Source organism: Candidatus Edwardsbacteria bacterium (assembly GCA_031082425.1).
Lineage (GTDB): Bacteria > Edwardsbacteria > AC1 > AC1 > EtOH8 > UBA2226.
This window is the reverse complement of record JAVHLB010000006.1, coordinates 157,672-208,863: the sequence shown is the minus strand read 5'-3', so window position 1 is coordinate 208,863 and position 51,192 is coordinate 157,672. Positions and strand designations below refer to the sequence as shown.

Sequence of the window (51,192 nt, the reverse complement as noted above, 5' to 3'; positions counted from 1 at the left end):
CCGGGGTGGAGATGTTCCGGAAGCTGATGGACGACGCCCAGGCCGGGGACAACGTCGGGGTTCTGCTGCGTGGCATCGAGAAGACTGACCTGGAGCGGGGGATGGTGCTGGCGGCCCCCAAGAGCATCACCCCCCATAAGAAGTTCAAGGGCGAGGTGTACGTGCTGACCAAGGAGGAGGGCGGACGGCATACCCCGTTCTTCACCGGCTACCGGCCCCAGTTCTTCTTCAGGACCACCGACGTCACCGGCAATTTGAGCCTTCCCAAGGGGGTGGAGATGATCATGCCGGGGGACAACGTCACCATCGAGGGCGACCTGCTGACCCCCATCGCCATGGAGAAGGGCCTGAAGTTCGCCATCCGCGAGGGCGGCCGCACAGTGGGCGCCGGGACCGTCACCGAGATAATGGAATAACTGTTTGGAAAATCGCAAACAGGCAAGTAGTTAATCGGAAATTAAAGAATCGGATAATGAAATGCGAGAGATAATCACCTTGGCCTGCGTGGACTGCAAACGCCGGAATTATAACAACACCAAGAACAAGCGCAAACACCCCGACCGGGTGGAGTATAAGAAATACTGCCGGTTCTGCAAAAAGCATACCGCTCATAAGGAAACCAGATAATCCAAAGGCGAAGGCCAGTAGCTCCAATGGTAGAGCGCCGGTCTCCAAAACCGGATGCTGGGGGTTCAAGTCCCTCCTGGCCTGCCATTCGGTTTTAGGAAATAAGGGACCGGAACAAACGAAGGGAAGGGCAGCCTATGTTCAATAAAATAATACAGTTCGTAAAGGACGTCAGGGTCGAGTTCACCAAGGTCAGCTGGCCCAGCCGCGAGGAACTGGTCCAGTCCACCATCGTGGTGGGCGTGGTGTCGCTGGTGGTGACCGCTTTTATCGGGGTCATCGACCGGCTGCTGTCGGTGGGGTTGACATTCTTTCTGGGCCGATTTTAAATGGCAATGCACTGGTACGTCATACATACCTACGCCGGCCACGAGAACCGGGTCAAAGCGGCCCTGGAGTCGGCCGCCCTGCGCTACGGCCTTCAGGACAAGATCGGGCGGGTGCTGATACCCACCGAGGATGTCACCGAGATCAAGAAGGGGCGTCGGAAGACCACAGCCAAACAGCTCTTTCCCAGCTACCTGATGGTGGAGATGGACATGACCGACGAGGTCTGGAACGTGGTCTCCACCACTCCCGGCGTAACCAGCTTCCTGGGCACCAGGCGCAAACCGCAGCCCATGAGGGATTCCGAGGCCCAGCGCCTGATATCCCGGATGGACGGGGAGAAGCGTCAGGGGCCGGTGGTGATACCCTATCAGAAGGGCGAAACCATCAAGATCATCGACGGGCCGTTCGCCAGTTTTACCGGCATCATCGAAGAGATAGACAGCGAACACGGAAAGGTCAGGGTGATGGTGACCATCTTCGGGCGGACCACCCCGGTGGAGCTCGATTCCATGCAGATAAACAGTCTGTGACAGAAAAATACAATAAACCAAGAGAGAAGATATGGCAAAGATTGTAACCGCAATGGTAAAACTACAGGTCCCGGCCGGACAGGCCAATCCGGCGCCCCCGGTGGGCCCGGCTTTGGGACAGCACGGCGTCAACATCCCGGAATTCTGCAAGCAGTTCAACGCCAAGACCTCCGGCCAGGAAGGACTGATCATCCCCTGCGTGATCACGGTATACAAGGACCGGTCGTTTTCCTTCATCACCAAGACCCCGCCGGCCGCGGTATTGCTGAAAAAGGCCGCCGGGCTGGCCAAGGGTTCCGGTGTTCCCAACCGCAATAAGGTGGGCACGGTGACCGAGGCCCAGGTCAAGGAGATCGCCACCAAGAAAATGGCCGACCTGAACGCCGCCAATGTGGAGGCCGCCATGATGATGGTCAAGGGCACCGCCCGCAGCATGGGCATAGAGATAGGCAATTAATCAACCGACTAGATATAAGTTAAAACACCAATCCCGCTGGGAGGAGCCAGGGTGGGATTTCAGGGATCACCCGCGCTGTCTTCGTTAGTAACCAGAAAGGAGAAAATGAAAAGAGGGAAAAAGTACAACAACTCGCTCAAAAAAATTGAAGCGGTCAAGGAATACACCCTGGCCGAGGCAATGGAGATGGTCAAGCAGACGGCCTATGCCAAGTTCGACGAGACCATGGAGCTGTCGATGAAGACCGGGCTGGACCCCAAGAAATCCGATCAGAACCTAAGGGGGACGGTCCTGCTGCCCCACGGCACCGGCAAAAAGGTCCGGGTGCTGGTCTTCGCCAAGGGCGAAAAGGAGATCGAGGCCCGGGATGCCGGGGCGGATTATTTCGGCTCCGAAGAATTGATCAAAAAAATCACCGAGGGCTGGACCGACTTCGATGTGGCTATCGCCACTCCCGATATGATGAGCCAGGTGGGCAAGCTGGGCAAGATCCTGGGCGTCCGGGGGCTGATGCCCAACCCCAAGACCGGAACCGTCACCTTCGACGTGGCCAAGGCGGTCAAGGAATCCAAGGGCGGCAAGATCGAATACCGGCTGGACAAGCAGGGCAATCTGCACCTTCCGGTGGGCAAGAAATCCTTCGAGACCGACCAGCTGGTGGGCAACGCCAGGGCGGTGGTTAATGAAGTGATCCGGGCCAGGCCGTCGTCGGCCAAGGGGACCTACATCAAGAGCCTGTCGATATCGGCCACCATGAGCCCCGGGGTCAAAATCGCTCTGACCGAGCTGGCCAATACAGGAAAGTGAGGACCAAACGATGATAAAACAGGAAAAAGAAAAGATAGTCCAGGAACTGACCGAGAAGATGAAGGAAGCCAAGGCCATCTACCTGACCGATTTCACGGGGTTGGATGTGGTCCGGGCCACCGAACTGCGGAAAAAACTGAGGGATGCTTCAGTGGAATACCAGGTGGTCAAGAACACCCTGGCCCAGCTGGCGGCCAAGAACGCCGGGATGGAGATGCTGCTGGATTACCTGACCGGTCCCACCGGACTGGCCTTCGGCGTCAAGGACCCCATCATTCCGGCCAAGATCCTGGTGGAGTTCGCCAAGGACGACGACAAACCATCGGTCAAGATGGGTGTTGTTGAGGGCAAGATGGTTGATGTCAAGCAGGTCAAGCAGCTGGCCCTGCTGCCCAGCCGCGAAGTGCTGATATCCCAGATATTATCCGCCATGCAGTCCCCGATCAACGGCCTGGTGGGGGCCCTGGGCGGGATCATTCAGAAGTTCGTGGGCACGGTGGATGCCATAGCCAAGCAGAGGGAAGCCAAGTAACCGTTTTAAAAAAGCCAAACGAAAATAAAAAACAATCAGGAATAAAAAGGAGCATTGTAAAATGTCGGACAAGAAACAAACCATAATGGAAGCTATCGAATCCATGACCGTACTGGAACTTTCGGAACTGGTCAAGGCTTTGGAAGCAAAATTTGACGTCAAGGCCGCCGCCCCGATGGCCGCCATGGCCGCCATGCCCGGCGCCGCCGCCGCCCCGGCCGAGGAAAAGACCAGCTTTGACGTGATCCTGGTCTCCAGCGGAGACAAGAAGATCCAGGTGATCAAGGAAGTCCGGGGCATCACCAGCCTGGGCCTGAAGGAAGCCAAGGACCTGGTGGAGAGCGCCCCCAAGCCGGTAAAGGAAAGCGTTGCCAAGGACGAGGCCAAGAAGATCAAGGATATCTTAGAGGCCGCCGGGGCTACCGTAGAGTTGAAGTAATCCCAGACTATTTTTTAATCGACACATAAACGGGGGACCGGAGGCAGTGGTTGCCTCCGGCCTCCTGTCCCCAGTGCGTTTGATGGGGCCGTTCCCGGATGTGGTGCCGGGAGATTAAGCGGTTCCATCAAACGCTGTTTTTAGCGGCCTTTAGCCGGGTCGATTATTTTTTTGCACCGGGGGAGTTTCCCGCCGGTCGGTCCGTTAAGCCTAATTAAGGAGCACCACCTTGAAGCAGGTAAAGAGAAAAGACTATTCCAAGATCCAATCGGGCATTCAACTGCCCAATATGCTGGATATGCAGGTCAGCTCGTTCAAGGATTTCCTCCAGGAGGATGCCCCTCCCGCCAAGAGAAGAAACGAGGGCCTGCAGGCCATATTCAACGAGATATTCCCCATCGAGGATCCCCAGAACCGGCTGTCGCTGGAGTTCGTCTCCTACAGCCTGGGCAAGCCGCGCTATGCCATTCCGGAGTGCCATGACCGCGACATGACCTACGCCGCCCCGCTGAAAGCGGTGCTGCGCCTGGTGGTCAAAGACACCTCCGATCCCAAAGCCCCCCCCAAGGAAGTGGTGGAGAAGGAGGTCTTTCTGGGCGAGCTTCCACTGATGACCGATATCGGCACCTTTGTCATCAACGGAGCCGAGCGGGTGGTGGTCAGCCAGCTGCATCGTTCCCCCGGAGCGTTCTTTGCCGAGAAGTCCCACCCCTCGGGCAAGCGCATCTACACCTCCGAGATCATCCCCTACCGCGGCTCCTGGATCAAATTCATGATCGATCCCAAGGACCTGCTGTGGGTCTCCATAGACAAACACCGCAAATTCCACGCCACCCTGCTGCTGCGGGCGGTGGGCTTTCCCCAGAACAAGGATATCCTGGGCCTGTTCCATAAGGGGGAGAGCCTGCCCATCAGCGCCGACAAGCAGATACTGGGGAGGTATCTCTTTGGCGATGTGGTGGCGCCCAAGAGCGGCGAGGTGCTGGCCGAGGCCGGCCACATCGTCACCCCGGAGATACTGGCCACTTTGCGGCTGGCCAAGATCGACAGCGTCCAGGTGGTGGCCATCGATCCGACCAAGGATTCAGCCATCATACCCCGGACCATGCTGGCCGACAACAACAAGGGCGTCAAGGAGGACGCCCTGTCCAAGATATACAACATCCTCCATCCCGGCGATGCCATCAGCCCGGAGCTGGCCAAAAGCGTCATCGACCGCCTGTTCTTCGATCGCAAGCATTACGACCTGAAGCGGGTGGGGCGCTACCAGCTGAACCGCCGTCTGGAGATGGATCTCTCCAGCAGCACGGTGCTGAGCCCCAAGGATTTCGTGGAGGTCATCCGCTATCTGCTGGGCCTGCGGGCCAACCAGGGGATGATCGACGATATCGACCATCTGGGAAACCGCCGGGTGCTTCGGGTGGGCGAGCTGGTGACCGCGCAGTTCTCGGTGGCCCTGTCCCGGATGGCCCGGATGGCCCGGGAGAGGATGTCATTGTGGGACGGCAGCGATGCCATCACGCCGCATGATCTGGTCAACTCCAGGATCATCTCCTCCACCATCAACACCTTCTTCGGCTCCTCCCAGCTGTCGCAGTTCCTGGACCAGCCCAATCCGCTGGCCGAACTCCGGCACAAGCGGAGGCTTTCGGCCCTGGGGCCGGGCGGCCTGACCCGGGAGAGGGCCGGCTTCGAGGTGCGCGACGTGCACTATACCCATTACGGCCGGCTGTGCCCCATCGAAACTCCGGAAGGCCCGAACATAGGACTGATCGCCAGCCTGGCCTGCTATGCCAAGGTCAACGACCTGGGTTTTCTGGAGACCCCCTACCGCAAGGTCAAGGGCGGGAAGCTGACCGGGGAGATCGAATATTTATCGGCCAATACCGAGGACCAATACACCATCGCCCAGGCCAACACCGCCATCGATGACAAGGACCGGCTGGCGGTGGATCTGGCCCTGTGCCGGCACCGGGAGATTTTCCCCCGGGTGAAGCCCCCGGAAGTGGATTACATGGATGTCTCCCCCCAGCAGCTGGTGAGCCTTTCGGCCGCCCTGATACCGTTTCTGGAGCATGATGACGCCAACCGGGCCCTGATGGGCTCCAACATGCAGTGCCAGGCGGTGCCGCTGCTGCGGACCGAGTCCCCGATCATCGGCACCGGATTGGAGGGCAAGGCCGCGGTTGACTCCGGAACCATGGTCCAGTGCCGCCGGGACGGAATGGTGGAGAAGGTGACCGCCGATACCATCTATATCCGGCCCTCCCGCCCGGATGTGGCAGAGGTGGATTTTTTAAAGGACAGCCAGCTGGATATATACCATCTTACAAAATTCAGACGCTCCAACCAGGATACCTGCATCAATCAGCGGCCCATCGTCAAAGAAGGCGATACCATCAAGAAGGGCGAAGTGATCGCCGACGGTTCATCCACCGATCAGGGCGAGCTGGCCCTGGGGGTCAACTGCCTGGTGGGCTTCATGCCCTGGGCCGGGTTCAATTTCGAGGACGCCATCATCATCAGCGAGAGGATGGTCAAGGAGGACCGCTTCACCTCGGTCCATATCGAGAGCTTCGAGTGTTTCGTCCGGGACACCAAGCGGGGTCCGGAGGAGATCACCCGGGAGATACCCAACGTGGGCGAGGACACCCTCAAGGACCTGGATGAGAACGGCATCATCCGGATAGGGGCCCGGGTGGAGGCCGGCGATATCCTGGTGGGCAAGGTCACCCCCAAGGGCGAGACCGAACCCACTCCCGAGGAAAAACTGTTAAGGGCCATATTCGGCGACAAGGCCGGAGACATCAAGGATACCTCGCTCAAGGCCCCTCCCGGCATGGACGGCGTGGTATGCGACGTCAAGGTCTTCTCCCGCAAGAGCCAGGACCGCCGCTCCTCCCATGAGGAGAAGAGAAAGATAGAGGAGATCCAGAAGGAGGCCAAGAAGCAGATCGACCGGATCAAGGTGGAGCGCGACCGCCGGATCAGGGAGTTGCTGGCGGACCAGACCTGCAACATCACCCTCAAGCACGGCGAAAAGCTGATCGCCCGCAAGGGACAGCGGCTGTCGGAGTCGGTGCTGCACGACATCAAGTTCGTGGACCTGGAGGAGCTGGGCGAGATCTGCGAGGACAAGGCCCTCAATCAGAAGGCCGTCAAGCTGGTGGAGTCCGCCCGGAAAGCCATCGAATCGGTCCAGGCCGACATCCAGATAGAGAAGGAGAAGGTGGAGCGGGGCGACGAGCTGCCGGCCGATGTCATCAAACTGGTCAAGGTCTTCGTGGCCCGCAAGCGCCGGCTGATGGTGGGCGACAAGCTGGCCGGGCGCCACGGCAACAAGGGGGTGCTGGCCAAGATCGTCCCGGTCGAGGATATGCCCTATCTGGCGGACGGCCGGCCGCTGGACATGATACTCAACCCGCTGGGGGTTCCCTCCCGTATGAACCTGGGCCAGATCCTGGAGACCCATCTGGGATGGGCCGCCAAGATCCTGGGATTCAAGGTGGCCACCTCGGTGTTCAACGGAGCCTCCATCTCCGAGGTGATCGAGGAGATGCAGCGGGCCGGACTGCCCGAGAACGGCAAGGTCCCGCTGTTCGACGGCCGGAGCGGCCAGTCCTTCGACGAGCCGGTGACGGTGGGCGTTATGTACATGCTCAAGCTGTCCCATCTGGTGGACGACAAGATCCACGCCCGGTCGATTGGACCGTACTCCCTGATCACCCAGCAGCCGCTGGGCGGCAAGGCCCACTTCGGCGGACAGCGCTTCGGGGAGATGGAGGTCTGGGCTCTGGAGGCCTACGGCGCGGCCTACACCCTCCAGGAGATCCTGACCGTAAAATCCGACGACGTCCAGGGGAGGCAGCGGGTGTACGAAGCCATCGTCAAGGGAGAGAACCTCCCGGAGCCCGGAACCCCGGCATCCTTCGACGTGCTGGTCAAGGAACTGCAGGGACTGTGCCTGGACATCCAATTAAGGAAGGAGGAATAAGCCATGACTGAAGCAAGAAAAAACATTCCGGCCGAACAGGAGAACTATAATTTCGATTCCATGAGGATCGGTCTGGCCTCCCCCGAACTGGTGATGTCCTGGTCCTACGGCGAGGTCACCAAGCCCGAGACCATCAACTACCGGACCTTCAAGCCGGAGCGGGACGGGCTGTTCTGCGAGAAGATATTCGGGCCCACCAAGGACTGGGAGTGCAATTGCGGAAAATACAAGAAGATCCGTTTTCGCGGCGTGGTCTGCGACCGCTGCGGAGTGGAGGTCACCCTTTCCAAGGTCCGCCGGGAGAGGATGGGGCACATCAAGCTGGCGGTGCCGGTGGCCCATATCTGGTACGTCAAGTCCCTGCCCAGCCGGGTGGGGCAGCTGCTGGGGATCACCATGCGGGACCTGGAGAGGGTGCTGTATTACGAATCGTACATAGTGATCGACCCGGGCGCCAGCAGCCACCATAAGAAGGACCTGATCAACGAGGAACAGTGCACCAGGGCCGAGGAGGAGTTCGGCAAGGAATTCACGGCCAAGATGGGGGCCGAGGCGGTGCGCGACCTGCTGAGGGAGATCAACCTGGACGACCTTTCGGCCGAGCTGAAGGTGGGCCTGAGGCGCGAGGTCTCGGTAGAGAGCAAGAAGGACCTGCTGAAGCGGCTGCGGATCGTGGAGGCCCTGCGCCAGTCCGGCAACCGTCCGGAGTGGATGATAATGGACATCCTGCCGGTGATCCCCCCGGACCTGCGGCCCCTGGTCCCGCTGGAGGGAGGGCGCTTCGCCACCTCCGACCTCAACGACCTGTACCGCCGGGTGCTGACCCGCAACAACCGCCTGAAGAAGATCATCGACATGCGGGCCCCGGAGATCATTTTGCGCAACGAGAAACGGATGCTGCAGGAGGCGGTGGACGCCCTGCTGGACAACGGCCGTCGCTCCCGGGCCATCAAGGGCCGGGGCAACCGCGAGCTTAAGAGCCTGTCCGATATCCTGCGCGGCAAACAGGGCCGGTTCCGCCAGAACCTGCTGGGCAAGCGGGTGGACTACTCCGGACGTTCGGTGATCGTGGTCGGTCCCGAATTGAAACCCTACCAGTGCGGCCTTCCCAAGAGCATGGCCCTGGAGCTTTTCAAGCCGTTCATCCTGAAAAAGCTGGAGGAGAAGGGCTACGTCCAGAGCGTCAAGGGGGCCAAACGGCTGGTGGAGAAGGAGAAGCCCGGCGTCTGGGAGATCCTGGAGGACATCGTCAAGGAGCATCCGGTCCTGCTGAACCGGGCCCCCACCCTGCACCGCCTGGGCATTCAGGCCTTTGAGCCGGTGCTGATCGAGGGCAAGGCCATCCGGATCCATCCCCTGGTCTGCGCGGCCTTCAACGCCGACTTCGACGGCGACCAGATGGCGGTGCACGTGCCGCTGTCCTACGAAGCCCAGATCGAGGCGGCCACCCTGATGCTTTCGTCCAACAACATCCTGCTGCCGGCCTCCGGCAAACCGGTGATCACTCCCAAGCTGGACATCGTCATCGGCTGTTATTACCTGACCAAGCCCCGGGCCGATTCCAAGGGCGAGGGCAAGGTGTTCGCCCATCAGGATGAGGTGATCCTGGCCCATCACAACGAGGTGGTTGACATCCATGCCAAGATCAAGCTGAGGCTGGAGGGCCGGATCATAGAGACCACCGTGGGGCGGGTGCTGTTCAACCAGATCGTGCCCAAGGAGCTGGGCTTCGTCAACGATACCATGGTCAAGAAAGCCCTGGATAAACTGGCCATGGCCTCTTTCCGCAAGATCGGCAGCTACAAGACCGCCATGTTCATGGACGAGATAAAGAAGATAGGCTTCAAGTACGCCACCCAGTCCGGGGTGACCATCAGCCTGTCGGACATCATCGTTCCCTCCGAGAAACAGGCCCTGATCAACAAGGGCATCGAATCGGTGGAGAAGATCCAGGGCCAGTACCGCAAGGGGGTCATCACCGACACCGAAAGATATAACAAGATCATCGACACCTGGACCCACGTCAACAACCAGGTCACCGAGAGCCTGCTCAAGGGCATGGCCGAAGACAAGAAAGGCTTCAACCCGGTTTTCATGCTGTTCGATTCCGAGGCCCGGGGCACCCGGGAGCAGGTCCGGCAGCTGGGCGGCATGCGCGGCCTGATGGCCAAACCCCAGAAGCGCTTCACCGGGCAGGAGATCATCGAGACCCCCATCCTGAACAACTTCCGGGAGGGGCTGACGGTGGTGGAATATTTCATCTCCACCCACGGAGCCCGGAAGGGCCTGGCCGACACCGCCCTGAAGACCTCGGAGGCCGGCTACCTGACCCGGAGGCTGGTGGATGTGGCCCAGGACATCATCATCACCGAGGACGACTGCGGCACCATCCTGGGCGATGAGCGCGGAGCCTTAAAAGAGGGCGAGGACATCATCGAGACCCTCAAGGACCGCATCCTGGGAAGGGTGGCCATGGAGGATGTGGTCAGCCCCATCACCGGGGAGGTCATCGTAAAAGCCGGCCAGGAGATAAACGAGGAGGCGTCCGAGGAGATCGAGGAGGCCGGCATCGAGAAGGTCAAGATCCGTTCGGTGCTTACCTGTGAGGCCAAGCGCGGTCTGTGCCGCAGGTGCTACGGGCGCAACCTGGGCACCGGCCACCTGGTGGACATGGGCGAGGCCATCGGCGTGATGGGGGCCCAGAGCATCGGCGAGCCGGGCACCCAGCTGACCCTGAGGACCTTCCACATCGGCGGCACCTCGTCCCGTATCGCGGCCCAGTCCAAGGTCACCGTCAAGATCCCGGGGACCCTGGAGTTCAAGGGGCTGGAGACCGTCACCATGGAATCGGGCGAGGTGGTGGCCATCAACCGGGACGGCGAGATCATCCTGCACGGCGAGAAGAACAACGTCAAGACCCGCTACAGCGTGCCTTACGCCTCGGTGCTGAAGGTGTCGGACAAGGCGGCGGTGTTGCCGGGAGACGTCATCTTCGAATGGGACCCCCATACCGCAGCCATTCTGGCCGAGCACCCCGGCACGGTGCAGCTGGCCGACATGGTGCCCGACGTCACCATCTCCGAGGAATTCGACGACATCACCGGCATGCGGCGGCCCATGGTCATCGAGAGCAAGGACCGGAGCCTGTATCCGCATATAAATATCGTCGACAAACGCGGCAAGGTGCGCTCCAGCTACCCCATCCCCATAGGGGCCCGGATCATGGTCCAGGAAGGCCAGAATATCACGGCCGGAGAATTCCTGGCCAAGACCCCGCGGGAGATATCCAAGAGCCGCGATATCACCGCCGGCCTGCCCCGGGTGGCCGAGCTGTTCGAGGCCCGCAAACCTACCGATCCCGCGGTGGTCACCGAGATCGACGGACGGGTCAAGTTCGGCGAGATCTCCAAGGGCCAGCGGACCATCATCGTCAAGAACGAGAACGACGAGGAACGGGCCTACCTGATACCCCACGGCAAACATCTGTACGTCAGGGAGGGAGACCGGGTCCGGGCCGGAGAGAAGCTGACCGAGGGTTCCATCAATCCCCACGACATTCTGCGGATCAAGGGGCCCGGCGCGGTCCAGGTGTACCTGGTCAACGAGATCCAGGAGGTCTACCGTCTGAACGGAGTGCACATCAACGACAAGCACATCGAGGTGATCGTCCGCCAGATGCTGCAGAAGATAAAGATCGAGGACCCGGGCGACGCCATCTTCATCGAGGGGGACCAGGTGGACAAGATCCAGGTGCGCGACGAGAACGAGCGGGTGATGCGCGAAGGCGGCCGGCCGGCCACCTTCCAGTCGCTGCTGATGGGCATCACCAAGTCGGCCCTTTCCACCTCCAGCTTCATCTCGGCGGCCTCCTTCCAGGAGACCACCCGGGTGCTGACCGAGGCCGCGGTCCAGGGCAAGACCGACTTCCTGTTGGGCCTGAAGGAGAACGTCATCGTGGGCCGGCTGATCCCGGCCGGCACCGGACTGAAGCGCTACCGCAACCTTAAGATAGTGGAGCAGCAGAGCCAGGACGAGGAGGAGCTGGCCCCGGCCCCGGCGGCAGAGCCGGAATTCGATGAAGACGAGGAATAGGATACTGCACAGAAGGCCGGCTTCATGCCGGCCTTCTTCATTCTGCATATAACCGACAAAACGCCAAGACGCGAAGTGCGCCAAGAGGATATTTAAAATAAGGTTGCGCGAGCTTTGTGCCGGAGTTTATCCTTACAATTCGCCAAATTGCTAATATTTTTAAAACAGGATATGATCAGATCATGAAAACAATTTTATTGCGCAAGAACCAGGAACGCCGGATCAAGGCCGGGCACCCCTGGGTGTTCTCCAACGAGATCTGGAAAATGCCGGAGAGGCTGTATCCCGGCGAGGACGTCCAGGTGTCCGACTCCCGGGGCCACCTGATCGGCAGCGGTTTCTACAACCCCCATTCGCTGATCTCGGTGAGGATCTATTCCCGGGAGCGGCGGGAGTTCGACCGGGAGCTGATCAGGGAACGGCTGAAGCAGGCCGACGACCTGCGGCAGAGGTTCTATCCCGGGTCCAAATTCTACCGTTTGTGCTACGGGGAGTCCGACGGCCTGCCGGGGCTGATAATCGACCGCTACGACAACCAGCTGGTGCTGGAGATCATGTCCCTGGGAACCGACTGCCGCCGGGAGTTCGTGGTGGAGGCACTCAAAGAAATGTTCGATCCGGAATGCATCTACGAGCGGAGCGACAGCTACTCCCGCAAGCTGGAGGGTCTGGCCCCGGCCATCGGCCAGCTGCACGGCCGGCTAAGGCCGGAGGTGATCATCGAGGAGAACGGCCTGAAATTCTCGGCCGACCTGATGCACGGCCAGAAGACCGGCTGGTTCTTCGACCAGCGGGACAACCGGGCGGCCCTGCATCCCTACGTCAGGGGCCGGACGGTGCTGGACTGCTTCTGCCACACCGGGGCCTTTGCCATAAACGCGGCGGCCGGCGGGGCCTCCGAGGTCACCGGGATGGACATTTCGGAACCGGCCATCGGGATGGCTTCAAAGAATGCCGGGCTCAACGGTCTGCAGCAGACCTGCCGGTTCCGCAAGGCCGATGTGATGCAGGAGCTGAAGATCATGTCCGAATCCGATGTCAAGTACGACCTGGTGATCCTGGATCCCCCGGCCTTCGCCAAGAACAAAAAATCCGTGGAGCCGGCCCTCAAGGGCTACAAGGAGATAAACCTGAGGGCCATGAAGCTCCTGCCGCGGGGCGGGATCCTGGTGTCCTGCTCCTGCTCCTATCACATCGAGGAGGAGCAGTTCCGGGTAATGCTGGTGGACGCCGCCCGGGACGCCGGGCGGACCATCAAGCTGCTGGAGTTCCGGCACCAGGCCAAGGACCATCCGGTGCTGCTGGCCAGCAAGGAGACCCAGTACCTGAAGTGCGCCTTTATGGCCATAGAGTGAACACCACCCCTTAAATCCCCTCCTTGATCAAGGAGGGGATAGGGGAGGTCAAAAGCATAAATATATTATTTGCATCATAAAGGAAAATTAATTATTCTCACTCGAATAAGATCCCGCTGGCGTTCCCCCGGAGGTTACCGCGAGGTGCTGGTGATGGCCCTGCCGCTGATCATGAGCACCGCCTCCTGGTCGGTCCAGCATTTCGTGGACCGGATGTTCCTGACCTGGTATTCCCCGGAGGCCATCGCCGCGGCCATGCCGGCCGGCATGCTGAACTTCGCCCTGATGTGCATCTTCCTGGGCACCGCCGGCTATGTCAGCACCTTCGTGGCCCAGTACTACGGGGCCAAACAGGTAAAACAGATCGGCCCCATGATCTGGCAGGGGATCTACATCGCCGCCATCGGAGGTCTGCTTACATTGCTGCTGATACCCTGGGCCGGCGACATCTTCCGGTGGGTGGGACACGAACCGCCGGTGCAGAAGAACGAGGCGGAATATTTTGCCATCCTCTGTGCCGGGGCCCTGCCGGCCCTGATGGCCTCGGCCCTGTCGGGCTTCTATTCCGGCCTGGGAAAGACCGTGCCGGTGATGTGGGTCAACATCTTCGCCACCGCCATCAACATCGTCTTCGACTACCTGATGATCTTCGGACACGGCGGATTTCCCGAAATGGGGATGGCCGGGGCGGCCTGGGCCACGGTTTTTTCGGCGGTGTTCTCGGTGGCGGCCTATGGGCTGCTGATCTTCCGGCCCAAGCATAACCGGATCTACAACACCCTGGGCGGGTGGAGGTTCGACAAGACCCGGTTCGTTTCCCTGCTGAGATTCGGGTTTCCCAACGGCATCCAGTTCTTCGTGGACATGGCCGGGTTCACCTTTTTCATCCTGCTGGTGGGCCGGCTGGGCAGCGACAACCTGGCGGCCTCCAACATCGCCTTCAACGTCAACACCCTGGCCTTCATGCCCATGATCGGGTTCGGGATCGCCACCTCGGTGCTGGTGGGGCAGTATCTGGGCGGGGAAGACCCCCAAACCGCCAGCCGCAGCGTCTATTCGGCCTTTCACCTGACCTTCCTCTACATGGCGGCGGTGGCCCTGCTGTATTTCTTCTGGCCCGATCTTTTTTTGATGCCCTACGCCGCCAGGTCAGACCCCGCCCGCTTCGAATCCATCAGCCGGATAACGGTGATCCTGCTGCGGTTCGTAGCGGTCTATTCCCTGTTCGACGGGTTCAACATCATCTTCTCCTCGGCCATCAAAGGAGCCGGCGACACCAAGTTCGTGATGTACATGGTGCTGGCCCTGTCCCTGGGGCTGCTGTCGATCCCCAGCTATCTGGCCATAGTGGTGATGAAGGCCGGGATCTACGTTTCCTGGACCATCGCCTCGGTATATGTGGTGGCCCTGGGATTGGCCTTCTATTTCCGTTTTTTGGGCGGCAGGTGGAAGGGCATGCGGGTGATCGAGCCGGCGGCCCCGGCCCTGGTGATGCATCCGGAAACGCCGGCGGTGGAGTGAGCATCTCCGCAATATTTGGAAACCTAACACCGCTCATCGATATAAAGAGGCTGCATCAAGCAGCTTTTTTATTATAATTGACACCCCAAAATATTTATGATAAAATTAACATCTGCGTTAAAAATATATTTTTATAACTCACTGAATAATAAAAGATTATGAACATCGTCGTCTGTATCAAGCAGGTGCCGGACACCACCGATGTCCGGATCGATCCGGCCACCAACACCCTGATCCGCGAGGGGGTGCCCTCCATCATCAATCCCTTCGACATGTATGCCATCGAGGAGGCCCTGAGGCTTCGGGAGAAGCTGGGGGGCAAGGTCACCGTAATCTCCATGGGGCCGCCCCAGGTGATCGATGCTTTGAGAGAAGCCATCTCCATGGGGGTGGATGACGCCGTCCTGCTTTCCGACCGGGCCTTTGCCGGGGCCGACACCTGGGCCACCTCCTACACCCTGTCCATGGGCATCAAAAAAATGGGCGGGGCGGAGGTGATCCTGTGCGGCAAGCAGGCCATCGACGGCGATACCGCCCAGGTGGGGCCGGGGGTGGCCGAATTCCTGGACATCCCCCAGGTGACCTACGTCAAGAAGATCGAGCAGATCGACGACAAAAAGGCCCGGGTGTGGCGGATGACCGAGGAGGGCTACGAGGTGGTGGACACCTCCCTGCCGGCCATGTTCACCGTGGTCAAGGAGATCAACGAACCGCGCCTGCCGTCGCTGAAGGGCAAGATGAGGGCCAAATCCTTCCAGCCCACCGTCTGGAAGGCCGCCGATATCGCGGCCGACGAGAAGAACATCGGGCTCAACGGCTCGCCCACCAACGTGGTGAAGATCTTCACCCCTCCGGTGCGCTCGGGAGGGGTGATCCTGCAGGGCGATGTCAACCAAGCGGTGGAGAAGGTGGTCAACGGACTGAAAGAACAGCAAATAATATAATAGGACGCTGATCTTCGCAGATAAACGCAGATTAATCATTATGGAGCTTAACCAAAATAAATCTTGTCAAATGACCGTCGATGAAGCTTGATTCGCAGAATTATAAATATTCCGAACTGACGGACAAAATATTAAAAGCATTTTACAAGGTGTACAATGCTTTGGGTTACGGATTTCTGGAAAAGGTATATGAAAATGCGATGATGATTGAGTTGAAAAGCGAAGGATTGGAGGCAACCTTTCAATCCCCAATCAAAGTGATATATGATAACCAGACGATAGGTGAATATTTCGCTGATATATTGGTGGAGAACAAAGTTATTGTCGAAATAAAGGCTGGAAAATGTTTTGCCTTAGAGCATGAAGCACAATTATTGAATTATCTCAAAGCCACAGAAATCGAAGTAGGTTTATTATTGAACTTTGGCATAAAACCTGAAATAAAGAGAAAAGCTTTTAATAACCCAAGGAAAAATCAGAGGCAATCAGCGTAATCAGCGTCCAAAGAAAAGTAAGGAGCAAAATGAGCGATATAGAGATCATCCAGGACAAATGCGTGGGCTGCGGGGCCTGCCTGGCCTCCTGCCCCTACGGGGCCATCAGCCTGCAGGACAACCTGGCGGTCATCGACGACGACAAGTGCACCCTGTGCGGGGCCTGCGTGGCCTCCTGCGGTTTCGATGCCATTTTGATCCGCAAGGATCCGGTGGAGAAGGCCGACATCTCCGGCTTCAAGGGGGTGTGGGTGTTCGCCGAGCAGAAGGACGGACAGGTGCAGAGCATCTCCTACGAGCTGATGGGCGAGGGCCGCAAGCTGGCCGACGCCCTGGGGGTGGAGCTGGCGGCAGTGATAATGGGCAAGGACATCGAAGCCGCCTGCCAGGAGCTGGTGTGGCGCGGAGCCGACAAGGTCTATGCCGCCGACGATCCGGCCCTGGAGCATTTTTGCGACGAGCCCTATGCCAGGATCATGGCATCCCTGATCAAGGAATACAAACCGGAGATCGTGCTGGGCGGGGCCTCCACCATCGGCCGGGCCCTGATACCCAAGGTGGCCATCAAGGTCCGCACCGGCCTGACCGCCGACTGCACCTCGCTGGCCATCGACGAGGAGAGAAGGATCCTGCTGCAGACCCGTCCGGCCTTCGGGGGGAACATCATGGCCACCATCATCTGCCCCAACCACCGGCCCCAGATGGCCACGGTGCGGCACAAGGTGATGAAGGAGGCCGAGTGCGACAAAACCCGCCAAGGCCAGATCATCAAAAAATCATATGACAAAGCCATTTTGGCCTCCCGCACCACGGTGGCCCAGGTCATCGAAGAGGCCACCAACCTGATCAAGCTGACCGAGGCCGACATCATCGTCTCCGGCGGCCGGGGGCTGAAGGCCCCGGAGAACTTCAGGCTGGTGGAGGCCCTGGCCAAAGCGGTGGGCGGGGCGGTGGGCGCCTCCCGGGCGGCGGTGGATGCCGGCTGGATACCCTATTCCCACCAGGTGGGGCAGACCGGCAAGACGGTGGCCCCCAAGTTGTATATCGCCTGCGGGATCAGCGGGGCCATCCAGCATTTGGTGGGCATGCAGTCCTCGGACTGCATCATCGCCGTCAACAAGGACCCCGAGGCCCCCATCTTCAAGGTGGCCAGTTATGGGATAGTGGGCGATGTCTTCGAGGTGCTTCCGGCCCTGACCAAGAAACTGCAGGAAACCTGCGGAAAGTAATAGAAAGGAAAAGATGTCTAACGATTTTGTGGGGATGGGCGGGGCCCTGATCGTCTGCCTGATCGCCCAGACCATTGTCTTTATCGCCCTGGCCATCATGGCCGGAGTGATATCCCTGGTGGGCAGGCTGGCCGGGGATAAGAACGGGACCCCGGAGGTCCAGCCGATGCCGGCCCGATCATCCGCCCCGGCCGAAACCGACGACTCCGAGATAGCCGCGGTGGTGATGGGGGCCTTGTCGGCCGAACTGAACAAGGTCAATGGCCCGGTCCAATCTACGGCGGCCCAGGGCAGTGCCTGGAGGCTGGTCTCGCTGCAGGAAGCGGCCAAGGGAAGGAGCAGAAAATGAACGCCATAATTCACCACCTCTCACTGCTGATCCAAATGTCCGGGATGGCCAATCTGTCGCTGGGCAATGTGATCATGATGGCGGTCTCCCTGACCCTGGTCTACCTGGCGGTTTTCAAGGGATTTGAGCCGCTGCTTCTTCTGCCCATCGGATTCGGGGCCTTTCTGGCCAACCTGCCGCTGTCGAACGTGGTGGGCCATGACGGGCTGCTGACATTGATCTACAACGTGGGCGTTTCCACCGAGGTGCTGCCCACCATGATGTTCATGGTGATCGGGGCCCTGACCGATTTCGGCCCGCTGCTGGCCAATCCTTCCACTTTCCTGATGGGAGCCGCCGCCCAGTTCGGGGTGTTCGCCGCTTTGCTGATAGCCACCGCCCTGGGCTTCAACCTGGCCGAGGCCGGGGCCATCGGCATCATCGGCGGGGCCGACGGGCCGACCGCCATCTTCACCGCCAGCAAGCTGGCCCCCCACCTGCTGGGGCCGATCGCGGTGGCGGCCTACACCTACATGTCCCTGGTGCCGCTGATCCAGCCGCCCATCATGAGGCTGATGACCACCAAGAAGGAGCGGACCACCGAGATGAAGCAGCTGCGGCACGTCAGCCACCGGGAGCGGATAATATTTCCCATCGCCATCTCCATCATCACCGCCCTGCTGCTGCCCCAGGCCATCGCCCTGATCGGCACCATGATGCTGGGGAACATCATCCGGGAGAGCGGCGTTACCGAGCGTCTTTCCAAGACCCTGCAGAACGAGCTGTGCAACATCGTCACCATTTTGCTGGCCGCTTCGGTGGGGGCCACCATGGAGGCCGGTAATTTCCTGAGCCTGTCCACCCTCAAGATAGTGGCCCTGGGGCTGGCGGCCTTTGGGTTCAGCACCTTCGGCGGCATGCTGCTGGGTAAACTGTTTTACGTTGTCAGCGGTGGCAAGGTCAACCCGCTGATCGGTTCGGCCGGGGTGTCGGCGGTTCCCATGGCCGCCCGGGTCTCCCAGGTGGAAGGGCAGCGGGAGAACAAGCACAATTTCCTGCTGATGCACGCCATGGGTCCCAATGTGGCCGGGGTGCTGGGCACCGCCATGGCCGCCGGGGTGCTGATCTCCCTGTTGAAGTAACACGGACAGGCTGTTTTAGGACACGGATCTTCACGGATTTGTTTTTTCCGCACAGCTCTTTTTGTTTTATAAAGAAAAAATCTGTGTTCATCAGTGTCCAGACTCTTTCGAAATATAAAATAATAAATAAATTTTAAAAAGGGGCGCAATAATGTCTCACGGAAAGGTCAAGTTCAACACCCTGGCGGTGCACGGGGCCGGCATGCCGGACCTAAGCAAGATCAGGCCGGTCTCCATGCCCATCTACCAGTCATCGGAATTCGTCTTCAACTCGGCCGAGCAGGGTGCGGCGGTGATGTCCGGGCAGGAGCCGGGCTTCGTCTACACCCGGCTGGGCAATCCCACCAGCCAGGATTTTGAAAAACGGATGGCCCTGCTGGAGGGCACCGACGAGGGCATATCCTTCGCCTCGGGGCTGGCGGCCATCGCCGCGGTGATACTGACCTACTGCCGCCCCGGCGACAACATCATCTCCTCGGCCCCCATCTACGGGGGGACCTTCGGGCTGTTCAAGGACCTGCTGCCCAAGATGAACATCGAGATCATCTACCTGCCGGCCAATGACATTCACAATCTGCTGTCGGCCAAGGCCAACGATAAAACCAAGCTGGTCTACATAGAGACCCCGGCCAACCCCACCCTGGACGTGGTGGACATCGCCGAGACCGTCAAGGCGGCCAGGCAGAAGAACCTGAAAGTGGTCATCGACAACACCTTCGCCACGCCCTGCCTGCAGAGGCCGATCGAGATGGGGGTGGACATCGTCCTGCACTCGGCCACCAAGTACATCTGCGGACACGGCGACACCATGGGCGGGGTGGTGGTCGGGCCCAAGGCCGAGATCGACCAGATCCGGCCCATGGCCTTCAAGAACCTGGGAGGATCCATCGCGCCCCTCACCGCCTGGCTGATGTCCCGCGGCCTGCAGACCCTGCCCCTGCGGGTGGAGCGCCACTCCCAGAACGCCATGGTCATCGCCCGGTTTCTGGAGAAACACCCCCAGGTCTTGCGCGCCTGCTACCCGGGCCTGGAATCCTGTCCGGCCCATCAGATCGCCAAAAAACAGATGAGCGGCGGCTTCGGCGGGGTGCTGGCCATCGACCTGAAGGGCGGGCGCGAGGCCGGCCGCAAATTCCAGAACAACCTCAGGCTGTGCAAGCTGGCGGTCAGCCTGGGCAGCGTGGACACCCTGGTCACCCACCCGGCCTCCACCACCCATCTGGCCTATTCCGAGGAGGACCTGGCCTCGGTGGGCATGACCGCCGGTTTCGTCCGGATAGCGGTGGGCATCGAGGATCCGGAGGATATTATGGCCGACCTGGACCAGGCGCTGGCCAATTGCTAATTGCAAAATTTAAATTGCAAACTGTTAATTGTAAATTGAACTGCGCCTGTAGCCCAGCTGGATAGAGCATCGGACTTCGAATCCGCAGGTCGCCCGTTCGAATCGGGCCAGGCGCACCAGAAAACACAATATCAGGCCTTCCGTTTTCTCTTGACTAAAATCTTGTAATAAGGTAAAATTAGCCCGTAAATTACAGCAGCAACATATTTTATAACACATTGTATCATATGGGTATATAGATTGTTGAAGATATTGGCTCGCAAGCGATTAAAAACTTGCGGGCTATTTTTGAAATAAGATCCATAACAGAAGGGTAAAACCTTTGCCAATAAACCATTAAATGGAGGAACAAATGAAAAAGGACCTTCTCTCGGTAGCGGACTTGAATAAAAAGGAGATGGATGATCTTTTTGCGCTGGCGATAAAAATCAAGAAGCCGACCAAGGCCGGCAGGTCACCCAAGCTGTTGACCGACAAGACCATGGCCATGATCTTCGAAAAACCGTCCCTGCGCACCCGGGTCACCTTTGAGACCGGCATGACCCAGCTGGGCGGGCATGGAATATTTTTGGAAATGTCCCTGGGCAAGCGGGAGTCGACCCCGGACATCGCCCGCAACATCAACCGCTGGGTGGACCTGATAATGGCCCGCACCTTCGCCCACAAGAGCATCGTGGAGATAGCCGATAACACCGACATTCCGGTGATCAACGCCCTGTCGGACCTGGAGCATCCCTGCCAGATATTCGCCGACTTTCTGACCATCCTGGAGCACAAGAAGAGATTCAAGGGCCTGAAGCTGGCCTACATCGGCGACGGCAACAACGTCTGCAATTCGCTGCTGCTGGCCGCCGCCACTTTGGGCGTCAACATGACGGTGGGCTGCCCGCAGGGCTACGAGCCGGACCGCGGGGTCTGGGAGAAGGCCCAGGAACTGGCCGCCAAGACCAAGACCACCCTGCAGATCGTGCGTGATCCGCGGGAGGCCGCCCGCAACGCCGACGTCATCTACACCGACGTCTGGGCCTCGATGGGCCAGGAGTCCGAGAAGGAGCTCAAAGCCCGGGTGTTCGCCCCCTACCAGATCAACAAGAACATCATCGACGCCGCCAAAAAGGACTCCATCTTCCTGCACTGCCTGCCGGCCCACCGGGAGGAGGAGGTCACCAGCGAGGTGCTGGACGGCCCGCACTCGCGGGTGCTGGACCAGGCCGAAAACCGGCTGCATATCCAGAAGGCGATAATGGTGACCCTGGTCAAGAACAATGCCCGCAGGCCCAAGGCCAAAAAGAAGAAATAAAAAATAGTGCCACCCCGAGTGCTCGCGGTGGCACTAATAACAACTACCCTTAAAGGAGGCGATCATGGGCTTTTTCGGAGGGATCGGAATACTGTTCTACGGCCTGTTCATGCTGCTGGTGCTGGGGTTGGGGATCGTGTGGTTCTACTTCAGCCTGCGCTTTTTCAAGCAGGCCACCGAGTACTACCAGGCGGAGCTTAATGACCGAGCCAAAAAGCAGGAGCAGATGGGCGAGCTGCTGGCCAAGTTCGACCAGCTGGTGGATGTGCTCAAAGTAAAATAGGCATCAAAGAGAATGCAGAATATTGAAGATAGAATTTGGTTTTTGGTTGTCAGTCATTGCGAGGCTTCTTTTATATAACTAACGAAGCAATCTGCTGAATGACTGGATCGCTTTGTCTGAAAACCACAAAGCCGTCTCGCGATGACGGTTTCCTGAATATTCTACATCCAAGATTCCATATTCTATTTTCATCTTTTATCATTGCATACAGGTGATATGAATTTCTACAAGATGTCCGGCAGCGGCAACGATTTCGTCCTGCTGGATAACCGCGCCGGGCAGTTGCCCGGCGATCTCTCCCCGCTGGTCCAAAGATTATGCCACCGCCGCAACGGGGTGGGGGCCGACGGGGTGCTGGTCATCGAAAGATCGGCCCAGGCCGACTTCCGGATGCGCTATCTCAACGCCGACGGCGGCGAGGCGGCCTTCTGCGGCAACGGCGGACGCTGCATCGCCTGGTTCGCCCATTCCATCGGGGCGGTTGGCAAATCAATGACCTTTCAGGCCGGGGACGGCCTGCATAGGGCCGAGGTCAATGCCGACCGGGTGAAACTGCAGATGCGGGAGCCCCGCGATTTCGACCTGCGTTTCCTGCTGGATCTGGACGACCGGGGATACTCCGCTTCCTTTGCCGATACCGGGGTGCCGCACGTGGTGATCCCGGTGGCCGAGCTGGACGATTTTCCGGTGGCGGAGGCGGGCCGCAAGATCAGGCATCACGACAGATTCCAGCCGGCCGGGACCAACGCCAATTTCATCGAGATAGCCGACCGCCACCACCTTAAGATCCGGACCTACGAGCGGGGGGTGGAGGACGAGACCCTGGCCTGCGGCACCGGAGCCACCGCGGCGGCGGTGGTGGCGGCCCGGCTGGGGATGGCCGAGTCCCCGGTGGAATGCCTGACCCGGGGCGGGGAGACACTGACCATCCACTTCCAGCTGGAGGGGGAGGCGGTCAGCCAGGTCTTTCTGGAGGGCCGGGTGCAGATGGTCTTTCAGGGGGAAATCCTGTCATCCTGAGGCGGCTGGCAAACGTGGCTGGGCGTTGGATGACAGGGTCACCCATTCAACCTGCCGGGCGTGGTGTTTGGCTCAGGGTGACATGATTGATGTCAGTTCAATATCAAGCCGGCTAGCAATGACGTGGGGTATAGAGAAGGGTAGGGATGAGTACTTTCCAAACAATCAAAAATATCTTTGTGTCTTTGTGCCTTGGTGGCAAGACGTTTTAGAAAATTTTATTACGGAGGATATATGACCAAATGGCTTAAGGGCGAGGGGCTGACCTTTGACGATGTGCTGCTGGTCCCCCAGAGGTCCGAAGTGCTGCCCAACGAGGTGGAGATAGGCACCAGGTTCTCCCGGCACATAAAGCTGAACATCCCGCTGGTGTCGGCGGCCATGGACACCGTCACCGAGCACCGGCTGGCGGTGGCCCTGGCCCGGGAGGGCGGCATGGGGGTGATCCACAAGAACCTGGCCATCGAGGATCAGGCCTCCGAGGTGGACCGGGTCAAGCGTTCCGAGAGCGGGATGGTCTCCAATCCCATCTCCCTTTCGCCGGAGCACCTGCTGATAGACGCCCTGGCCATGATGAGAAAATTCTCCATCTCGGGCATCCCCATCACCGATCCGGGAGGCCGCTTGGTGGGCATCATCACCAACCGGGACCTGGTGTTCGAAAAGGACCACACCAAAAAGATCGGCGATGTGATGACCAAAGAGGACCTGATCACCGCCCCGGTGGGCACCACCCTGGACGAGGCCAGCCGGATCCTCCACCAGCACCGAATAGAAAAACTGCCCATCGTGGATAAAAAGGGGATGCTCAAGGGGCTGTTCACCGTCAAGGATGTGATGAAGAAGGAGAAGCACCCCAACGCCTGCAAGGACAGCCAGGGCCGCCTGCGGGTGGCCGCCGCCATCGGGGTTTCCGGCGATTATCTGGAGCGGGCCGAGGCCCTGGTGGCTGCCGGGGTGGATGCCCTGGTGATAGACACCGCCCACGGCCATTCCATCGGCGTCATCGCCGCGGTCAAGAAGGTCAAGGCCAAGTTCCCCAAGGTGGACCTGGTGGCCGGCAATGTGGCCACCGCCGAGGCCACCCGGGAGCTGATCCGGGCCGGGGTGGACGCCGTCAAGATAGGGATCGGGCCGGGCTCCATCTGCACCACCCGGGTGATAGCCGGGGTGGGGGTGCCGCAACTGACCGCGGTGATGGAGGCCAGGGCGGTGGCCCTTAAATACAAGATACCGATCATCGCCGACGGCGGGATAAAGTACTCCGGCGACATCGTCAAGGCGCTGGCGGCCGGGGCCGACTGCATCATGATCGGGAACATCTTCGCCGGCACCGAGGAGAGCCCGGGCGAGACCATTTTGCTGCAGGGCCGCAGCTACAAGGTCTACCGCGGGATGGGCTCCCTGGGCGCCATGCGCAAGGGCAGCGCCGACCGGTATTTCCAGGAGAAGAACACCGAGGAGAAGAAGTTCGTGCCCGAGGGCATCGAGGGCCGGATACCCTACAAGGGGCCGCTGGCCGATACCGTCTATCAATTGATCGGGGGCCTCAAGAGCGGGATGGGTTACTGCGGCGCGGCCAATCTGAAGGCCCTGCAGGCCAAGGCCACCTTTGTGAGGATAACCAACGCCGGGCTAAAGGAAAGCCATGTCCACGACGTGGTGATCACCAAGGAGGCTCCGAACTACGAGGTGGAACGGGGATAGGCCCCATGCTTGCCGGGATGTTTGTTTGAGGGGGAATGATAAAACTTTTCGATGGTTGCTGTTTGAGATGCAACAATAAAAGGCAAGCGGGGTTTGAAACGGTTTGAGTTGTTTGAAATCGTGTAGGGGCGAATCGTGATTCGCCCGGCAAATAATATTTTTGAAGGGTGAAAAGGTATTTTATAATCTTTAGGAGGATATATGCTTCCGGTAAGGCTTTCCAGAGAGATCATATATCAAAGTAAATGGGTTAATCTTTACGCGGATAAAGTTAGATTTCTTGACGGGAGTATCATTGAGAAGTATCATGTTGTAAGTTTTGATAATGGTGCTGTTGGCGTGGTTGTCGAAAACGATAAGGATGAAATCTTGTTGATTGAATCATACCGATATATTCCACAATCGATAGGTTGGGAAATACCCGCCGGAGGTATGGATGATAATGAATCAATTTTAGATACCGCAGTCAGAGAAGTTCATGAAGAGACCGGTTATTCCATCGCTAATTGCCAGCATATTTATTCTTATAATCCATCAAACGGTTCATCCGATCAGGTTTTTCATGTAGTCCAAGCGAAAGCTGTAAATTGCGTTGGCAAGTTTGACACTAATGAAGTGAAAAGCATAAAATGGTTCTCAAAAATTGAGATCAGGGAAATGATCCACAGAAGGGAAATTGTAGATGGTTTCTCTTTGACCGGTTTATTAGTTTATCTTTGTAAATGATCAATGCTTTATGAACACCTTCGTATATCAGGAAATTAATTAAAGGAAATATAATGAAGAGAGTTGTTCTTTCGATCACCGGCTTAGTGCTGCTGGTCTTCGGCTGCAGCAAGGAAACCCCCACCAGCGCCGAGGATCCCTCCTTCACCGAGACCTACCATTCGGACTACGAGATCATCCCGGTAGAATACGATCTCACCGTCTTCACCCCGCCGGTCCAGATAGACGACACCTCCGGCGCGGCCGCGCCCAGCGGGATCTTCAAAGCCCGGGCCCAGGCCATCCTGGACAACCTGGATACCACCAGATACGAGCACTACTCCGGCCGGGTGATGGACGAGGCCTCCGGCACCTATATCTACGATTGCTCCGGCCTGGTGGGCGATTTTGTCATCCGGCAGGCGCTGTACGACCATTACCAGGACCTGGCGCTGTTCGCCAATGCCTTCCACACCTTCGATCCCCGGCCCCGGGCCTGGGGGTTCTACGATTATTTCCGTGACATCCTGGGCAACGACGCCGGCGGGGAAGCCAACCCGGTGGGACAGAACAAATACTGGAAGGTGTTCCTGGCGGCGGATTCCATCAGGAAGGGCGACATCATCGTGGTGAAATATGATGAGGACTGGCGGCAGCAGTACCAGGACCGGGAGAACAAGGACGCCAGCACCGGCCATGTGATGATCGCCTGGAGCCAGCCCATCATCATCGGCAGCGAAGCCACCATCAGGATACTGGACTGCGCCAGCAGCGGCCATTACGGCGACACCCGGGACAGCGCCGGCACCGCCAGCCTGGACGGCAGCGGGATAGGGGTGGGCTGGATGCGCTACGGCCTTTCCACCAACGGCCGGAACCGCCCTTATAAATACCATTGGAAGCTGGGGGGCCATTGGTACGGCCTGTGGACCGGAAGCTACGATTATTACAACCGCCTGGAGGGGATCCTGATCGCCCGGCCCATCTGAGGGGAAAATATCCAGCGCTTTTAAAGAAGAGATATGAGAAAAAGGATCTTCGCCCCGGGCTGCGGCCTGATGCTGTACAAGCCGGAACTGGCCGACAAACTGCATTCCCTGCTGAATGAGAATCTGGGCAAGATGGACCGGCTGGATATCTGCTGCCACCATGACCCCCAGTTCACCGAAGATACCGAGGTGATCAACATCTGTCCCGGCTGCGACAAGCGGTTCCGGAACGATTATCATAATTCATCCACCATATCCCTGTGGGAGATATTGGCCCAGAGCGATTTCTTCGCCTTTCCGGACCACCAGGGCCGGCGGATGTCCATCCTCGACGCCTGTCCCACCCGGGACCAGGAGCGGGTGCATGATGCTGTCCGGGCTTTGCTGCAAAAAATGAACATAACGGTCATTGAACCGGCCCGCACCCGGACCAAAAGCACCTGTTGCGGCGACAGTTTTTACGGGGTCATCCCGGTGGAACAGGTCAAGGAGCAGATGATCCAGCGGGCCTGGGAGATGCCGGCCCAGGAGGTGGTCGTCTATTGCATCTCCTGCATAAAATCGATGCATATCGGCGGCAAACGTCCGCGTTACCTGATAGACCTGCTGTTCAGCGAGGAGACGGTCCCCCGGACCCATGAGCCCGACGCCTGGCACGGGGAGCTGGACGATTACATCGCTAGGCACTAAATATGTCTCAGATGATACAATCCCTGGTTTGCCTGGTTCTGCTGGCAGGCTGCCGTGCCTCAAGCGAAACGTCAATTCTCAACAAGACCAAAGGCAGTGATGGCAACAAAATGAAGAGTATCCCAGTAATTCTTCCGGCAGTTTTGGAAAAAAGGAGAATCGAATTCGAGCAGGCTTTGGCGGCGGCCCGGAAAAGGATCGGTGACTTTGCGGGAAAAAATGGCTGGGCACCTTTGGCCACTGAAAGTTTTGCCGATAGCTTTGTGGTCTTTGCCGACAAAGGAACGTTCGATGAAGCGATATTGAAAAGCGCCGGTTTGGACAGCGGCACCGAACTGCCCAAAACCTATTCGGCGGCTTTGGAGAACAGGATCTTGATGGCGGTGACCCCGGAGATATTCATAGAGAATTTTCCCGGGGGCAAAGAGGATGATTATTACCCCAAACTGCTGGCTCATGAAATGGCCCACCGGCTCCATATCAGGATATTGAACGGCAATGAGGAGGCCATGGGCCCGGTCTGGTTTTTCGAGGGGTTTGCCATATATGCGGCCGACCAGTTGAAATTGAAAGACTACCGGATGAGCCCCGGGGAAATATGGAGAACCATCGGGGACCCGGAACGGGGGGACTACCGGAAATACGGTTATATATTCAGGCATTTTGCACAAAAAGCGCCCCTGGACACCTTGATCCTTAGAGCGGGTGATGATGATTTCGCATCATGGTTGCAAACCTTGGGAAAAGAATAAAAAACAATGCAGTTTTTGTCGGTCAAACGCCGATAATATTTTGATATCTGGCATTATGTTCAACCGTATCGCATGCGGGCGGCCGGCCGGATGCCGCCGCGCAACAAAAGGTGATGTATAGTTTTAAGATAAGAAATCTCTTATGGGCTGCCGTGGCTGTCCTGGCCGGCGGGGCGGCGCTGGCTCAGGAATATCCGGCCTTCGGCCCGGAAAAGCAGGTCACTATCATCGGCCTGACCTTCGACGCCATGGAGCCGTTCATCTCCCCGGACGGGAATACCCTGTTCTTCAACTCCCTCAATTCCGGCGGCAACACCAACCTGTATCATGCGAGCAGGGTGAATGACTCGGTTTTCACATATGGCGGCCTGGTGGGTGGCATCTATGATCCCTCGCCCGATCACCTGGATGCGGTGGCCTCGCTGGATTCGGCCGGGAATTTCTTCTGGGTGTCGCTGAGAGGCTATCCCGCCGTCTTCGAGAGCCTCCACCGGGGGCGGTATTCTACCGGAGCGGTCACCGATACCACCCGGGTCTACGGGGATTTCAACATCGACACCCTGGGCTGGCTGATCATGGACGGCACCATCAACTATCAGGGCGACAGGCTGTACTATAACAATGCCTATTTCAACCTGGCCGAGCCCACCGGCATTCCGGAACAGGCCAGGCTGGGGGCGGCCCAAAGGATTGACGACAGCACCTTCAACAAACTCCCGGATACCGAGGAGATCTTCGCCGCCGTCAACGATACCGGATATTTGGTCTATGCTCCGCAGATAACCGGGGACGGGCTGGAACTCTATTTCACCCGGCTGCTGAAGAACACCATCAACACCGAGATCTGCCTGGCCCTACGCGCGTCCGCCGACCAGGCTTTCGGCCCCCCGGTGGTGCTCCATTCCAACCTCGGCTATGTGCCCGAGGCGCCGACCCTGACCGCCGACAAGCAGGCAATGTACTACCACCAAAAGGACAGCGCCGGTATTTTCAGGATATTCCTCCGCTACCGGAGTGGGCCGGTCGGGGTCGTCGTCGACGAACCCTCTCCGGGCCCGGCGGGGAATTTCAGGATCTACCCCAATCCGGCCCGAAACCTCATCCATATATCCTCAACCAGCCAGGCTGCCAAATACCGGGCGGTACTTTATACCATTCTGGGCCAGCGCTGCCTGGGGCCGACCAGTCTGCCGCAGCTAGACCTATCGGGGCTGCCCGGCGGCATATATTTTCTGAGGATCCAGGAAGGCAGCCGGTACCGGTCGTTCAAATTCGTCAAGGAATGAAAATATGATAAACCTGATAATCTGCGGGGCGGGCGGCAGGATGGGAAGAGGGCCTGAAATTTATCAGTAAAACCGTATTCAGGGGGAAAGCCAATGAAATTCAAAACAGCAGTTGTTTTCTTTGTGGGTGCGCTTTTCCTAACCACCACGGGAATATCCGCCCAAACACCCCCGGCGCCAAAGGAAATAGAGATCAGCGGCCGGTATTTTAAAACCTATAAAGTTGACGACATCAAGGTAAAGAACATCAAAGAACTGGGATCAATATTAGACCAGGTTTACGACAGTGAAATGGAGGAATCTTTCTCCCGTGGCAAAGCGTGGAATAGTTATGGCCAGCTTTTCGGAATTGTTGGTGGTGCGCTTATAGGTTATCCATTGGGGCAAGCCATGGCAGGAAATGAACTCAATAAGCCGGTTCTATTCGCCGGCATCGGAGTCGCCACCATAGGATTTGTTTTCGTAATGAATGCTGAAGAACATATCTGCCTTGCCGTGGAAAGATACAACACAGTGCTGTATGAAAAGCATAAGATCGGATTGAGGGCCGACCCATTCAATAAATCGGTATATCTTACCCTTTCCTGGTAATATAATGGTCAGCAAGGTTCAAATCGATCAAGGAATGAAACCATGATAAACATCATCATCTGCGGGGCGGCCGGCCGGATGGGCCGGGCCATAATAGACGCCTGCCGGGAAAATCCGGATTTCGCCATTGTCGGCTTGGTGGAATGTCTAGGATACTCGATGATCGGACAGAAATTCGGGGACACTCTGCCGGAGCTGTCGGCGGATCTCGGCAAAATAATAGACCAAGGCGACGTGGTGATAGATTTCACCTCGCCCGAGGCCTCGCTAAAGAACGCCCGGATCGCGGCCCAGCATAAAAAGCCCATGGTCATCGGCGCCACCGGGATCAACCCCGATCAAACGAAAGAACTGCAGGAACTATCGAAAAAGATCCCCCTGCTGGTCTCCTCCAACCTGTCCATCGGGGTCAACCTGTTTTATGACATCATCTCCCGGGCCGCCAGGATCATCCCCGGCAACTACGACGTGGAGATCATCGAATCCCACCATAAAAACAAAAAGGACGCCCCCAGCGGCACCGCCAAGAAACTGCTGTCCGAGATAACTGCGGCGCGGGGCGGCCAGCCGGTCTACCAGCGGGAGAGCTCCGGCAAACCCCGGGCCGAGGGCGAGATCGGGGTGGTCTCCATCCGGGCCGGGGATATCGTGGGCGAGCATACGGTGGTTTTTGCCGGCCCGGGCGAGCGGCTGGAGTTCACCCACCGGGCCCACAGCCGAAGGGTGTTCGCCGAGGGGGCGCTGGCGGCGGCCAGATTCCTGGCCCGGGCCAGACCGGGGATGTACGACATGAAGGACGTACTTGAAAAATAGACTCAACCCCAACCCTTCTCTTTGCTTCGACAGGCTCAGCACAAGCCCAAGAGAAGGGAGAAGGACGAGTTAAAAAAATAAAATCTATAATATTAATATGAAACACATCTTATCGATCCTGATCTTATCCCTGATCGCCGTCGGCTGCGTCGGCGGGACGCCCGAGGAGCATTTCGGGAAAGGGGTCCAGGCCTTTCAATCCGGCGATACCTTGAATTCCATCAAGGAATTCACCTATGCCATAAGCAAGGACCCCGGTTTTGCCGACGCCTATTATAACCTGGGGATCATCTATTCCAATCCCAAGCACCGCGCAGAGGCCATAAGATGTTTTGATTCGGCCCTAAAATATGATCCCAAATATGAAGCGGCCTATATTTCACTGGGCCAGGCCTATTTGAACAGCGATTCCCTGGACCGGGCCGTTGCCGCTTTTAAGCAGGGCCTGGCCAACTGCTCCAATCCGGCGGTATTTTATTCCAATATAGGGTATTGTTATCTGACCAGAACCATGCCCGATTCCGCAGTCAAATATTTTAACCAGGCTATCGCCTTGGATCCGGGCAATGCCGACAACTATTACAATTTAGCCTATGGCCTGACCCGGGAAAAGGACCTGAACGAATCCATCAAGTGCCTCCGGCTGGCCATAAAATATGATCCGCAGAAGATAGAAGCCTATTATCTGCTGGGCTCCAGATTAGCGTCCAAGAAACCGCGGACAAAAGAAGAGACCGGGGAAGCCATCCGGGCCCTGGAACTGTTTTTGAAGAATGATGCGGGGAGCATGATCCAGAACGACATCGCCAGGAAGAAGCTCGGCCTGCTGAGGGGGGATCAATGAGGATAATCGCCGCCGACCGGCTGCAAAAGCTGCCGCCCTACCTGTTCGCCCAGCTCAACGCCAAGAAGAAGGAGCTGCAGGATAAGGGGGCCGACATCATCGACCTGGGGGTGGGCGATCCCGACCTGCCCACGCCCAAGCACATCGTGGATGCCCTGTGCGCCCAGGCCGGCAACATCGAGAACCATTGCTATCCCACCTACGACGGGATGCCGTCCTTCCGCCGGGCGGTGGCCGGCTGGTACCGGAAAAGATTCTCGGCCAACCTCGACCCAAACAAAGAGGTGGTGGCCCTGATGGGCGCCAAGGACGGCCTGGCCCACATCTGCTGGGCCCTGTTCGGGCCGGGCGACAGGGTGCTGTGCCCCGATCCGGGCTATCCGGTCTACGCCGCCCAGACCATGTTCGCCGGGGCCGAGATCATAAAGTACCCGGTCCGGCCGGAGAACAGATACCTGCCGGTCATCTCCGAACTTCCCACCAAGGGGATCAAGGCCATTTTCCTGTGCTATCCCAGCAATCCCACCTCGGCGGTGGCCGACCTGGATTTCTACCGGGAGCTGGTCGAGTGGGCTGTCAAAAACGGGATCATCATCCTCAACGACGGGATCTATTCCGAGATCGCCTTCGACGGCTACCGGCCGCCCAGCATCATGCAGGTGGAGGGGGCCAAAGAATGCGCCATTGAGTTCCATTCGCTCTCCAAGACCTACAACATGACCGGCTGGCGGATAGGGATGGCGGTGGGCAATGCAGAGATCCTATCAGCCCTTCTCAGGATAAAGACCAACACCGATTCCGGGGTGTTCCAGGCGGTGCAGTACGCCGGGATCGCCGCCCTGGATGGATCGCAGGAATGCGTCAGGGACAACTGCCGGATCTACCAGGAGCGCCGGGACATCCTGGCCGCCGGGCTGAGGAAAATGGGGCTGGAGTTCGATCTGCCAAAAGCCACCTTCTACCTGTGGCTGAAGACGCCGGGCAAAACGGGGTCGATAGACTTCGCCGATCTTTTATTGGAGAAGGCCGGGGTGATGGCGGTGCCGGGGGTCGGCTTCGGGGCCAACGGAGAAGGATACGTGCGGATGGCATTGACCATACCCAGCCAGCGGATGAAGGAAGCGGTGGAGAGGATCGGGAAGATACTTTGATTAAAAATGCAAAATGCAAAATGTAAATTGTAAAATTAAAAATTCAAATTGAAAAATGAGTCTGCAGAAGAATGAAATATCAGAACGCCTGTTGAATTTTGCCGCCAATGTCATCAAGCTGATGAGCCCTTTGGCAAAAAGTGCTGCTGGTTTTCATGTTTCGAAACAACTAATGAGATCTGCGACATCGGCCGGAGCAAATTATGAGGAATGCTGCGGGGCAGAAAGCAAGAATGATTTCATCCATAAGATGCAGATCGTTCTGAAAGAATTAAAAGAATCATTGTATTGGCTAAGGCTCATCCGCAAGGCTCAATTAGTGCCGGACGCTCAAACAGAAGGCCTTTTGAATGAAGCAAACGAGTTGGTAAAAATAATTGCAAAATCTGTGATAACGGCCAAGCGGGGCAAATAATAAATTTGAAATATGCAATTTAATATTTGCATTTTGAAATATTAAATTGACCAGTCATGCTTCCAAGAAAAAGGAGAATATAAATGACCAGAACCCTGGGCGATATCACCAAGGAGCTTAAGGACGGGATAATCGAGCCGGCCAAGGGCCAGGCCGACAGGATACTGGCCGAGGCCAAACTTGAGGCCGAGGCCATCAACGCCGTGGCCCTCAAACAGGCCGATGAGACAGTATCCCAAGCCAAAACCGAGGCTGAACTAATAAAAAAGCAGATGGAAGCGGACATGGATACCGCCGCTCGGAATTTTTTGATCAAAGTTCAGGAAGAACTGGAGACCTCGGTGGTCAGCCCGGTCCTGTCCGAGGAGATCCGCCAGGCCGTGTCGGCTCCCGGGTTCCTGCCCAAAATGATCGAGCATGTTCTGGAAGCCTATGCCAAGTCGATAGGACAGGAGGCCAGGATAGAACTACTGCTTCCGGAAAAGCAGAAGAAGGAACTGGAAGCCTGGTGCCTGGAAAAATGCGGGAAGAAGATGCTCGGCCACGTGGACGTCCATTTCACGGATAAAATAAGCTTCGGCTTCAAACTGGGAGTGCAGGGAACGGGTACTCACTTCAATTTCAGCGACGGGCTTACCGAGGCCTTGTCCGATTTCTGTTCCCCCCGCTTCCGCAAGCATTTCTTTGCTCCCAGGGAGAAATAGGTCCGGTGGGCAATTATTATTACCTGATGTCCCTGCTGCCGCCCCTGCCGGCGGCCCTGGGCCAGCCCCTGGGGGCGGAGCTAACCTGGCTGGCGGCCCAGGCCCGGCAGAACATAGCTCCGGCCGACCGGGAAACGCTGGAGGTCCATCTGCTTTACGCCGACGTGGCCAATTTCATCGGCCGGGAGTCGGGCCGGGAAAAATTCCTGCCGGGGGGAAGATTGACCCCGGAGGATATCGACACCCAGGAGGGCCTGCCGGAGGTGATCCTGGATTTTCTGAAAGGCCAGGCTGGCGGCCCGGCCCGGCCATATGTCTACGATCAGTTATGGGAGAGGTATCACACCCTGGCCCTGCAGACGGCGGAGAGGTCCGGCAATGCCTTTTTGAAAAAATACCTACCCTGGGAGATCCAGCTGCGCAATGCGCTGACCGCCTGGCGGGCCTCTGCGGCGGGCCTGGACCCGGCCGGATACCTGGTGGCCCCGAACAATACGTTTTATAATTTTGATCAGCTTCTTTCTGGTCTCAAGGAATGTGACGGCCCGCTGGAGGCGGAGAGGTACCTGGACCGGGAGCGGCTGAAGTTCATCTCGGGCTGCCTGGACCATGACGGCTTTTCGCTGGGCGCCCTGCTGGGATACCTGTCGCAGGCCTATATATTTTCCCGGTGGCAGGATCAGGGAAAGCCATTCGACCTGGATAAAATAACATTTGCCGGAGAAGTTAAGTGACGGATAAGACCATAGGAAGAGTGGTATCGGTCAACGGGCCGCTGGTGGTGGCCGAGATCGACCCGGGCCGGGAGGTGGTGCAGAACGAGGTGGCCTACGTCCACTGCCAGGGTCAGGCCCTGAAGTCGGAGGTCATCCGGATCCGGGGCCGCCAGGTGGACATGCAGGTCTTCGAGAGCACCGCCGGACTGATGATCGGCGACCGGGTGGATTTCTCCGGACAGGTGCTTTCGGCCGTGCTGGGGCCGGGCATGCTGGGCAACATCTACGACGGGCTGCAGAATCCGCTGGCCCTGCTGGAGAACAACCAGGGATTCTTCCTTAAGCGCGGGCAGTATCTGGCTCCACTGGATGAGGAGAAATTGTGGGACTTTACGCCTCTGGTTAAAAAAGGAGACCGGGTCAAACCGGGTGAGTATCTGGGGCATGTCACCGAAGGCCTGTTTAAGCATCCCATCATGGTTCCTTTAATACTCTCGGGAAATTGGGAGATTCAACAGATATCACCGACCGGCAAATATAAGATATCTCACTCCATCGCCAAAATAAAGAATCAGGACGGCAGGGAGATCACGGTCACCATGAAACAGGAGTGGCCGGTGAAACAGCCCATGCGGGCCTACCGCGAAAGGCTGCTGCCGGACCAGCAGCTGCTGACCCAGTGCCGGCTGATAGACATCTTCTTCCCCCTGGCCGAGGGCGGCACCGCCTGCATCCCCGGACCGTTCGGGGCCGGCAAGACCGTGCTGCAGCAGATCATCTCCCGCTACGCCGAGGCCGACATCGTCATCATCGTGGCCTGCGGGGAGCGGGCCGGCGAGGTGGTGGAGACCATCCGGGAGTTCCCCCAGCTGGAGGATCCCAAGACCGGGCGCTCCCTGATGGACCGGACGGTGATCATCTGCAACACCTCCTCCATGCCGGTGGCGGCCCGGGAGGCCTCCATCTACACCGGGCTGACCCTGGGGGAGTATTACCGGCAGCTGGGCCTGAAGGTCCTGCTGCTGGCCGACAGCACCTCGCGCTGGGCCCAGGCTTTAAGAGAATCCTCGGCCCGGCTGGAGGAGATCCCCGGCGAGGAGGCCTTTCCGGCCTACCTGGAGAGCCGGATCGCGGCGGTCTATGAGCGGGCCGGGGTGGTCAAACTGCATAATGAGGGCACCGGCTCGCTGACCATGATCGGCAGCGTCTCCCCGGCCGGGGGCAATTTCGAGGAGCCGGTGACCCAGAACACCCTCAAGGTGGTGGGGGCCTTCCACGGGCTGTCGCGCAGCCGGTCCGACCAGCGGAGGTATCCGGCCATCGATCCCCTGATCTCCTGGAGTTTGTACCTCAAACAGATGGAGGAATTTTTGAACCGGCGCCATCCGGAATGGGTGGAGATGGTCAGGGAGACCCATCAGCTGATGGCCGACGGCAACGCCGTCCGGCAGATGATGCTGGTGGTGGGGGAGGAGGGCATCTCGCTGGACGATCTGGTCACCTATCAGAAATCGGAGATCGTGGACGCCACCTGCCTGCAACAGGATTCCTTCGACCCGGTGGACCGGGCCACCCCGCGCCAGCGGCAGATAGAGGATTTCCTGCTGTTGACCGAGATGGTCCGCCACCGATTCGATTTCGATAACAAACAGCAGGCCCGGGACCAGATGACCCGCCTGCAGAACCTGTTCTTCCAGATGAAGTACAGCCCCTACCAGGGCGAAAAATATCTGGGATACCGCCGGGAGATCGGCGCCATGCTGGGCAAGGAGGCAAGATGATCCAGGAATACGATCTGATCTCCCGGATCCAGGGGGACATCATCACCGTCCATGCCGCTGGCATCCGCAACGGCGAACTGGCCACCGTCAAGGGACAGGGCCGCTCATCGCTGGCCCAGGTGATCCGGCTGCAGGGCGACCAGGTGTTTCTGCAGGTGTTCGCCGGGACCCGGGGCATCTCCACCGGCGACCAGGTGCGGTTCCTCAAGCACCCCATGCAGGTGGCCTTCGGGGAGGCCCTGCTGGGCAGGATCTTCAACGGGTCGGGCCGGCCGATGGACGGCGGGCCGGAGCTGAGATCCCTGCCCAGGATAGAGATCGGCGGGCCGTCGGTCAACCCCATCCGGCGGGTGATCCCCCGGGGATTCATCGAGACCCGGGTGCCGATGGTGGACGTGTTCAATCCGCTGGTGGAGAGCCAGAAGCTGCCCATCTTCGCCGCGGCCGGGGAGCCCTACAACGAACTGCTGGCCCGGATAGGGATGCGGGCCAACGCCGACGTGGTCATTTTGGGAGGCATCGGCCTGAAATACGACGAGTACCTCAAATTCAAAATTTCCTTCGAACAGGCCGGAGTGTTGTCCCGGACCATCATGTTCATCCACACCGCCTCCGACCCGGTGGTGGAGCGGCTACTGGTGCCGGACCTGGCCCTGGCGGCGGCCGAGCAGTTCGGGGTGCAGGGGAAAAGGGTGCTGGTGCTGCTGTCCGACATGACCGCCTTCGCCGACGCCCTCAAGGAGATCGCCATCTCCATGGACCAGGTGCCCTCCAACCTGGGCTATCCCGGCTCGCTGTACAGCGACCTGGCGGCCCGCTACGAGAAGGCGGTGGATTTCGAGGGGGCCGGTTCCATCACCATCCTGGCGGTGACCACTATGCCGGGCGACGATGTCACCCACCCGGTGCCGGACAATACCGGCTACATCACCGAGGGGCAATTCTACCTGCGCAAGGGGGTGGTGGAGCCCTTCGGATCGCTGTCCCGCCTGAAACAGCTGGTGATCGGCAAGGTCACCCGGGAGGACCACGGCCATATCATGAACAGCATGATCCGGCTGTACGCCAAGAGCCGGGAGGTGGAGCAGAAGCTGGCCATGGGCTTCGACAAGACCCCGGAGGATGAACGCTATCTGGATTACTCCCAAAAGTTCTATAAACGGTTTTTGGACCTGAAGGTGGATATCGGGCTGGAACAGGCCCTGGACCTGGGCTGGCAGACCCTGGCCGAATGTTTTTCGCCGGACGAGGTGGGTATCAAGCAGGAGATGATAGATAAATACTGGCCCAAGAAGAATTGATCTATGCCGGAGAATATCAAGCTAAATAAGGTCTCCCTCAGGGAGCAAAAGCAGAAGCTGGGCACCTATCAGCGGTTCCTGCCGGCACTGGAGGCCCGGAAGCAGCTCTTTCTGCTGCAGCAGTCCCAGGTCCGGAAAGCCATCAGGGAGAAGTCGCTTCAGCTGGAGGCTTCGCTGAAAGGGGCCGAATCATTCTCGCCGCTGTTCCGGGAGATGGAGGGCCTACTGGTGCCGTTCCTGGAGATCGAGCAGCTGAAAAGCTCGGTCAAGAATTTCGCCGGCCTGAAGGTGCCGCAGCTGGACGGCATCGTCTTCCGCCAGCCGGCCTACGGCTTCTTCGACACCCCCTATTCCTTCGAGGCCGTCCGGGACGCGGCCCGTAATATAATCTACTTAAAGACCGAATTGAGATTCCTGCGGGACCAGGAGGCCCTGCTGTCCGAGGGGCTGCGCAAGACCAGCCAGCGGATCAACCTCTACGAACAGCGGCTGATGCCGGACTGCCGGGAGGCCATCCGGCACATCAACGTCTACCTGCAGGACCAGAGGGCGGTGGCGGTGGGGGTGGCCAAGGCGGCCAAGCGGCTAAGCGCGGTGTCGTTTTAGCAGTCGGTCTCTTTCCCCACTTTCTTCAAAGAAAGTGGCAAAGAACTCATCCGCCCAACGGCGCTTCGATGCCGTGATATCCGGCGGACTGAATTTGCCGAACACGCAATGTTATCCTGTGTAACTCACAGCAAATTCCGGGCGTCCGCCTGAGCCGAATCAGCACCGTTGAAGGCGGGGCACCGGGAACCAAACCTTGATTATTGGCCGCAGCAGCGCTGATGCGACCCGGACCTCTCCCTGCCTGACGGCTTCCCTCCCCTCGAGGGGAGGGAATGGGTGGGGTCGGTGGTACTGAAAGCAACGTCCGCCCCATTTTTCCTCCTACCAGGAGTGGGAAGCAAGCTTCCCTTCCCCTGCGGGGAAGGGGTAGGGGTTAGGTCGGTACCCAGCCGTCCGTGGTTTATTTCACAGAGACTTCTGCATATCAAATAAAATCCTTTTGGAGCACCTTAATTGTCCATCGCCCCCATGACACGGATCTACCTGGTGGGCCCTTCCCAGGCCAGGGAGAGGGCCATGGCCCTGTTGCAAAGCGCCGGAGTGGTGCATATCGACCTGCCCAGGGAAAAGGTTTCCAAGATCGCCGACCTGCCGGAGCTTAAAAGAATAGATGCGGTCCTGAAGGCGCTGGACAGATACGCCAACCGGGACGGCATCTCCGATGATCAGATACCCGACGATCAGCTGGTCTCCCGGGTCGAAACATTGACCCACCGGCTGGGTGAGATATCCGCCCGGCTGGCCCACCTGGAGAATATGATATCCGACCTGGAGCCCTGGGGAGACTTCGACCCGGCTCATGCCGAAGAGCTCCGCCGCCACGGGCTGTATGTCAACCGCTACCGGGCGGCCCAGAAGGACCCGGAGGCGGTAAAGATCCCCCAGGACGCTTATCTCCAGGTGGTGTCGCAGAAGAAATATCCGTTGTTCTTCGTCATCTCCCATCGTCCCGAGCTGGAAATACCACAGGCCGTCCTGCTGGGCTGGCCCGAGATGGGCCTGGAGCAGGCCCGCCGGGAACAGCAAAGCTTGACGCAGCAGCAGGAGATGGTCGGAAAAACCCTGGCCGGGCTGGCCGGCAGGAGGGAGGCGGTCAAAAAACAGTATACAGAGGCGCTCAACCGGGCGACCTTGGAGCACGGCATCGCGGCCCTGCATTCCCAGGAATATCTTTTCGGGCTGGAGGGCTGGCTGCCGTCCGAAAATGAATCCCTTTTGCAGAAAACAGTCAGCGACAGCGGCATCCCCTTAAAGCTGGAGATGCGAAAACCATCGGACGACGAACAGCCGCCGCTGTTGCTGAAGAACAACCGGTTCATCCGGCGGATCGAGCCGCTGTTAAAACTCTACGGCCTGCCCCAATACCGGGACATAGACCCCTCGTATTTCTTCGCGCCGTTCATGATACTGTTCTTCGGCATCTGTTTAAGCGACGCCGGTTACGGGCTGGTCTTCCTGCTGGCGGCCCATTTGATGGAAAAGAAGCTGGGGCCAAAAAATCCCGCCCTTATTCTGCCGTTAAAACTATGCCAGGCCTTCGCCGTCTCCACCATCGTGGTGGGCTTGATCACCGGCTCGGTGTTCGGCTACGAATTCGCCAGCCGGCAGTGGATACTGTTGGACGTTTCGGTGGGGGTGGGAAACCCCATGCTGTTTTTCTACCTGGCCCTGGGGCTGGGGGTGCTGCACCTTTCCTTCTCCTATCTGCTGGGGATGCTCCAGGCTTCGAACTTTCAGGGCGTTCTGCAGAAGCTGGCCACACTATTGGTCCTGTGGGGCGGGGTGACCCTGGTCAGCCGCAACATCTGGTTTGCGAGCGCATCATACGGCCAAATGCTCTATTTCGCCGGTTCGGGGCTGATTACCCTGGGGCTGTTGCTGACGCTGCTGTTCTCCTCCGATCACAAGAACTGGCTGGCCCGGATCGGCCTGGGCCTGTGGAGCATCTACGGGCTGACCGGGCTGATCGGCGATCTTTTATCCTACGCCCGGCTGTTCGGGCTGGGCATCGCCACCTCGGCCATCGCCTCGGTGATGAACCAGCTGGCCGGGATGGTCTACGGCTCGGCCGGGCCGGTCTTGGGCATCCCGCTGGCGGTGCTGATACTGATCGCCGGCCACAGCTTCAACCTGGCGCTGTCCATACTGGGAAGCACGGTCCATTCCGCCCGGCTCCATTTTGTGGAGGCTTTTAAGAATTTCTTCCAGGGCGGGGGCATAGAATACAAACCCTTCAAAACCGAAAGAGGATAGACATGAAAAAGAAACTTTTGATCCCGGCCCTGTTCCTGCTGTCGCTGATGGCCGCCGCACCGGCCCTGGGCCAGGAGGCCCCCGCCACCTTCGGCTGGGCTCCGCTGCTGGCCAAGATGGCCATGGGTTTAAGCCTTTCGCTGGCGTTGACCGGCTCGGCCATCGGGCTGGTGATCTCCTTCCAGGCCCTGTTGGCCGGGGGCGAGGAGAACTTTTACAAGAACATCGCGGTGGCCCTGATGCCCTCCACCCAGGGGATCTACGGGATGGTGATATTCTTCACCAATCTCAACGGCTTCGCCACCGATCCCTACACCGTGGCCGGCAAGGCCGCCATCGCCAGCGTGATATTAATGATCAGCGCCTGGTACCAGGGGATCGTCTGCGCCGCGGGGATAAAGAGCATACAGGAGGGGAAGAATACGCTGGGGAACGCGCTGGTGGCCGGGGCCATGCCGGAGACCTATGCGGTGTTCGCTCTGGTGATGACGTTTATATTGAAATAGATGGTTTATCAGAATGAGAAAAATAGCATATTTAATATTGATTACAGTTTTGATTTATTCCTGTAGTAATAAATCAAATAATAACGATACAATAAAGAATATAAATGCAACAAATAATGCGTCTTTAAAATTTAAGAATATTTTAGAGAAAGCCGTAAAAGTATTTCCAGATGACAGTGCGTCAATTTGTCAATTTTATTATGAATGGTTTCCGGCAAAAGATAGCAAAGAACTGGATGAACAAATTGAACGTCTAGAAATATTAACTTCCCAAGAATACGTAAATAGATATAATGAGGTTAATAATAAGTTAAAGCAATTACTGCTTGAGATAACAGCAAAAAAGTCACTAAGTAAATCGCAAGCTGACATATTGGTAAAACTTTATTCTGATTATGATTATTTTTCCGGAGAAGCTCTTTTTTCACAGCTGTTTACAGACGATGAAAACTACAGTTTGGTTTGGAAGGCGTTTCAAATAATGTCAAATGAAAGCAAAAAGGATACATGTTATATTTCAGCATTGATTAAATTGAACAGTAATATAATGACAAATGCTGAATTAGGGGAAGCAATGCCGGATTTTATTGTTAAAGCAATTCAAAATAATCCATATGGTTTTCTTGAAATGTATAAACAAAAGAACGACGATCAAAAAAAGGATTTCTCCCAATATATTTCAGTATTTGACGAGCCGGATAAAAAGTTATTAGAGGTATACACAGACATTTCTAAAAGCTCAGTAAATAAGGTTTATAGAAAATTAGCAAAAGAGTTAATTGACAATATTGATAATAACGGCACAGTAAGAGGGTCTTAAATCCGGGGCCATGCCGGATACCTACGCGGTGTTCCCGCTGCTGACGATTATTTTGAAACAGATAAAACCTGTTTTCTAAAAAAGAAATATAATTAACTCCCTATAAGGTTTTTCTGCTATGGATCGATCAAACAGATCCCCGGAAAACATTGATCGGGAAAAAACCTTGCCGAAACGGGACGTGGTCAACATTTGGCTGGACTCCCTGGATGAATTGTTTTCCGATTTCGATCCAAGATCGTATCTTAAACGCACCGTCTCGGACGATTTCATCGCCCAGGTCAGGAAAGTGGTTGCCGACCAGCAAGGCAAAGAAATGATCCTGCGGCTGCAGCTGCCGGCCGGAACAAGGAACGAACAGGATGAAGAAATAATCGCCCAGCGCCTGCAGATTTATTTCACGGAAAGATGCAATCACTTTACGAAAGAACGGCAAAATGGCATTCGCAATGCTGTCATTTTGACCCTGTCGGGCATTGCCCTGATGATCTTTGCCAGTTACATCACTTTTTTAAATTCCGAAAGATACTACCTTCAGCTGCTCCTGGTGTTATTCGAGCCCGGCGGATGGTTCTGCCTCTGGACGGGACTTGATCGTTTGATCGATTATTCGGGAAAACGAAGAAGAGAATTGGACTTTTATTCCCGGATGGCTACGGCCCAAATTCAATTCAGCACCATCTGATGCCTGGAATGGAATATTATACCCGGAACGTTAGGGATAATATAAATTGTTAAACCATGTTAAACCTGTAAAAGTTATGCCGATAATCGTCCAAAAATACGGAGGCAGCTCGGTCTCCAACGTCCGGCGCATCAAGGCGGTGGCCGCCCGGATCGTCCGGGCCAAGCGCCGGGGCAACAAAGTGGTGGTGGTGGTCTCGGCCATGGCCGACACCACCGACGACCTCACCGCCCTGGCCCGCCAGATATCCTCCGACCCGCCGCGCCGCGAGATGGACATGCTGCTGACCACCGGCGAGCGGATATCCATGGCCCTGCTGGCCATGGCCATCTACGAACTGGGCGAGAAGGCGGTCTCCTTCACCGGGTCGCAGGTGGGCATCATCACCGACTCCAGCCACACCCGGGCCAAGATCCTGGAAATAAAACCGGAACGCTTGAAAGATTCCCTTAAAAATGATAGCATAGTGATCGTGGCCGGGTTCCAGGGGGTCAGTTTGGCGCGGGAGATCACCACCCTGGGGCGGGGCGGCTCGGACACCACCGCGGTGGCCCTGGCGGTGGCCCTGGAGGCCGACGCCTGCGAGATCTACAGCGACTTTTCCGGCATTTTTTCGGCCGACCCCCGGCTGGTCAAAAGCGCCCGGCCGTTAAAACGGATATCCTTCGATGAGATGCTGGAGCTGTCCAGCTGCGGGGCTCAGGTGCTTCATTTGCGGGCGGTGGAGCTGGCCGCCAAGTACGGCCTGCCGCTGGTCTGCCGCAGCAGTTTCGACCATAAACCGGGAACGATAGTAGGGAAAGGTTCTAAGATGGAGAGGGTGGTCGTCAAAGCCATTGCCCACGATAAATTTCTGGCCATGCTGGCCATGAAGGCGGTGCCAAGGAAGAGCGTCCTGCTAAGCCAGGTGGTGACCCAGCTGGCCGGGGCCGGGATCAACATCCGGTCCTATTTCCACGGCGGGGGCGACGACGGCAAAACCGACCTAAACTTCATCGTCAACCAGGCGGACCTCAAGGCGGCCAAAGAGATCATGGAGAAGAATCTGAGGAAAATGAAGGGGGCCGGGCTGTACGTCAATGACGATATCGGCGCGGTGTCGCTGATCGGCAGCGGGGTGGGCAGCGAGCCGGCGGTGATGGCCAAGATGCTGGCCCAGCTGGGAAAAATGAAGATCCACATCGAGGGCATGACCACCAGCCAGACCAAGCTTACCTGCTTCGTGGCCCGCCAGGACATCGAGAAGGCGGTGCTGGCTTTGCACCGGGCTTTCATAGGATGATCTTTTAGGACACGGATAAACACGGATCATTATCATACCCGTCCCTGTCATTCCAGCGAAGCTTGTCCTCGCGAAGGCGGGGAGCTGGAATCCAGATTTTTGGTGGATTCCCGTCGGAATTTATCCCGCACTTGATGCGGGAGGGGAATGACACAAGGGATGTTCTTCGCCAGTCTTATATTCCGTGTCTCGGTGGTAAAGGTAACGCAGTCTTTTCCCAACCAATAAATGGAGGCGCACCATGATCTGTCCCATCAGGTTCATCAGGAAACCGGAGGAGTCGGAGTGCATCAAGGAGAAGTGCAGTTTCTGGGTGGACGGCTCACTTCTGCCGGAAAGCAGCCAGGAGCCCAAGAGATTCACCGCCCTGCTGGGGGTGAACAAGGCCAATGACGGCCCGGCCGAAGGGGAGACCATGGGCAAGTGCTCCATCCTGGTGATGGCCGAGGTGGCCCTTAAATCCCGACCGCTGGAATGACCCGGGGATCGATGACAATAGGTTTGGTGGGCGCCACCGGGCTGGTGGGGCAGACCATACTCCAGGTTCTGGAGGAAAGAAGCTTTCCCCTGGCCGGGCTCAAATTGTGGGCCTCCAGCCGGTCGGCCGGCCGGCGGATCAAATTCAAGGGGAAAAATTATCCGGTGGCATCGGTGGAGCGGGCCGACTTCTCCGGCTGCGGCATCGTCTTCTTTGCCGGCACCGAAGGGGAGAAGGGCGCCAGCCGGCGGTATGCCCAAAAGGCCATCGCGGCCGGGGCGGTGGTGATAGACAACGGCTCCGATTTCAGGATGCATCCCGGCGTGCCGCTGATCGTTCCCGAGGTCAATCCTCAGGATGTCAAAAAACACCGGGGGCTTATCGCCAACCCCAACTGCTCCACCATCCAGATGGTGGTGGCCCTGGCGCCCATATATAAAAAATACCGGGTCAAACGGATAGTGGTGTCCACCTATCAGGCGGTGTCGGGGGCGGGACGGGCGGGGGTGGAAGCCTTGGGACTGGAAAATCGGAAATCGGGAATCGGAGATCGGGGATCGCCATTTTCCAGGCAAATAGCCGGGAATGTCATACCCCAGATATCGGATTTCTCCGAGCTGGGCTACAGCGGCGAGGAGTGGAAGATGGTCCGCGAGACCCAGAAGATACTGCACAATAAAAATATCGCCGTCAACGCCACCACGGTCAGGGTCCCGGTGATGAACGGGCATTCGGAGTCGGTCTATTTCGAGACCGGGAGGGACTGCTCTTTAAAGCAGGTCGAAGACCTGCTGGCCAAGGCTCCGGGCGTGGTCTATGATAAAAAGGGTTTCTGCACCCCGGCCGAGCTGAAGGATTCCGACATGACCCATGTCAGCCGATTGCGGCCCGACCCGGTCAGAAAGAACGCCTTTGTGATGTGGGTGGTGGCCGATAATTTGCGCAAAGGCGCGGCTACCAACGCGGTGCAGGTAGCCGAGTTGCTTTTGAACCGCCAAGTCGCAAAGAGCGCCAAGAAAAATTTAATTTAAACTTCGCGGACTTCGCGTCTTTGCGGTAAATTATACCAGTGCTTTCAGTATAACCTTTGTGATCTTAGTAGCCTTTGTGTTAAAAATCATATTTAGAGGAGGGAAGGGAAATGAAATGGCTTAATGACATTCTGGGCATCTATTACCAGCCGGATAAGGTCTTCGAGGGGATGAAGGACAAGCCCCGCTGGCTGATACCCCTGATCGTCAGCGTGGTCTTCACCCTGGTGGTGACGGCCATCATCCTGCCCACCATAATAATGCCGGAGCAGGCCGCCAAGATCGCCGGCAATCCCGACATCCCGGCGGAGCAGGTGGAGGCCATCCAGGCCAAGATGAGCGGGCCCATCCCCCTGATCGCCGGGCTGGCCAGCAACCTGATCCTGATGCCGGCCGGGCTGCTGCTGGTGGGCTTGATCTTCTGGTGGATATTCTCCATGCTGGGCCACAAGGCCAAGTTCACCGAAATGTTCACCGCCGCGGTCTACAGTTCTCTGATCGGCATCCCCGGAGCCATCCTCAAGGTCCCGCTGATGTTCCTAAAGGAGACCTCCCAGGTCAGCACCTCCCTGGGTTTGCTGCTTCCGGCCGATATGGACAGCGGATTTTTGTTGCGGCTGCTGAACCACATCGACTTTTTCACCATCTGGTCGCTGGTGGTGATGGCCCTCGGCTTTTCGGTCTTCTCCGGGGCGCCCCGCAAAAAAAGCTACTGGACGGTGTTCGGCTGCTGGGCGGTCTTCATCCTGATCCTGTCGGCGGTGGGCGGGTTGTTCAAGGTGGGGGTGCAGTAACGGCCAATCGTTGACAAATCCCCGCCGCTCTGATAAAATTGAATATGGGCCGGGCCCGATGGAAGCGAAGACTGCCAACCCCGCCAGGACCGGAAGGTAGCAACGGTACGCAAGATCTCTCCTTGTTATCGGATAAGCCTGGCCCTTCTTTTGTTAACCTCCAAATCCTAATTTCGAAATCCTAAATAATATTCAAGGTACAAATCTCAAACAGCTGTTTTGAATTTTGGTAATTGATATTTATTTAGAGTTTAGAATTTAGACATTAGTAATTATTATAGATAGCTATGTCCTACCTTGTATTAGCCCGCAAGTGGCGGCCCCAGAACTTCGAGCAGATCGTGGGTCAGGAGCACGTTACCACCACCCTGCGCAACGCCATCCGCACCAAGCGCACCGCCCACGCCTACATCTTCGCCGGGGCCCGGGGGGTGGGCAAGACCACCACCGCCCGCATCCTGGCCAAGGCCCTCAACTGCGCCCAGGGGCCCACCGAGACCCCCTGCAACCAGTGCACCTCCTGCCTGGAGATCACCGGCTCGCGCAGCATGGACGTGCTGGAGATAGACGGCGCCTCCAACCGCGGCATCGACCAGATCCGCGACCTGCGGGAGAACGTCAAATACACCCCCACCCAGGGCAAGTACAAGATCTACATCATCGACGAGGTCCACATGCTGACCAAGGAGGCCTTCAACGCCCTGCTGAAGACCCTGGAGGAGCCGCCGGCCCACGTGGTCTTCGTCTTCGCCACCACCGAGGTGCACAAGGTGCCCATCACCATCCTGTCCCGCTGCCAGCGCTTCGATTTCCGCCGCATCCAGCTGAACGAGATAGTGGCCCATCTCAAGAAGATGCTGTCCGGCGAGGAGGTCAGGGCCGATGACGAGTGCCTGTATATCGTGGCCAAGAAGGCCGAGGGCTCCATGCGCGATTCCATCAGCCTGATGGACCAGCTGATCGCCTTCAGCGGCAACGACATCAAGGCCGATGACGCCCGGCAGGTGCTGGGCCTGGTGGACGAGGAGATGTATTTCAAGACCCTGGAGCTGGTGCGGGCCCACGACAAGTCGGGCATCCTGTCGCTGGTCGATCAGGTGGCCGTCGGCGGCTACGACCTGCAGGAATTCATCCTGGGATGGCTGGCCCACCTGCGCAAGCTGCTGCTGATAGCCGCCGGCTCCGGCCGGACCGCGGCCGGGGAGATGACCCCCGAGGAAGTGGATAAGTATACCAAACAAGCCGCAGGCTTGGATGACCGGGATATATTGCGGATGGCCAACATTCTGATCGAGGCCGAGGCCACCATGAAGCGCAGTTCCCAGGCCCGGCTGATACTGGAGATGGCCTGCCTGCGCCTCTGCAACATGGATTCCACCGTCCGGCTGGAGGAAGTGATAAAACTGCTGGACCAGGGCGGGGGCGATCCGGATAAAGAGGAAGCCCCGGCCGCAAAGCCGGTCAAATCAGCCAAGCTGGATGTCAGCCCGGTAAAGGAGGAACCGGCCGAATACACCGCTCCACCGCAGCCGGTGAGCCGGGATTTCGAATCATTGTGGCAGAGCCTGATAACAGCGGTCCAGGAGCGGCACATGACCGCCGGGACCTGCCTGGCCTCGGCCCGCCCGGTGGGGGTCAGCGACGGAAGTCTTATCCTGAGCTTCGGCCCGCAGGCCAACTTCCACAAGAAATCGCTGGAGGACAAGATCTACCAGGAGCTGATCCAGGAGGAGACCCTGAAATTATGGGGTCAGAAGCTCAAGGTGGTCTGCCAGGTCGAAAAAAGCCCGGCCTCCCCGACGCCGCAGGTCAAGGAGGCCCCCCAGCGCCTGAGCCGGCAGGATGAGATAGACCGCCGCAAGAGCGAGGTCATGGAGTCGCCCCAGCTGAAAAGCTTTATGGACGCGGTGGACGGCGAAGTGGTGTAGGACCATTGGACGCGGATCATCAGGATTTTTTTTGGATTCAAACGGATCGGCAATACCTGGCTCAGGGTGACAATTTTCAAAATATGCAATAAACCCTGTCATCCTGAGTACACTTCGAGGTTGCACGGGTTGTGGGATGACTATGGTCACCCGTTCGGCTTGTCAAACAAGGTGCTAGTCTCAGGGTGACATCAAGTATAGAACACAAAGGAGGCACGATGGCCAAGGGAATGGGGGACATTTTAAAGCAGGCCCAGATGATGCAATCGAAGATGGAAAGCATCCAGAAAGAACTGGCGAACAAAAAGGTGGAGGCCTCGGTGGGCGGCGGCATGGTCAGGGTGACGGCCGACGGCCAGCAGAACATCCTGGACATAAAGATCTCCCCGGAGATCATCAAGCCCGAGGAAGCAGGCATGCTGCAGGACCTGGTCCTGAGCGGGGTGCAGGAGGCCATAAAAATGTCCCGCGACCTGGCGGCCAAAGAGATGTCCGCCCTGACCGGCGGCCTGAGCCTTCCGGGTATGTTTTAGAACTACAGTTAACCACAAAGGCACCAAGGCACCAACTTAATAGGTCGATTTAATTTCTTTGTGTCTTAGTGTCTTGGTGGCAAAATAAATTAAAAGAATTTATGCATTACGGATCGGAAATACTGTCGCGCACCATAGACGAGCTGATGAAGCTTCCCGGCATCGGGCGGAAGACCGCCCAGCGCCTGGCCTTCTATCTGCTTAAGTCCAGCCAGGAAGACGCGGTGGCCCTGGCCAACGCCATCGTGGAGCTGAAAGAGAAGGTCCGTTTCTGCGCCCAGTGCTACAACGCCTCGGAGCAGGAACTGTGCACCATTTGCCGGGACGTCAAGCGGGAGCCGGCCCTGATCTGCGTGGTGGAGGAGACCAATGACCTGCTGGCCATCGAGCGGACCTCGGAGTTCCGGGGGCTGTACCACGTCCTCCAGGGGCACCTGTCGCCCCTGGACGGCATCGGCCCGGACGACCTGCGGATAAGGGAGCTGATACAGCGGCTGGAGAGGACCGAGGTCAGGGAGATGATCATCGCCACCAACCCCAACGCCGAGGGCGAGGCCACCGCTCTGTATCTGATGAAGCTGGTCAAACCCTTGGGGATCAAAGTGACCCGGATCGCCCGGGGGCTGCCGGTTGGCAGCGATCTGGAGTTCTCCGACGAGGTGACCTTGAGCCGGGCCCTGACCGGCCGGCAGGAGATGTGAGAAATTAATTAAGCGACCAGAGGGTCGCTTAATTAATTAATATCAATAAATAGGCACATAATGAAAATTAAAAATTGCTTCATTATAATAATTTTATTTATATTCCAAACCATTAGTTATGCCAACGATGTATCTTTTAATATTCAGGTGGAAAAAGATACATATTTCTTAAAAGAGCCAATATTTATTAGATGGTCTGTAGTTAATAATGGAAATGAAATCCTAAGATTTGAGGATATAGGACCAACTTTTGGCAACATGAAATATATTTTGGTTAATGATAGGGGATCAAGCATCCCTTGGAATGGTGTTCATACGGATTACTCGCGCGAAGCATTGTGGCATGGCGCAATACCCGTTGGGGATTCTTTAGTAAACGACTTTTATATGGAAGATAAAAATTTACTTAACGGCACAAGAAATCTGATAGAAGGAAAATATTCTTTTACGGCTATTATCGATGAAAACGCTTTTATCCATCAGCCTCAAATAATATCAAACACTGTTCATTTCGCGATTATAAAACCAGAAGATACTAAAAGCAACAGCTATGATGATTATACGACTATGATGAGTAAAAAATATATGTGTGCAACTGATGAAATCAATGATTGGGAAAATTTTGTTGCAACCTATCCCCACAGTGTTTATGCCCCCAATGCCATAAGGCAAATAATTTCCATTTACCGGACTATTCTGAACGATGAAAGTTCTGTACATAAGTGGGATCAAACATTGTTTAAAGGATACTCCAATAATCTCATAACGGCAGATTATCTTACCTTCATGCTCTACTATTATGAATCTACTATAGATTCTAAAGAGCGTGAAAGATTGATGTCGTTAATAAACAAAATAGTTGAAGAAACCCCCAAATCAAAGTCCGGGATTTTGGCAAAGGCTGCCTTGGAGCGTAAAAAAAGGACCGGTAAATTCACAGGCTTTGGGGCTTGGCCATGGGTGCCGGTTCCAAAGAATGAAAGGGTTAAAGGATTTAAATACCTAGAAAAAGAATAAAATAGATAGTTGGGTGACAGCGTAGTTTTAAAATAAAGCCCACTCAGTCATTTAAATCGGCCCTAACGGGCCGTTTTTCATTTTACCATTGATAGTCCATTCTCAACCAGGTTATTGGTCACCAAAGGAATGGTCATCGCGAGACGGCCATTCTTTTGCCTGCCAAGCCATCCTCTCCGGGCTTGTAGAAAAAAGGAGCACGGGGATTGCTTCGTTAGCATTGCGAGAAGCAACCCTCGCAATGACTAAGAGCAATAATAAAAGACCTTGTAAATAAAGAATGAATCTTTGAAGTTCATACCATGCATATTTCTGTTGCAATTTCCCTTTATTTTGTTATAATAAAACACTAACGTCCCGAATTGTAATATATTAACCCACTTATAGGTTACGAAAATTGAATCCCACCATAGACTGCAAGGATTTTAACGGCTACAAGCCCTGCCGGCCGGGCTGGCTGTGCCAGACCTGCCAGGAGCAAAAGCCCCGGGGCAAAAAGATACTGATCATCAACCTGGACGCCCTGGGCGCGGTGCTGATGACCACCGCCCTGCTGCCGGCCATCAAGCGCCAGGATCCCCGGAGCACCATCCACTGGGTGACCCTGCCGATGGCCATCCCATTATTGCAGAACAACCCCTACATCGACAGGATATGGCCCTACGATTTCGAGACCGTCAGCATCCTGCAGGCCATCAAATACGATAAGATCTACTCCATCGACAAGGCCTACAGGTCCGACGCCCTGGCCATGCTGATTCAGGCTGAAGAGAAACTGGGCTTCGCCCTGGATCAGAACGGGGCCATCACCCATTTCAACCCCGAGGCCGAATACGCCTACCGCCTGGGGATAGACGACGACCTGAAGTTCAAGAAGAACCAGGTGACAGGGATACAATTCCTGGCCCAGGCACTGGCGCTGGATTACCAGGGCGAGGATTACGTGCTGGAGCTGACCCCGGAGGAGAAGGACTGGGCCCGGCAATATAGGCTGGACAACGGGATCGGGAAGAACGATATCGTCATCGGCTTCAACACCGGTTGCTCCGACCTGTTTCCCAACAAGAAGATGACCGTCGAACAGCATCTGGAGCTGATCGGCCGGATCCAGAACGAGCTGCCCAATGCCCGGATAATGCTGCTGGGCGGCAAGGCCGAGAGCCAGCGCAACAAGGAGATCAAGGATCGGGCCGGGGTCTTGGTCATCAACAGCCCCACCGACCAGGGCATCCGCCGGGGCATGGTCTACGTGGACGCCTGCGATCTTATCATCACCGGGGACACCTCGGCCATGCACATGGCCATCGCCCTGAAGAAATACGTGGTGGTGTGGTTCGGGCT

At 57.3% G+C, this 51,192-nt stretch carries 50 protein-coding genes, 2 tRNA genes and 1 other RNA gene (1 of these 53 only partly in view); all 53 read left to right on the top strand.

All coding sequences use genetic code 11. The features are described 5' to 3' along the window. Positions 1–416: elongation factor Tu (gene tuf, locus RDU76_07990; GenBank protein MDQ7798863.1), on the top strand; the 416-nt coding region annotated here is incomplete at its 5' end. Between the two features lie 61 nt (positions 417–477). After that, positions 478–627 carry a 50S ribosomal protein L33 gene (rpmG, locus tag RDU76_07985; protein MDQ7798862.1) on the top strand — a complete coding sequence of 50 codons (150 nt, stop codon included), beginning with the start codon at positions 478–480 and terminating at the stop codon, positions 625–627. A gap of 11 nt (positions 628–638) precedes the next feature. After that, a tRNA-Trp gene (locus RDU76_07980) sits at positions 639–714 on the top strand. A gap of 50 nt (positions 715–764) precedes the next feature. Further along, the gene (gene secE, locus RDU76_07975) at positions 765–956 is read left to right on the top strand and encodes a preprotein translocase subunit SecE (protein ID MDQ7798861.1); all 192 of its coding nucleotides are present in this window, start codon (positions 765–767) and stop codon (positions 954–956) included. After that, entirely contained in the window at positions 957–1,487 is a 531-nt protein-coding gene (gene nusG, locus RDU76_07970) for a transcription termination/antitermination protein NusG (GenBank protein MDQ7798860.1), read from the top strand. 31 nt (positions 1,488–1,518) lie between these two features. Further along, positions 1,519–1,944 (top strand): 50S ribosomal protein L11, encoded by a 426-nt coding sequence (gene rplK, locus RDU76_07965; protein MDQ7798859.1) that lies wholly within the window; start codon positions 1,519–1,521, stop codon positions 1,942–1,944. 105 nt (positions 1,945–2,049) lie between these two features. Further along, complete coding sequence (gene rplA / locus RDU76_07960) at positions 2,050–2,751, top strand: 50S ribosomal protein L1 (GenBank protein MDQ7798858.1); 702 nt, start codon at positions 2,050–2,052, stop codon at positions 2,749–2,751. A 10-nt stretch (positions 2,752–2,761) separates the two neighbouring features. After that, entirely contained in the window at positions 2,762–3,283 is a 522-nt protein-coding gene (gene rplJ, locus RDU76_07955; protein MDQ7798857.1) for a 50S ribosomal protein L10, read from the top strand. A gap of 61 nt (positions 3,284–3,344) precedes the next feature. After that, entirely contained in the window at positions 3,345–3,722 is a 378-nt protein-coding gene (gene rplL, locus RDU76_07950) for a 50S ribosomal protein L7/L12 (protein MDQ7798856.1), read from the top strand. 229 nt (positions 3,723–3,951) lie between these two features. Further along, positions 3,952–7,716, top strand: a complete 3,765-nt coding sequence (gene rpoB / locus RDU76_07945; protein MDQ7798855.1) for a DNA-directed RNA polymerase subunit beta — start codon at positions 3,952–3,954, stop codon at positions 7,714–7,716. Between the two features lie 3 nt (positions 7,717–7,719). Continuing rightward, on the top strand, positions 7,720–11,808 hold the full coding sequence (rpoC, locus tag RDU76_07940; protein ID MDQ7798854.1) for a DNA-directed RNA polymerase subunit beta': 4,089 nt from the start codon (positions 7,720–7,722) through the stop codon (positions 11,806–11,808). Positions 11,809–11,990: 182 nt separating this feature from the next. Beyond that, positions 11,991–13,163 (top strand): class I SAM-dependent rRNA methyltransferase, encoded by a 1,173-nt coding sequence (locus RDU76_07935; protein MDQ7798853.1) that lies wholly within the window; start codon positions 11,991–11,993, stop codon positions 13,161–13,163. A 153-nt stretch (positions 13,164–13,316) separates the two neighbouring features. Next, on the top strand, positions 13,317–14,684 hold the full coding sequence (locus tag RDU76_07930) for an MATE family efflux transporter (protein ID MDQ7798852.1): 1,368 nt from the start codon (positions 13,317–13,319) through the stop codon (positions 14,682–14,684). A 158-nt stretch (positions 14,685–14,842) separates the two neighbouring features. Continuing rightward, positions 14,843–15,628: an electron transfer flavoprotein subunit beta/FixA family protein gene (locus tag RDU76_07925; GenBank protein ID MDQ7798851.1), complete on the top strand. Its 786-nt coding sequence runs from the start codon at positions 14,843–14,845 to the stop codon at positions 15,626–15,628. An 80-nt stretch (positions 15,629–15,708) separates the two neighbouring features. Beyond that, positions 15,709–16,122: a GxxExxY protein gene (locus tag RDU76_07920; GenBank protein MDQ7798850.1), complete on the top strand. Its 414-nt coding sequence runs from the start codon at positions 15,709–15,711 to the stop codon at positions 16,120–16,122. Positions 16,123–16,151: 29 nt separating this feature from the next. Continuing rightward, a complete protein-coding gene (locus tag RDU76_07915) occupies positions 16,152–17,351 on the top strand; it encodes an electron transfer flavoprotein subunit alpha (GenBank protein ID MDQ7798849.1) in 1,200 nt (399 codons plus the stop codon). A 13-nt stretch (positions 17,352–17,364) separates the two neighbouring features. Next, on the top strand, positions 17,365–17,700 hold the full coding sequence (locus RDU76_07910; GenBank protein ID MDQ7798848.1) for an OadG family protein: 336 nt from the start codon (positions 17,365–17,367) through the stop codon (positions 17,698–17,700). Beyond that, positions 17,697–18,821, top strand: a complete 1,125-nt coding sequence (locus tag RDU76_07905; GenBank protein MDQ7798847.1) for a sodium ion-translocating decarboxylase subunit beta — start codon at positions 17,697–17,699, stop codon at positions 18,819–18,821. Before RDU76_07910 ends, RDU76_07905 begins: the two co-directional genes overlap by 4 nt. 151 nt (positions 18,822–18,972) lie before the next feature. Next, positions 18,973–20,166 carry an aminotransferase class I/II-fold pyridoxal phosphate-dependent enzyme gene (locus RDU76_07900; GenBank protein MDQ7798846.1) on the top strand — a complete coding sequence of 398 codons (1,194 nt, stop codon included), beginning with the start codon at positions 18,973–18,975 and terminating at the stop codon, positions 20,164–20,166. 42 nt (positions 20,167–20,208) lie between these two features. Next, a tRNA-Arg gene (locus RDU76_07895) sits at positions 20,209–20,285 on the top strand. A gap of 233 nt (positions 20,286–20,518) precedes the next feature. Next, entirely contained in the window at positions 20,519–21,466 is a 948-nt protein-coding gene (argF, locus tag RDU76_07890) for an ornithine carbamoyltransferase (GenBank protein ID MDQ7798845.1), read from the top strand. Positions 21,467–21,530: 64 nt separating this feature from the next. Beyond that, positions 21,531–21,749, top strand: coding sequence for a hypothetical protein (locus RDU76_07885; GenBank protein ID MDQ7798844.1), 219 nt, complete (start codon positions 21,531–21,533; stop codon positions 21,747–21,749). Between the two features lie 216 nt (positions 21,750–21,965). Then, a complete protein-coding gene (gene dapF, locus RDU76_07880; protein MDQ7798843.1) occupies positions 21,966–22,769 on the top strand; it encodes a diaminopimelate epimerase in 804 nt (267 codons plus the stop codon). A gap of 234 nt (positions 22,770–23,003) precedes the next feature. Further along, entirely contained in the window at positions 23,004–24,476 is a 1,473-nt protein-coding gene (gene guaB, locus RDU76_07875) for an IMP dehydrogenase (GenBank protein MDQ7798842.1), read from the top strand. A gap of 201 nt (positions 24,477–24,677) precedes the next feature. Then, positions 24,678–25,202, top strand: a complete 525-nt coding sequence (locus tag RDU76_07870) for an NUDIX hydrolase (GenBank protein ID MDQ7798841.1) — start codon at positions 24,678–24,680, stop codon at positions 25,200–25,202. 53 nt (positions 25,203–25,255) lie between these two features. Continuing rightward, entirely contained in the window at positions 25,256–26,170 is a 915-nt protein-coding gene (locus tag RDU76_07865; GenBank protein ID MDQ7798840.1) for a hypothetical protein, read from the top strand. A 33-nt stretch (positions 26,171–26,203) separates the two neighbouring features. Next, on the top strand, positions 26,204–26,860 hold the full coding sequence (locus RDU76_07860) for a (Fe-S)-binding protein (protein MDQ7798839.1): 657 nt from the start codon (positions 26,204–26,206) through the stop codon (positions 26,858–26,860). Positions 26,861–27,003: 143 nt separating this feature from the next. Continuing rightward, complete coding sequence (locus RDU76_07855) at positions 27,004–27,612, top strand: hypothetical protein (protein ID MDQ7798838.1); 609 nt, start codon at positions 27,004–27,006, stop codon at positions 27,610–27,612. A gap of 152 nt (positions 27,613–27,764) precedes the next feature. Further along, complete coding sequence (locus RDU76_07850) at positions 27,765–28,898, top strand: T9SS type A sorting domain-containing protein (protein ID MDQ7798837.1); 1,134 nt, start codon at positions 27,765–27,767, stop codon at positions 28,896–28,898. 93 nt (positions 28,899–28,991) lie between these two features. After that, positions 28,992–29,489, top strand: coding sequence for a hypothetical protein (locus RDU76_07845; GenBank protein ID MDQ7798836.1), 498 nt, complete (start codon positions 28,992–28,994; stop codon positions 29,487–29,489). 42 nt (positions 29,490–29,531) lie between these two features. Next, complete coding sequence (gene dapB / locus RDU76_07840) at positions 29,532–30,302, top strand: 4-hydroxy-tetrahydrodipicolinate reductase (GenBank protein MDQ7798835.1); 771 nt, start codon at positions 29,532–29,534, stop codon at positions 30,300–30,302. A gap of 97 nt (positions 30,303–30,399) precedes the next feature. Then, the gene (locus RDU76_07835) at positions 30,400–31,146 is read left to right on the top strand and encodes a tetratricopeptide repeat protein (GenBank protein ID MDQ7798834.1); all 747 of its coding nucleotides are present in this window, start codon (positions 30,400–30,402) and stop codon (positions 31,144–31,146) included. Continuing rightward, positions 31,143–32,297, top strand: a complete 1,155-nt coding sequence (locus RDU76_07830; GenBank protein MDQ7798833.1) for an LL-diaminopimelate aminotransferase — start codon at positions 31,143–31,145, stop codon at positions 32,295–32,297. Before RDU76_07835 ends, RDU76_07830 begins: the two co-directional genes overlap by 4 nt. Positions 32,298–32,352: 55 nt before the next feature. Beyond that, positions 32,353–32,712, top strand: a complete 360-nt coding sequence (locus RDU76_07825) for a four helix bundle protein (protein ID MDQ7798832.1) — start codon at positions 32,353–32,355, stop codon at positions 32,710–32,712. 83 nt (positions 32,713–32,795) lie between these two features. Continuing rightward, positions 32,796–33,416 (top strand): hypothetical protein, encoded by a 621-nt coding sequence (locus RDU76_07820; GenBank protein ID MDQ7798831.1) that lies wholly within the window; start codon positions 32,796–32,798, stop codon positions 33,414–33,416. Positions 33,417–33,421: 5 nt separating this feature from the next. Beyond that, a complete protein-coding gene (locus RDU76_07815) occupies positions 33,422–34,150 on the top strand; it encodes a DUF2764 family protein (protein ID MDQ7798830.1) in 729 nt (242 codons plus the stop codon). Next, the gene (locus tag RDU76_07810; GenBank protein ID MDQ7798829.1) at positions 34,147–35,913 is read left to right on the top strand and encodes a V-type ATP synthase subunit A; all 1,767 of its coding nucleotides are present in this window, start codon (positions 34,147–34,149) and stop codon (positions 35,911–35,913) included. The genes RDU76_07815 and RDU76_07810 overlap by 4 nt, the downstream gene beginning before the upstream one ends. After that, positions 35,910–37,214: a V-type ATP synthase subunit B gene (locus RDU76_07805; GenBank protein MDQ7798828.1), complete on the top strand. Its 1,305-nt coding sequence runs from the start codon at positions 35,910–35,912 to the stop codon at positions 37,212–37,214. The genes RDU76_07810 and RDU76_07805 overlap by 4 nt, the downstream gene beginning before the upstream one ends. A gap of 3 nt (positions 37,215–37,217) precedes the next feature. Then, positions 37,218–37,820 (top strand): V-type ATP synthase subunit D, encoded by a 603-nt coding sequence (locus RDU76_07800; protein ID MDQ7798827.1) that lies wholly within the window; start codon positions 37,218–37,220, stop codon positions 37,818–37,820. Between the two features lie 456 nt (positions 37,821–38,276). Further along, entirely contained in the window at positions 38,277–40,076 is a 1,800-nt protein-coding gene (locus RDU76_07795; protein ID MDQ7798826.1) for a V-type ATPase 116kDa subunit family protein, read from the top strand. Positions 40,077–40,078: 2 nt separating this feature from the next. After that, complete coding sequence (locus tag RDU76_07790) at positions 40,079–40,582, top strand: hypothetical protein (GenBank protein ID MDQ7798825.1); 504 nt, start codon at positions 40,079–40,081, stop codon at positions 40,580–40,582. A 13-nt stretch (positions 40,583–40,595) separates the two neighbouring features. Next, complete coding sequence (locus RDU76_07785; protein ID MDQ7798824.1) at positions 40,596–41,402, top strand: hypothetical protein; 807 nt, start codon at positions 40,596–40,598, stop codon at positions 41,400–41,402. Between the two features lie 166 nt (positions 41,403–41,568). Beyond that, positions 41,569–42,087 (top strand): hypothetical protein, encoded by a 519-nt coding sequence (locus tag RDU76_07780; protein ID MDQ7798823.1) that lies wholly within the window; start codon positions 41,569–41,571, stop codon positions 42,085–42,087. A gap of 76 nt (positions 42,088–42,163) precedes the next feature. Continuing rightward, positions 42,164–43,369, top strand: a complete 1,206-nt coding sequence (locus tag RDU76_07775; GenBank protein MDQ7798822.1) for an aspartate kinase — start codon at positions 42,164–42,166, stop codon at positions 43,367–43,369. A gap of 241 nt (positions 43,370–43,610) precedes the next feature. Further along, entirely contained in the window at positions 43,611–43,847 is a 237-nt protein-coding gene (locus tag RDU76_07770) for a hypothetical protein (protein MDQ7798821.1), read from the top strand. An 11-nt stretch (positions 43,848–43,858) separates the two neighbouring features. Continuing rightward, positions 43,859–44,878, top strand: a complete 1,020-nt coding sequence (locus RDU76_07765) for an aspartate-semialdehyde dehydrogenase (protein MDQ7798820.1) — start codon at positions 43,859–43,861, stop codon at positions 44,876–44,878. 110 nt (positions 44,879–44,988) lie between these two features. After that, entirely contained in the window at positions 44,989–45,672 is a 684-nt protein-coding gene (locus RDU76_07760) for a YIP1 family protein (GenBank protein MDQ7798819.1), read from the top strand. Between the two features lie 47 nt (positions 45,673–45,719). Next, an RNA gene (ffs, locus tag RDU76_07755) (signal recognition particle sRNA small type) lies at positions 45,720–45,819 on the top strand. 140 nt (positions 45,820–45,959) lie between these two features. After that, on the top strand, positions 45,960–47,600 hold the full coding sequence (gene dnaX / locus RDU76_07750) for a DNA polymerase III subunit gamma/tau (protein ID MDQ7798818.1): 1,641 nt from the start codon (positions 45,960–45,962) through the stop codon (positions 47,598–47,600). Between the two features lie 218 nt (positions 47,601–47,818). Next, positions 47,819–48,133, top strand: a complete 315-nt coding sequence (locus RDU76_07745; protein ID MDQ7798817.1) for a YbaB/EbfC family nucleoid-associated protein — start codon at positions 47,819–47,821, stop codon at positions 48,131–48,133. Positions 48,134–48,234: 101 nt separating this feature from the next. Further along, positions 48,235–48,834: a recombination mediator RecR gene (gene recR / locus RDU76_07740; GenBank protein ID MDQ7798816.1), complete on the top strand. Its 600-nt coding sequence runs from the start codon at positions 48,235–48,237 to the stop codon at positions 48,832–48,834. 60 nt (positions 48,835–48,894) lie between these two features. Continuing rightward, positions 48,895–49,851, top strand: a complete 957-nt coding sequence (locus tag RDU76_07735) for a hypothetical protein (GenBank protein ID MDQ7798815.1) — start codon at positions 48,895–48,897, stop codon at positions 49,849–49,851. Between the two features lie 397 nt (positions 49,852–50,248). Beyond that, positions 50,249–51,192: the 5' portion of a glycosyltransferase family 9 protein gene (locus RDU76_07730; GenBank protein ID MDQ7798814.1), read on the top strand. The gene runs 181 nt beyond the window's last position; 944 of the gene's 1,125 nt are visible here — the first part of the coding sequence; it begins with the start codon at positions 50,249–50,251; the stop codon falls past the right edge of the window.

What these genes read in the sequence shown, in the direction of transcription:
- rpmG (MDQ7798862.1), top strand. Translation starts at nt 478, where the DNA reads ATGCGAGAGATAATCACCTTGGCCTGCGTGGACTGCAAACGCCGGAAT.
- secE (MDQ7798861.1), top strand. Translation starts at nt 765, where the DNA reads ATGTTCAATAAAATAATACAGTTCGTAAAGGACGTCAGGGTCGAGTTC.
- nusG (MDQ7798860.1), top strand. Translation starts at nt 957, where the DNA reads ATGGCAATGCACTGGTACGTCATACATACCTACGCCGGCCACGAGAAC.
- rplK (MDQ7798859.1), top strand. Translation starts at nt 1,519, where the DNA reads ATGGCAAAGATTGTAACCGCAATGGTAAAACTACAGGTCCCGGCCGGA.
- rplA (MDQ7798858.1), top strand. Translation starts at nt 2,050, where the DNA reads ATGAAAAGAGGGAAAAAGTACAACAACTCGCTCAAAAAAATTGAAGCG.
- rplJ (MDQ7798857.1), top strand. Translation starts at nt 2,762, where the DNA reads ATGATAAAACAGGAAAAAGAAAAGATAGTCCAGGAACTGACCGAGAAG.
- rplL (MDQ7798856.1), top strand. Translation starts at nt 3,345, where the DNA reads ATGTCGGACAAGAAACAAACCATAATGGAAGCTATCGAATCCATGACC.
- rpoC (MDQ7798854.1), top strand. Translation starts at nt 7,720, where the DNA reads ATGACTGAAGCAAGAAAAAACATTCCGGCCGAACAGGAGAACTATAAT.
- RDU76_07935 (MDQ7798853.1), top strand. Translation starts at nt 11,991, where the DNA reads ATGAAAACAATTTTATTGCGCAAGAACCAGGAACGCCGGATCAAGGCC.
- RDU76_07930 (MDQ7798852.1), top strand. Translation starts at nt 13,317, where the DNA reads ATGGCCCTGCCGCTGATCATGAGCACCGCCTCCTGGTCGGTCCAGCAT.
- RDU76_07925 (MDQ7798851.1), top strand. Translation starts at nt 14,843, where the DNA reads ATGAACATCGTCGTCTGTATCAAGCAGGTGCCGGACACCACCGATGTC.
- RDU76_07920 (MDQ7798850.1), top strand. Translation starts at nt 15,709, where the DNA reads ATGAAGCTTGATTCGCAGAATTATAAATATTCCGAACTGACGGACAAA.
- RDU76_07915 (MDQ7798849.1), top strand. Translation starts at nt 16,152, where the DNA reads ATGAGCGATATAGAGATCATCCAGGACAAATGCGTGGGCTGCGGGGCC.
- RDU76_07910 (MDQ7798848.1), top strand. Translation starts at nt 17,365, where the DNA reads ATGTCTAACGATTTTGTGGGGATGGGCGGGGCCCTGATCGTCTGCCTG.
- RDU76_07905 (MDQ7798847.1), top strand. Translation starts at nt 17,697, where the DNA reads ATGAACGCCATAATTCACCACCTCTCACTGCTGATCCAAATGTCCGGG.
- RDU76_07900 (MDQ7798846.1), top strand. Translation starts at nt 18,973, where the DNA reads ATGTCTCACGGAAAGGTCAAGTTCAACACCCTGGCGGTGCACGGGGCC.
- argF (MDQ7798845.1), top strand. Translation starts at nt 20,519, where the DNA reads ATGAAAAAGGACCTTCTCTCGGTAGCGGACTTGAATAAAAAGGAGATG.
- RDU76_07885 (MDQ7798844.1), top strand. Translation starts at nt 21,531, where the DNA reads ATGGGCTTTTTCGGAGGGATCGGAATACTGTTCTACGGCCTGTTCATG.
- dapF (MDQ7798843.1), top strand. Translation starts at nt 21,966, where the DNA reads ATGAATTTCTACAAGATGTCCGGCAGCGGCAACGATTTCGTCCTGCTG.
- guaB (MDQ7798842.1), top strand. Translation starts at nt 23,004, where the DNA reads ATGACCAAATGGCTTAAGGGCGAGGGGCTGACCTTTGACGATGTGCTG.
- RDU76_07870 (MDQ7798841.1), top strand. Translation starts at nt 24,678, where the DNA reads ATGCTTCCGGTAAGGCTTTCCAGAGAGATCATATATCAAAGTAAATGG.
- RDU76_07865 (MDQ7798840.1), top strand. Translation starts at nt 25,256, where the DNA reads ATGAAGAGAGTTGTTCTTTCGATCACCGGCTTAGTGCTGCTGGTCTTC.
- RDU76_07860 (MDQ7798839.1), top strand. Translation starts at nt 26,204, where the DNA reads ATGAGAAAAAGGATCTTCGCCCCGGGCTGCGGCCTGATGCTGTACAAG.
- RDU76_07845 (MDQ7798836.1), top strand. Translation starts at nt 28,992, where the DNA reads ATGAAATTCAAAACAGCAGTTGTTTTCTTTGTGGGTGCGCTTTTCCTA.
- dapB (MDQ7798835.1), top strand. Translation starts at nt 29,532, where the DNA reads ATGATAAACATCATCATCTGCGGGGCGGCCGGCCGGATGGGCCGGGCC.
- RDU76_07835 (MDQ7798834.1), top strand. Translation starts at nt 30,400, where the DNA reads ATGAAACACATCTTATCGATCCTGATCTTATCCCTGATCGCCGTCGGC.
- RDU76_07830 (MDQ7798833.1), top strand. Translation starts at nt 31,143, where the DNA reads ATGAGGATAATCGCCGCCGACCGGCTGCAAAAGCTGCCGCCCTACCTG.
- RDU76_07825 (MDQ7798832.1), top strand. Translation starts at nt 32,353, where the DNA reads ATGAGTCTGCAGAAGAATGAAATATCAGAACGCCTGTTGAATTTTGCC.
- RDU76_07820 (MDQ7798831.1), top strand. Translation starts at nt 32,796, where the DNA reads ATGACCAGAACCCTGGGCGATATCACCAAGGAGCTTAAGGACGGGATA.
- RDU76_07805 (MDQ7798828.1), top strand. Translation starts at nt 35,910, where the DNA reads ATGATCCAGGAATACGATCTGATCTCCCGGATCCAGGGGGACATCATC.
- RDU76_07800 (MDQ7798827.1), top strand. Translation starts at nt 37,218, where the DNA reads ATGCCGGAGAATATCAAGCTAAATAAGGTCTCCCTCAGGGAGCAAAAG.
- RDU76_07790 (MDQ7798825.1), top strand. Translation starts at nt 40,079, where the DNA reads ATGAAAAAGAAACTTTTGATCCCGGCCCTGTTCCTGCTGTCGCTGATG.
- RDU76_07785 (MDQ7798824.1), top strand. Translation starts at nt 40,596, where the DNA reads ATGAGAAAAATAGCATATTTAATATTGATTACAGTTTTGATTTATTCC.
- RDU76_07775 (MDQ7798822.1), top strand. Translation starts at nt 42,164, where the DNA reads ATGCCGATAATCGTCCAAAAATACGGAGGCAGCTCGGTCTCCAACGTC.
- RDU76_07770 (MDQ7798821.1), top strand. Translation starts at nt 43,611, where the DNA reads ATGATCTGTCCCATCAGGTTCATCAGGAAACCGGAGGAGTCGGAGTGC.
- RDU76_07765 (MDQ7798820.1), top strand. Translation starts at nt 43,859, where the DNA reads ATGACAATAGGTTTGGTGGGCGCCACCGGGCTGGTGGGGCAGACCATA.
- RDU76_07760 (MDQ7798819.1), top strand. Translation starts at nt 44,989, where the DNA reads ATGAAATGGCTTAATGACATTCTGGGCATCTATTACCAGCCGGATAAG.
- dnaX (MDQ7798818.1), top strand. Translation starts at nt 45,960, where the DNA reads ATGTCCTACCTTGTATTAGCCCGCAAGTGGCGGCCCCAGAACTTCGAG.
- RDU76_07745 (MDQ7798817.1), top strand. Translation starts at nt 47,819, where the DNA reads ATGGCCAAGGGAATGGGGGACATTTTAAAGCAGGCCCAGATGATGCAA.
- recR (MDQ7798816.1), top strand. Translation starts at nt 48,235, where the DNA reads ATGCATTACGGATCGGAAATACTGTCGCGCACCATAGACGAGCTGATG.
- RDU76_07735 (MDQ7798815.1), top strand. Translation starts at nt 48,895, where the DNA reads ATGAAAATTAAAAATTGCTTCATTATAATAATTTTATTTATATTCCAA.